This window comes from Dokdonia ponticola (genome assembly GCF_042653865.1).
In the GTDB taxonomy this organism is placed as follows: domain Bacteria; phylum Bacteroidota; class Bacteroidia; order Flavobacteriales; family Flavobacteriaceae; genus Dokdonia; species Dokdonia ponticola.
Genome location: NZ_JBHSFV010000021.1, coordinates 1 through 45,991, shown reverse-complemented (window position 1 = coordinate 45,991; position 45,991 = coordinate 1). Strand labels below are relative to the sequence as shown.

Genomic DNA, 45,991 nt, shown 5'->3' with positions numbered 1-45,991 from the left:
ATAGCGACGGGGCTCACCTCTTCCCATTCCGAACAGAGAAGTTAAGCCCGCCAGCGCCGATGGTACTACAATCGTGGGAGAGTAGGTCGCCGCCTTTTTACGCTGAATTTAATTCAGTGTTTAAGGTCTGATGCAGCAATGTGTCAGACCTTTTTTTATGGGGTAAAGTGAAATAGAGTCACGCTTATAGCGTGATTACTTCCTATGGATGTGCTATCTGCGTTATCCTTGATATCACAGATAGTCAGTAATAGGTCGCCGCTTTGCCTGTCGGCAAGCAGGCTTTTTACGCTGAATTTAATTCAGTGTTTTAAGGTCTGATACAGCAATGATCAGCTCTTTTTTTATGAGGTAAAGTTAAATATATGGATGTAGCCACGCTACATGCGTGATTTATTCCTATGGATGTGCTGTTTGCGTTGTCTCAGCGAAATTTTAACCTGTTTTAAGTTAATCTCTATATAATATAGACGGTTATGAGTGTCCTTGAGTAAGCTTTCGCGAAAGCGGAATAATTAAGAAGGTAAACAAAAATAAGAATTGATATTTTCTGAGATTTGATACAGAAATACGTAAGATTTATTACGGTATAAAATTATTTACGTATGACTATAATATAAAACAATCAACACTTCTATGAGAAGTTTATTAGTTAAATATCTCACATTTGATTGTATGATTATGTTTGGTTACAGTTTTTTTGTTTTTCTGGACTAAAAAAAGATGTATTTACGTATGCTTTCGCGAAAGCGAAATAAGAAAAAAGACAAGGTCTATTTAGGGAATTACTGAGTCTCTATGGTAGTCTTTATATTCTAGAAAAAATCTTTTATTTTGCTAATTTACCCATTGAAAAATTAAGATCTTATGGGTGTAAAGTTGACTTTTTTACTTAAAATAGCGTAAAATATTTTATAAAAATTGAGTGACTTAAAGTTTGTGAAGTGTATGTTTTGTAGTTATTTATGTGTGTTTTTGTTTTTATGTATCGATTAAGTGTATTAAAATATCGACTAAGAGTGTAATTTGAAAATTATGGTTAAACCGTAGTTTTGATGTGTGAAACTTTCATTATTTTGGTGCTACCAAATCATCATAAAGTGTAAATACTTTATGACAACAGCATAAAATAATGAAATATCCTACTTATGTAAGAAGTTTTCTTCTTGTTATTACCCTGTTTTTATTTTCGTATAAGTCTTATGGAGCTATTACAATAGCAGATGAGGATGAACTGTATGTTTGTACAGGTACTGTAATAGATACATTTCCTTATTCACAGAGTTTTGAAAATGCGGTTGTATTAGAATTTAGTCAAAATACCGATGACGATGGGGATTGGACACGTGATAATAATGGAACACCTTCTGGAAATACAGGGCCTAGTGGTGCTAGTGATGGTAATTTTTACATGTATCTTGAAGCGTCAACTTCTGGTCCTGGTGCTATAGGATCAAATGCCACGGCAATACTTACAAGTCCTTGTTTTGACCTAAGTGGTGTTGGAGGTGCTACTTTTAATTTTGATTACCATATGTATGGTGCTGATTCGGGTAATATAAGCGTAGAGGTTAGTGATGATGCTGGAGGGAGTTGGTCAGTATTACAAGTAATATCTGGACAGCAACAAACGTCTGGGAGTGCCCCATGGATAACTTCTTCTTTAGATCTGAATGCGTATGCAGGAAGTACTGTTAATGTTCGGTTTGTAGGAACTACTGGGAATGGCTACAGAAGTGACATGGCTATAGACAATGTTGTTGTTGATGTAATTCCTATCAACCCTGAAATTAATATCACAGGATTGTCTAATGATATTGTAAATGGAGATATAACTCCTTCTACCGCTGATGGGACAGATCTTGGTGATATACCGCTTGGGCTTTCTACTTCTAGTACCTTTGTTATTGAGAATTTAGGGACGCTACCTTTAGTTCTAACAGATCCTGCTCCATATATCACTATTTCAGGAGCCCATGCTGGTGATTTTAGTATTACTGGAGCTCCAGTATCTCCTATAGATCCCCTTAGTGGAACGTCTGCTTTCTCTATAGGTTTTACGCCCACTGCTGTTGGTGATAGATTTGCCACGATTTCTATTGCTAATAACGATAGTGACGAAAATCCTTATGTTTTTGATATTGTTGGATTAGGTGTCGCACCATCTGCAGAGATTAATATTTCAGGTTCTGGGAATGCAATTAGTTCTGGAGACGTAATCCCATCAACTTTTGATGGAACTGATTTTGGTTTTACCACCTTGGCAACTCCTGTGTCAAATGATTTTATTATTATTAATTCAGGATTGATTCCTTTAGACTTAACAGATATTTCTCCATATGTTAGTATCACTGGTCCCGGGGCTTCGCAGTTTTCGGTGAGTGTGATTCCCTCAAACTCAATTCCTCAAAATGGCGGTACTACACAATTTCAAATTACATATAATCCCTTTCTTATAGGAACGCACACGGCAACTGTATCTATTGCCAATAATGACCTAGATGAAAATCCTTTTGTATTTGACATTGTGGGTAATGCTGTTGTTGTTTTAGTTCCAGAAATTGATATTACAGGAAATGGTGTTACAATTTCTGATGGAGATACCACACCAGATACGGCAGATGCGACAGATTATGGATCTATTCCTTTGGGAACCAAAAAGAATGTCGCTTTTACCATAGACAATGTAGGCTCAGGTGCCTTAACATTAACTGGAGGTAGTCCTTATGTGAGTATTACAGGGCCTAATGCTACAGAGTTTTCTGTGCAAACGGCGCCCTCAAATAGTATAGACGCTTCTGATAGTACTATTTTTCAAGTACAATATAATCCTTTTGGTTTAGGAACTCATACAGCTACTGTAACGATTCAAAGTAACGATATTGATGAAGGAACGTATTCCTTTACAATTACAGGAACTGCTACTGAAAATATCAATCCTTTTGATACTCGATATTATGCAAATTTTGACACTGGAAATGATGGTTGGGTAGCTTCTAATCCTGGCGGAAACAGTGTTTGGACGTATGGAACAAATAGTGTTGAAGTAGGTACAGAAGGAAATTATTGGTATACGGATAACTACGATAATTACGCTTCAAATTCAAATACGTACGTAACGAGCCCCGTAATCGACCTTACAGGATATAGCAATCTTACGTTTAAGATAGATATTCGATTTGATACCGATGGTGATACTGGCTTGGATGATGGAATGAATATAGAGTACTCTAGTGATGGAGGTGCTTCTTGGAATGTATTAGGGGCGTACGCAAATCCGCAAGTAGATAATTGGTACAATGTTGACAATGTCGATGCTTTATCTGCTGGTGCTGACGGTTGGGCGGGGTTAAATCAGAATATCGTTAGTTCAACAAAATCTGATTTTACGCAAGCTTCTGTAGAGTTGCCTGCCGTTTTGGAGGATAATCCTAATGTGCGATTTAGGGTGCGTTTTGCATCAGATGCTAGTCAAAATGATAATGGAGTCAATTTTGACAATGTATTTGTTTTGGGAGATCCTATAACGCCATCTGATCCTCTTGTAGGTCCAGCAGGTGTGAATTCCAATTTAAAATTATGGTTGAAAGCAACGGATGGTACAGGGAGTACAACAGATGCGTCTCAGATTGGAGCATGGGAAGACCAAGCACTTGATAATGATGCTATACGAGGCGCTAGTGGACAACAACCTATTTTTTACAATAACAATACTGAAAATATTAACTACAATCCAGTAATTGATTTTAGTGATGTGATAGACTCTGAACTTAAAGGAAAAGGAGGGTACTATACGCAAGAATATTGGGTCGTAATGCAAGCTGATGGTAGTATCAATTCATCAAGCCCAATTAAGGGGGTTATGTCTGGACGCGTTTCTAGGGATCAGTTTGCTGAAGATGGGACTGGACTGTGGATTAATCCAGGGTCATTGAGGTTTAATGGAGTAGACAATATTGTAAGTCATATGATAGGTTCAACGAGTTCTTCTGTGGCAGGTGTGAGTGATGGTAGTTATGGTAGAGCTTATACGAGTAGTTCAGACAGCTACGATAATGAGCCTATTATCTTAAATATTAAGATGAATAGTTCTGGGAATTCTACTGAAATTTATAAGAATGGTATCCGCATTGATAATTATACAGGAAAAACAACAGGTAGTCCTGCTGAGGATTTACCTTTTATCAATGTAACCAATTCAAATTATGTATTGGGTGTAGGTCGTATTACAATAGGTGGAACTAATTATGATTCTCATTTTAATGGTAAAATGACAGAAATTATAAGTTATGCAAATCCTCTTACTGTTTTTGATCAAGAAAAAATACAGTCTTATCTAGCGATTAAAAATGGGATTACCTTGCATGATGTTAATAGTACAACCATTACACGATTAGGGGATCAGAATTATATAAATTCTGATGGTGATATTGTTTGGAATGTAGCTGCACATACAGGGTATAATTACGACATTGCAGGTATAGGCAGGGATGATGTGTCTGGATTAAACCAAAAACAATCAAAAAGTGTAAATCCTAATACTATTGTTACTATGGGGCTCACTGATACGTTTGATACAAATAGTGAAAATATAGCTTCAAACCCTGATGTGATAGGAGACAAAAACTTTTTAATGTGGGGGAATGATAATAAAAGTTTGAATGCAGCGGCATCTATCATTGTTGATTTAAGTAATGATATTGCAGGCTTAAATACGATTGTAGATATTACATCTATCCAACGTAGTTGGAAAGTTGTTGAAACAGGATCTGTAGGTACTGTGGAAGTGTCGATTCCAGAAATAGCCTTGAGTGCGACATTAGACCCTCCAGGGAGTTTCTTTATGTTTATTTCGGACACTCCTACTTTCAACCCTAGTTCTGAGTATCGAATTATGACTCCGAATGGATTGAATTTAGAAACTTCATACGATTTCAATGGTACAAAATACATCACCTTTGGATATGCTCCAAATTATGTGTTTGATCGTTCGGTTACCTTTAATGGGGTAAATGACTATATGGATGTGGATGATGCTTTAGATCTTACGGGCCCTTTTACCCTATCTACTTGGGTAAAGCATAGTAGCTCGGGATATACAATAGTTTCAAAGAGAGACGCAGCATTTACAGAAGGATATGCAATAGATGTTGTAGCAAGTAGGCGCGTTAGGGCTCGATGGAGAGATGCAGGAGGTGCTATGCAGGAAATACAAACGTTGACCTCAATCCCTAATGATGAATGGCATCAATTTGCAATCACATATGATGGAACAACAGCGAATGTGTATATTGATGGGGTGTTAAGTAACACAGATGCGCTGAATGCACCAGTAGATAACGATCGTCACTTTTTGGTTGCAGCTGTCGATGAAAGAGCCCCTACTAATTTCTATCAAGGTACTCTAGATGAATTACGCGTATGGGATGTTGCTCTTAGTCAAGACCAGATTCGTTTTATTATGAATCAGGAGATTCAAGAAAATACCAACCTAAAGGTACAAGGAGAGATTGTGCCATCAACCATTTCTAAAAATGAAATAGATGTTATAGAATGGGCATCTTTGAAGGGGTATTTCCCAATGACTACGTTTGCTTTTACCAATATTATGGATGCGTCTAGCAATAATCTTGTAGCTGCGATCAAAAATTTAAAAACAGTAGATTTTCAAACAGCACCTCTTCCCTATATATCACAGGCAGATGGGGCATGGACTGATCAAGCTACTTGGGAAAATGGAAGCGGATTTCAAGTTCCTAATGCAGTTTCGTTAGTGGATTATAATGTAAATGTTGCATGGAATATTGTGCAAACCGCACACAATATTACCACACAAGCAAACAACACAGTACTCGCGCTAGAGGTACAAGCAAATGAATTGTCTGTTGAAAATGATAGTAAAATAGAAGTATCTCACTATCTCAAATTAGATGGTGTACTAGATCTTGTAGGCGAATCACAATTGGTACAAACAGAGAATAGTGATCTAGATGTAACAAGTGCAGGATCTCTAGAAAAAGATCAACAAGGGACTTCAGATACATTTTCTTATAATATTTGGTCATCACCAGTGAGTCCAGTGAATAATTCTCAAATCAATACGGATTACTCAGTAGGGGGTATTATGATGGATGGAACTGATCCCAATAACCCAGTCGGAATGAATTTCACAACCTCTCTTAATGGAGCAGCTACATCACCAATTACAATTAGTTCTTATTGGATATTCAAATATGGAAACGGAATTGAGCAATTCCAGCACATAGGTTCGTCTGGAAGTGTAAGTGTTGGAGAAGGGTATACAATGAAAGGCCCTGGATCTGGAGGGATTACAGACCCACAAAACTATGTGTTTATAGGAAAGCCAAATAACAGTACAGATGCACAAGCCGTGGTTGTTCCTGCCTTAGCAAACTCAAACTACATGGTAGGAAATCCATTCCCATCTGCCTTAGATGCAAATGATTTTATAAACGATAATCCACATCTCGATGGCACTATATACTTATGGGAACATTACGGAGGGGGAAATCACATCCAAGCAGATTATCAAGCTGGGTATGCTCTATACACACTCTCTGGAGGAACACCAGCGGTGAGTCATCCTGATGTTGCGCAAATTGGAGGGGGAACAAAAACTCCAGATCGCTATATTCCTGTTGGACAAGGATTTTTTGTGGTGGCAGACAGCGATGGTGATATTGTATTTAGTAATTCACAACGAAATTTTGTAAGAGAAACAGGCGCTTCTATCTTCTTATTTGGAGACGGACAAGCAGAAGAAAGCGGCCAACAAAGTGCTCCAGAAGATCCGTTGGTAACACAATTGGACGATGCTGACTTAGATGCACCAGATATGAGACCAAAATTTAGAATTGGTTTTGACTCTCCAAGTTTATATCATAGACAACTCCTCATTACGGTAGATCCAAATACTACTTTTGGACATGACAGAACGTATGATGGACAGATAGAATTTGGCCCGTCTGAAGATATGACATGGGATATGGAAGACAAGAAATATGTAATCCAAGGAGTTCCTAATATCACAGATGTAACAGAGTTCCCTCTTGTGGTTACATTACCACAAGCTGGTCAAATTACTATTGGCATTGATGCTCTTGAAAATGTAGATACAGAAACGACTACGGTATATTTAAAAGATCGTGTTCAAAATACAGTAACCAATCTTTATGAGGAGGATTATGAAATCACACTTGATGCTGGAGAACATTACAACCGTTATCTGATTGTATTCAGAACAGATACAAACGAAGAGGAAACAGAAGAAGAGGAAGAAGCAGAGGAAGAAACAGAAGGAGAAGATTCTGATTGGGAAGAAGAAACAGATTGGGAGGAAGAAACAGATTGGGAAGAGCAAGAAACTTCTGGTACTAACGGGGATAATACTGAAGAAGATGAAACTTCTGGTACTGATGAAAATACTACAGATGAAGATGATGAGAGCCTAGGTATTACAGACGAAGAAAGCATAAACGGAATTACAGTTGTATATAGTTCACAGCAAAAAGTGATTACGGTTACAAAAAGCAATGTTAACAACATACATGCAGCAACCTTATTTTCTATCTTGGGACAAGTCGTACAGCAGTGGACACCAGAAACAGAAGTAGAGACATTGCAATTACCAGTGTCTGGCGTGAGTAAAGGAGCATATATCCTCCAGTTAGAAACCGATATGGGCTTATTTACAGAGAAACTTATTATTTTCTAATAGCATATTTATTTATTTTATAAAAGAGGCCTCCTTAGACAGAGGCTTCTTTTTTTTAGAAGTTTCTTGATCTATTGAAAATCCCTTTTATACGCTTTCGCGAAAGCGTATAAAAAAATATAAAAACTAGACGTTCTGCATGAGAGCATATTAATAAAGGTTTTAATATGTATGTTTTTATATGTGGTAGGAATTCGTATAAAATATTGGGATTGGTTTATAACACTGCATAATTTTATAGGTATTTTTTCTTGAGATTGTAAGCTATATAGGATGTAGCCGACATAAACGTTTAATTTATTCTATATTTGCAACTCAATAAAAATGTATGCGCCCTTCAGTAATATCTGCTATTAATACAAATTTAAACAATGCTATTTCTTTAATTGATGCTATAGATACAACTATTTATACGGATGTTTCAGTAGGTCCTTACTACAGTAGTATTGGATCACATATACGGCATGCGTTAGATTTTTTCGATTGTATTATAAACGGTATACAGGAAAATGATATTGACTTAACTGCTCGTAAAAGAGATGAAGTGATTTCTACAAACCCAGAAGCTGCAAAAAATCATATACGAGAGATACAACAACAACTGGCATCTTTTGTAGATGTAAATACAGATTACTTACTACATGTAACCGATAATTTAGGTAGTGGAAAGGTGACTATCATGTATACATTAGAGAGTATTTTAGCCCAAGCAAATACACATGCTACACATCATTATGCGATCATAAGTTATATGTTGCAAACGCTTAATGTAGATGTTGTGATTCCTGGTTTTGGCTATAATCCATCTACACCTGTGCCTAAAAGAGAAGGAATTTAAGATCACTCATCAAATAACGCTTTCATGAGCGTCTTAATGCCTTTAAATCCAAAATAGATAGCAGCTATTAAGCAGATAACACCAATACCAAGTACAGGGATAAAAAGAGGATGGTCTTGATTTTTAAAGGAAGAATTGAGAATAAGAGGCGCTGTGATTAATAAAGCTAACGTACCTCCCATTATTTTGATTCCTTTCAAAAGGGTTTCTTTATTTGTGCTCATAGTTGTCTATTGCATTACGTACACTCCCGTATTCTAGAAGTAGTTTCCTTGCTTTTTGTTCTTCAATATCTAGTGCATCCATAATCATGCGTGTGCCTCGTGCAACTAATTTATGATTGCTTAATTGCATATCTACCATTTTATTACCTTTTACTTTCCCAAGTTGAATCATGGCAGTTGTAGAAATCATATTGAGCACCAATTTTTGTGCTGTTCCTGCTTTCATACGAGAGCTTCCAGTAATAAATTCTGGTCCCACGATAACCTCAATAGGATAGGTGGCGGTTTGTGATAATGGACTATCTTGATTGCAGGTAATACATCCCGTTCCTATATGTTTAGAATTACACATTTCTAATGCGCCAATAACATAGGGCGTTGTTCCAGATGCTGCAATACCAATAACAAAATCATTTTCAGATACGTTATGCATTTCTAAATCTTTCCAGCCTTGTTCTTTACTGTCTTCTGCAAACTCTACCGCGTTGCGTATAGCAGGGTCTCCTCCTGCAATCAATCCAATAACAAGGTCATGGGAAACACCAAAAGTTGGCGGGCATTCTGAAGCATCTACTACGCCTAAACGTCCGCTAGTTCCCGCGCCTAAGTAAAATAAACGACCTCCGTTTTTTAATCTTGCTACCACTTGATGAATAAGGGCTTCAATTTGAGGTAAGGCCTTTTCAACAGCAAGAGGGACTGTCTTATCTTCGGTGTTTATGTGCGATAACACATCAGATACAGACATATTTTCTAAATGATCATAATGAGAATCTTGCTCTGTCGTTTTAGTAAATGCCACGTTTGTTTGGTTTAAGGTTCAAAAATAAGAATTAAAGGTTGACTTTTGGGTATGTGGCTGAGAACGCTTTCGCGAAAGCGTATAAAAGATGATTAAAATACATTTATTTCTCTGTAAAACAGTTGTTTGTAATCTATTTGAAATTTTAACGTTTCAAGTTGTTATTCTATCGCACTAATGTTAACTTTGTGTTACGTAGTATATGTATTGTTATTATGAGTAATCTTATAGATGTTGTCGATTCTCTAGAGCACAGAATTAGTACTTTATTAAAACGCTATCAAGCACTTAAAGAAAGACACGAACTTCTAGAGGGAACTATCACATCACTAGATGATGAGAATAGAAACCTCAAAGAAGCTATAGAAGAAAGACAAAAAGAGATTCATACACTCAAAGCAGCAAACGCATTACTAGGCAGTAACGATTATAAAAGGGAAACCAAGCTCAAAATAAATACTTTAATCAGAGAGATAGATGCCTGTATGGTATCACTTTCTGAATAAAAGGAAATTTTATGTCTGAAAAGCTTAAAATTAAATTATCTATAGCAGATCGCGTGTATCCGCTTACCATACCTGTTCAACAGGAAGAAGGTTTGCGTAAGGCCGCTAAAGAAATAGATGCCATGATTAAACAATTTGAGCAAAGTTATGCCGTTAGAGATAAACAGGATGTACTGGCGATGTGTGCCTTGCAATTTGCATCTCAGGCTACCCAAAAAAATATAGATAAAAACTCAAATCAAGAAGAAATCACAGAACGCTTAAAAGCGTTAAGTCTTCTTCTAGATGAGCAATTATAACGTTCTTTACATACAGCATATTACTGCCTGCATTGGTCTTTTTTTGATAAACTCAACAGATATTTTTTTGTAAAGAGTGAATCTGGATTGTAAAAGCGCGCCGTCTTTGTCACGGATTCTTGATCAGTCCTCTAGCTCTAATCCTTTTATTTAGGAGTTTATACAAAAACCCAACTAATGCAGGCTTTTTTATACCCTAATTTTAGGGAATAACAAACGCAAAAGGTACTAGGATACCTTTAATACTAACCATTGTATTCCTCTTTTTAAGAAGAGTATCGATATATAAAAATGTATATGGAAGATAATTTACTCCCTATTATTGTGGGTGTTGTAGCCCTTATTATTGGGTTTCTTATTGCAAAATTACTTGAACGTAATAATGCTTCTCAAGTAGTTAAAAATGCAAAAAAGAGTGCCCAAAGCATTATCAAAGAAGCAAAAATAGAGGCCGAATCCACAAAGAAGGAAAAGATACTACAGGCAAAAGAAAAATTTATAGAGCTTAAGTCTGAACATGAAAAAGTGATTCTGAACCGTGATAAGAAGATATCCGAATCAGAAAAACGAACTAGAGATAAAGAATCTCAGGTGAGTAGTGAGCTTTCGCGAAATAAAAAACTAAATCAAGATCTAGAAAATAAAATAAAAGATTACAACAACCGCGTTGAATATCTAGAAAAGAAGCAATCTGAAATTGATAAAATACATCAAAGCAAAGTACAGCAACTAGAAGTGATTTCAGGTCTCTCTGCCGATGTAGCTAAAGAACAACTTGTAGAGTCGCTAAAAGAACAAGCAAAGACAGATGCCATGGCGCATATCCAAAGCGCTATGGAAGAGGCTAAGATGACTGCCGAGCAAGAAGCTAGAAAGATTGTTATAAATACCATACAACGTATCGGAACAGAAGAGGCAGTTGAAAACTGTGTCTCTGTTTTTAATCTTGAGAGTGATGACGTAAAAGGGCGTATCATTGGTAGAGAAGGGCGAAACATACGCGCTATTGAAGCGGCTACAGGCGTAGAGATTATTGTAGATGATACGCCAGATGCAATCATCTTATCTTGTTTTGATAGTGTGCGTAGAGAGATTGCTCGATTATCATTACACAAATTGGTGACAGATGGCCGTATCCACCCTGCTCGTATCGAAGAAGTGGTTCGTAAAACTACCAAACAGATAGAACAAGAAATTGTAGAAGTTGGAAAGCGCACCGTCATTGATCTTGGAATCCATGGATTGCATCCAGAATTGATCAAGGCCGTAGGGCGTATGAAATACAGATCTTCTTACGGACAAAACCTATTACAACATAGTAGAGAAGTAGCTAAATTATGCTCTGTCATGGCAGCAGAACTAGGTGTGAATCCAAAACTAGCACGTAGAGCAGGATTATTACATGATATAGGAAAAGTGCCAGATACTGAAACAGAAACGCCTCACGCAATTTTAGGAATGCAATGGGCAGAAAAACATGGCGAAAAACCAGATGTCTGTAATGCTATTGGAGCTCACCATGACGAAATAGAGATGACTTCCTTATTATCACCTATCGTTCAAGTATGTGATGCGATAAGCGGCGCACGTCCAGGCGCGAGACGTCAAGTATTGGATTCGTATATACAACGCCTTAAAGACCTTGAGGATATTGCCTTTGGTTTTGGAGGAGTCAAGAAAGCCTATGCCATCCAAGCAGGTCGTGAACTTCGTGTGATTGTAGAAAGCGAAAAAGTAAATGACGAAAAAGCAGCAGCACTTTCTTTTGAGATTTCTCAAAAAATACAAACAGATATGACGTACCCTGGTCAAGTGAAAGTGACCGTGATACGAGAAACAAGAGCGGTTAATATTGCTAAGTAGCAAATAGAACCCCACTTTTAAAAATTATTTTACCCCTGAATACTTGATGTATTCAGGGTTTTTTATGCGCAAGAGTTTTATAGCCTTTTAATTCTAATTTAAAGATGTACTAAGTATCTTTGCAATCTCAAAAACCCTGTATGGATTACGCTGAAAATATATTAGGAACCATAGGAAATACACCTATGGTAAAAATGAATGTGCTTACGGCAGAACTACCATGTCTTGTCTTAGCAAAATATGAAACCTTTAACCCAGGAAACTCTGTAAAAGACCGTATGGCATTGCAGATGATAGAAGATGCAGAGGCGGCGGGTATTCTTAAACCTGGCGGCACTATTATAGAAGGAACTTCAGGTAATACAGGAATGGGGTTAGCACTTGCGGCAATCATAAAAGGATATAAAATGGTCTGTGTCATCTCAGACAAGCAATCCAAAGAAAAGATGGATATCCTAAGGGCTGTTGGAAGTGAGGTGGTTGTATGTCCTACCGATGTAGAACCTGACGACCCAAGATCTTATTATTCAACGTCAAAAAGACTCGCCGAAGAAACACCTAATAGTTGGTATGTAAATCAATATGATAACCCTTCTAATTGTAAAGCGCATTTTAATAGTACTGGACCTGAGATTTGGGAGCAAACTGATGGAAAAGTGACCCATTTTGTAGTAGGCGTAGGTACTGGTGGCACCATATCTGGTGTCGGGAGTTATCTTAAAATGAAAAACCCTAATGTGAAGATTTGGGGCATAGATACCTATGGATCTGTATTTAAGAAATACAAAGAAACTGGAATCTTTGATGAAAACGAGATCTATTCGTACATCACTGAAGGTATCGGAGAAGATATTTTACCACTCAATGTCAACTTTAGTATTATTGATGGATTTACAAAAGTAACAGATAAAGACGCCGCAGTTTATACACGCCGACTAGCTAAAGAAGAAGGCATGTTTTTAGGGAATTCTGCTGGGGCTGCTGTCAAAGGATTATTGCAACTCAATGAAGAAGGAAAGTTTGGACCTGATGATGTTGTAGTGGTGTTATTTCACGATCATGGAAGTCGTTATGTAGGAAAAATGTTTAATGATGAGTGGATGCGTGAGCGTGGTTTCTTGGATGAAAAAGTAACTGTCGCAGAAGATCTTATCAAGAGTCACATTGATAAACCATTAATTACGGTAAAAACAGAAGAATTGGTTTCTCATGCTATAAAACGTATGCGTGATTATAAAATATCGCAAATTCCAGTAGAAGATATCACAGGTTTTGTAGGAAGCGTTGATGAAGCCGATTTGTTTAGAGCCTACATGGAAGACCAAAACATTGCAGACAGACCTATAAAAAATGTGATGGGCGCTCAGTACCCTATCGTCAACCGAAAGGCTCCCATTGCAGAAGTGTCTAAGTTAATCACCAAAGAAAACAATGCCGTATTGGTAGATTTAGGAGATAGTAACTATCATATTATCACAAAGCATGATGTTATAAGTGCTATTTCATAGGTCTGAAATATTTATTTTGAACCCATAATGGAGTAAGTCATTCCTATGTTTAACTCGCTAAAATCAGCTTGTCCAGCATTTGCTTTGATATTTACTCCAATAAAGTAGTTGTACGGGGTTTTATTTTTGGTGGATTTTACATAATAACGAATACCTAATCTACTAGTGATGGCTTTTTTAAGTCTATAGTCACCATTAAATTTACCTCCATAAATATACACTTTTTCAGGGCCATTCGGTGTTTCTTGTATAGTGCTAAATGTTTGGCTTAAAAGCCGTTCTATTTCATAAAAAGGCTTGTGAATGTTATATCCAGCATCTGCCACAATGCCTATGTGATTTAAGAGTACTTCCCCTTGGATGTATATTCCAAAATTTGTTGAATACCTAAAAGGAGCTTCCCTAAAATCAGAATATGATTCCCTTATTAGTTGTTCATTATTAGCAATGTAGTCGTGAAAATGATCATAAAATCGATAAAAAGCTCCAATACCTACTTTAAATGTATTGTTGTATACTTTTGATCCTAGCATAGAAATAGAAAATACACTTTTCTTTGTGTTAAACTGATCAGAAAGTACTTGAAAGCCAAGACCCATATTTGATTCTAGTGTGTAGTATGTTGATCTTTGATAGTTAGGTATTTCTGATTCATTTGTGTTGTGCAGAGGTTTTCTTTTGGTATATTCATATGCTATGCTTGTACTTAGCATCAACGCATTGAGTCCTCTGTTTGGTAATTTTGTATGCCCGTTAGAATAATGAAAATACCCTGCACCAAAATCCCAATGTAGAGCATTGTATTGGATGAGATTATATTTTAAAAATAGTTTGAAAGACCAGTTGAAATTTGTTGTAATAACATCTACCTCTTTGTCAAAAGGAGGTGTATTAGAGCCATTTATAAAAGCAGCGCCTAAACCAGCGTGTATTTTAAATCTATCCCTTTTGAAAGGGCTATATTCTATAAAAGGCATTGCTGTAAAAGCGTATCCCATATTATGAACATTTTGAAAATCTATGACTCCAAGACTTATACCTGTTTTTGGATATTTTAAACGATACGCCCATTCACTAGGGTTGTTGTCTTGAAAAGCCCCGAAATTTACAAACATGCCCTTTCCAGTATAGATTTTTTGAGATGTATCAGCTACAGGTACTGAATATCCTACTAAATACTCTCCAGAAATAAAATGAGACGGATTATGAATGCTATCAACTTGTTGGGCGTACGTTATAGAAACTAGAAAAAATAAAAAAAAAGTAGTTTTCAAAAAGTGGTGTGTAGGATTATTTTAAGATGCCAAATGAAAGCTTTTTTTGTTAAATACTATAATTATGTACTAGTATTTTTTACGTAACTCTCTATCAGATTTGTGTGTGAATCGTCTAGATTTGACCTATATTTATGATAATTAATAGATTAACATCTAAATGTTTAATGACAGGTATGCGTGAAGATTTTTTACATTACTTATGGAAATATAAGAAGTTTGCTTTCGCGAAAGCAAAAACAACCACAAACATTGCTATAACAATCACTTCGCTAGGGGAACACAATCATCTAGCAGGACCTGATTTTTTTAATTCTCGACTTCGTATAGGGGAGCAGGAATGGGCAGGAAATGTAGAAATTCATATCAAATCCTCCGATTGGTATGCACATGGTCACGAAACAGATCCGGCGTATGATAACGTAATTCTTCACGTAGTTTGGGAGCATGATGTCGACATTTTTAGAAGTGACAATAGTGCATTACCCACGTTACAACTTAAAGAATATGTGGATAAAGAAGCACTAGAGAGTTATACAACCCTTTTTGAAAATCAATCCAAAAAATGGATTAATTGCGAAGTAAAATTACCCGATGTTCCAGATCATATTTGGAATCATTGGCAAGAGCGCTTGTACTTTGAACGTTTAGAACGAAAAACAGAAACTATACGAGAAATTGTAAGACAATCTAAAAATGATTGGGAAGCTACTTTATTTGTGATGTTAATGCGTGCTTTTGGTACAAGTGTTAATGGTGACTCTTTTCAATCATTGGCAGCACATTTGGATTTTAGTGTGATTAGGAAATGTGCTCAAGAACCTTTTCGACTAGAAGCGTTATTACTAGGTGCTGGCGGATTACTCCCAGACGATAGTGTCGATAGTTATGCGTTGCAATTACAAGGAGAATATGAATTTGTACAACACAAATTTCAGGTCGATACACAAGGGGTTTTACCCATTCAGTTTTTTAAATTACGCCCTGATAATTTTCCTACCATCAGACTATCACAAGTCGCGATGCTGTATCATACTATCCCAGGACTTTTTCAAAAATTAATGGAAGTGACCCACTTAGATGAATTTTATGACCTACTGCAGGTACAGGCTTCCACGTATTGGGATACCCATTATTCATTTGCTACGTCTCAAAAAAAGAGAGTCAAAAAAATGTCAAAAGCATTTGTAGACTTGTTACTCATCAACACGATTATACCCATAAAATTCGCTTATAGCCAATATATCGGAAAAGATCAAACAGCCACTATTTTAGATTTCATCACCGCCATACAAGCTGAGCAAAATAGCATCATTAAAAAATACAATACCCTCCGTCCAAAAGCCGAAAACGCATTGCAATCTCAAGCGCTCATACAATTAAAAAAGGAGTACTGTAATGTACATAAATGCTTACAATGTAGCGTGGGAAATTGGTTGATAGGGAAGTGATACTAATACCATTTACCAATTGAATTTACTGTAATAAAACACCCTTTTTTCCTTTCTATTTCACAAGAAAAAAGAAACCGTAGCTTAGGCTATGCTTTAGTTTTCTTTCTCATATAAAGAAAAAAATTATCCTTTTCTTTTCCAGTAAATTCAATTAATAACTGGCATAAAATATACTTTACACGCTTTATATGAAGCTAAAATTAGTATGCTATTATAGTTAACTCTCAAATGGGAGTTTTAATTGAGTTTTACGTCTTATGTCTAACAGCGAGGCGGTCTTATGTCTTATTTGGATGACTCAAACTTCCTCAATGCTTCAAACATATGTCTGCATCTCGCCTTGTAAGCAGCACTTCCTTTGGCGTAATCATCTTCCATAATACGCTTTAATTCAGGGTGAATCCAGTCGATTTCTGTACCTAATAAAAATAAAGTTGTGAGCGTGTAGGCTTTTACAGCAACTTTCTGATCAGTAATGATCCAATCAAAACCCGCTTCAGTGATGCGTTCTTTGTGGAGCATTGTTAGGTGTTTTTGAGTTTGTGAATCTTTCTTTTTATAATAAGATAAGGTTAGGTATTCACATATTTTTGCCACAGGACGTAACGCCGAATGTTGATAGACTGTCCCCATTTTTTCTGTAAACAGATCTAAATACGGAAATAGCATACGAATATCTGTTTTGCATACAAATTCTAACAACCATCCTGCTCTATTAGAGATAGGATCATCGACTTTAAATAAAATAGCTAAAACATGTGGCATGAGCTCTGGGGTGCGAATTACTAACTGCGAATAGTATGCACGTTTTTCTCTACTATGATTTACATAATCGAGTTGCTCGTATAATTCTTGATACGTCACATTTGAAGTTTAATACGATAAAAATAGCAAATGTATGTGAACTCACAATATGTCTCAGAAAAGCATTAGCTGTCTAATGTTTTTAGTAATGTATCCACCACTTTGGGAACTCCTATAGTGGCAGTCTCTGCATGAACCGTAAGATTGGCTCGTGATGCTATAGCAGGTTTAGGATCTACAAAATGTATCATAGCGGTTAATTTTGCAAAATCAATGAGACTTGCTGCTGGATATACTTGCATAGATGTTCCTATGATGATAATATAGTCTGCTTGGCTTACAAGATGTGCCGCAGGCTCTAATAGCGGAACCATTTCTCCAAACCAAACAATATGTGGGCGTAGCTGAAAATGGTGTTCGCAAAAATCACCTACATGAAGATCATCTTTCCAGTCAAGAATAAGCTCCTCATCAAAAGTACTCCGCACTTTTAATAACTCCCCGTGTAAATGGAGTACATGAGAACTTCCTGCTCTTTCGTGCAAATCATCTACATTTTGAGTAATTATGTTTACATTAAAATACGTTTCCAAATCCACCAATGCTTTATGAGCTGTATTTGGTGAGACCTCTGATAATTGTCTTCTTCGTTGGTTATAAAAATCTAATACCAATTCCATATTATTCGTCCAGCCCTGAGGTGAGGCAACTTGCATCACGTCATGGCCTTCCCATAAACCATTAGAATCTCTAAATGTTTTTAAACCACTTTCGGCGCTAATGCCAGCACCCGTAATAACCACAACACGTTCTTTTTTCATAAGACTTCTTTACTCGATCATCGAGACATAAATGCTCCGAGGCTTGCCTCGAAATCTAAAGGTTTATTCCTTAAAATACCTCGCGGGCTTTCCTTAAGGTAGTTTATTTAAAAGTACAGTATCTTTACTTCGCAAACAATACTCATGGACCATAAATTGTTAGATTATTTACAATCATTTTTAACAGAAAGACGTAGAGAGCTCTTTGATCGTGTACTGTTAGAACGAACAAATCATATCACCGTAGCCGTTGAGGACGTCTATCAGTTACACAACACGAGTGCTGTGATACGTAGTTGCGAATCTTTTGGTGTACAAAATCTTCACGTGATTGAAGAGGTGAATGTAAAGCGTATAGACAGAGAGATTGCCATGGGAGCTCAAAAATGGGTAGATGTGCATAGACATAACAGTGCTAAGGAGTGTATACATTCTCTAAAAGCCCAAGGCTATCGTATTGTAGCCACCACGCCTCATCAAAAAGCGTATCGGCTGGAAGATTTTGACATTACTCAAAAAGCAGCTATTTTCTTCGGGAGAGAAACGCAAGGTTTGAGTGATGATGTGCTAGAAGTAGCTGATGATTTTATATACATTCCTATGGTGGGCTTTACAGAAAGTCTCAATATTTCGGTTTCTGCAGCAATTACGCTCCAACACCTAATGACGCGATTAAAAGCATCTGATGTTTCATGGCAATTATCAGATTCGGAGGTGTTTGAAAAGAAACTTGCATGGACTAAGAAAATGATCAAAGACGTAGATCGTATTATCGAGCGCTGGAAAGAAGATCAAACCTAGTCCTCCTACGCTTGGTTTTCTATAGAATTAGGTGTTCTTTCTGTGACCGCTTTCGCGAAAGCGTACGCAACCCAATTTTCTTAAAATAATACGAAAGGAAAATCATAGCAGGTGTTAAACAGAAAACATACATGTTGTTGATTTTAGGGGATTTCAACACAATAAAGTGAGAAATTTTGCTGATAAAATATTTTTTATGAGCGAATCTTTCATTTTTGTTTAACTTTAAGGGAATAACCAACACCAAATATCCCTATGATGATTCTTATTTATATAGTGGCAGCTCTACTTGTGGTCCTCATTATTTTAGCAGCTGTGGCGCCAAAAACCTATGATGTCAGTAGAAGTATTCTAATAGATAAACCCAAAGAAGTTGTATTTCCGTATTTGAAAATGATCAAAAATCAAGATCATTGGTCTCCTTGGAAACAAAAAGATCCAAACATGGAACAAAAATATACAGGAACCGATGGGGAAGTAGGTTTTAAAGCCTATTGGAAAGGGAATAAGGAAGTAGGAGAGGGGAGTCAAATGATCAAGAATATGGTAGAGAATGAACGTATAGATACTTACATTGTATTTTTGAAGCCTTGGAAGTCTGAAAGTGATGGGTATTATACATTAGAAGATGCAGGTCCAGGACAAACAAAAGTAGTTTGGGGATTTAAAGGCAAAAATAAATTTCCAGCAACATTATTCATGCTTTTTTACAACATGGATAAGGCGGTTGGAAAAGATTTTGAAGATGGTCTTCAGAATTTAAAAACAATTTTAGAAGCATAAATTATGGAAATGAAACTAAGTTGGTTTGAAATCCCTGTAACAGATATGCAACGCGCTATATCATTTTACGAGGCTGTATTTGGGATAAAGATAGATTTGCAAGATTTTGGTGGGGTTCTCATGGGATTCTTCCCAAGACCCAGTAATGTAGAAATTACTTCGGGATCATTAATCCAATATGAATCGTATGTTCCTAGTCAAGAGGGAGCGTTGCTTTATTTTAATGCAGATGATATCACTGCATGTCTAGAGCGTGTGAGTACCGCAGGTGGCAAGGTTGTTCAAAATAAAACCCAAATAAGCGAGGAGCATGGGTATATGGGTGTTTTTGTAGATTCAGAAGGCAATAAAGTTGCACTGCACAGTACACATTGATATTTTTTATCTATGAGGGAGGATATAACTGTTAATCTTTCCTTTGAAGGACTCTATATTCTTCGTAGCACTCACTAATAGCATCTAAGATTTGAAGATCATTAGCAGTCACTATAAAATTGTCTGAGTAATTACAGTTGTTGAGAATTGCATCGATATCATTTTTATCAATTTGAAGCAAAGCTACTAAGGTTTCTCGATCAAATTTTCGTTCAAGAAGGTTACGCACTTTGTCGTCTTCCTTCATTTTACGCATTTTTTTGAGCTGTTCAGGTTTTTTGCCAAACAGATTATATAGGAGATCAGCCGGGTTGAAAATAGCATTGATAACTCTTGAAACGGCGCCTGGTTGAGATTTTCCTCCTTCATATCCTGTATTCAAACCAGATATACTAAAACGTGAATTGTTGTAAATAGGAATTCGTTTAGCGTCTATTTCTAAATATCCTGTCAGTTGTATTTCTTGAACTAATACTTCTTCTAATGCAATCCCAACTTCAGTCATTTTAATTTTTACATTCCCATATTTAACCCAGTCAGCACTTACGCGTACTTGTAATGTTTTATATCCTAAATAAGAGAAAAATAAGGTGTCGTCAACTTGTGCTTTGATGTCAAAGACGCCTTGCTCATTGGTGATAGCTCCTTTTAAGTTGGTGAGATTTACAATATTTACATTTTGTAAAGGTTCGTCTGTAGATGAACTCAAAACTGTCCCGTTGATGTGTCCTTCTTCAAGTGCAGGAATCGAATCGTTTTTTGGAGGGGTCACTGTGTCTTCCTGAGCCATAGCGACCTGTAATCCACTAAACAATAATATTGTAAATAATAATCTCTTCATAGCGGGTGTTAATTTACGGATTCTGTCGCAAAAATAGATTCAGAACTACACTTTTACCATAAATATAACAAATAAAAAAGCTTTATAGATGTGTTCTTATTATTAGAAACAATAAGGGAACTCATCTATAAAGCTGCTATTTTATAATAATTAGCTTCTAGCTACGACGTCTTCTTTTACCGGAAAACGGGGAGTTGGTAGCGCCTTCTTCTGATCTGCGAGGAGATCTAGGAGCGCTTCTTTCTGAACGCGCTGGTCTGCGATCTTCAGATGAAGAAGAGCGGCGTCTTCTTTCGCCTCCTCCTTCAGCACTTCCGTACGAAGGTCTGTCAGCATCATTACGTCTAGGTCTTCTTTCTGTAGTGCCTGCAGATGCAGAACGATCTCCACTGTTGCGACGTCTGTCACCGCGATCACTATCGCCACCACTACGTCTTTTACTGCGATCTCCACTTCTGAAGCCACCACCACTTCGACGATCTCCACCACCACGTTTGCGATCTCCACCACCACCTCGATTGCGATCACGACCGCCACCGCCTTGGGTTTCTTCTACACTTACACGACGTCCATCAAGATCAAAATCTTCAAAAAGTGCAATCACTTTTTCCTTATGTTCTGTATCGGTATTAAAGAAAGAAAAGCTGTCTTTACAGTCTACACGGTAAATACCATCCTGACCTAATCCCGTTTTTTCTTTTAAGAAGTCTTTTAGCTTCATCCAATCAAAATCATCTTTGCGCCCTACGTTTATAAAGTAACGTGTGGTCTCTCCTGATTCTTCTTTAAAAGCAGCAGTTGCATTTTGATTTAGATCTTTTGTTTTCTTATAGTAGTTAAAGAATCGTGTAAACTCTACAGAAAACACTTTCTTTATCAATTCTTCCTTGGTTACATCTTCTAACACCTCTTCGATAGCAGGAAGATACGCGTCTATATCGTGATTAACTTCGGTGTTATGTATTTTATTGGCAAGATGAAAAAGTTGTACCTGCGTAATTTCTTTTCCATCTGGAATTTCTTTGTGTTCAAACTTTTTCGCTAGGATTTTTTCTAGTTGTTTGATTTTACGCATTTCACTTTTGGTCACAATCACCATAGAAGTTCCTGTTTTTCCAGCACGACCTGTACGACCTGAACGGTGTGTATAGGTTTCTATCTCATCAGGAAGTTGGTAATTGATTACGTGTGTAATATCATCTACATCAATACCACGGGCAGCAACATCGGTCGCGACAAGCATTTGGATTTGTCTGCCTCTAAAGCTTTTCATCACAAGATCACGTTGATTTTGACTTAAATCTCCATGAAGTGCTGCAGCATTATAGCCGTCTTCTATTAATAATTCGGCTACTTTTTGTGTATCTCTTTTGGTACGACAAAAAATCACAGAAAAAATATCAGGATTAGCATCGGCAAGACGCTTTAGTGCTTGATAACGATCACGTGTATGCACTACATAAAACTCATGAGATACATTTTTTGCGCCTTCATTTTTAGAACCTACGGTCACCTCGACAGGGTTGGTCATAAATTCTTTGGCAATACGAGATACTTCTTTGGGCATCGTCGCACTAAATAGCCATGTAAGTTTTTCTTTAGGAGTATCTGCTAGAATGGTGGTGATATCTTCATAGAATCCCATATTCAGCATCTCATCAGCCTCATCGAGTACACAAAAGCTAAGTTTTGTGATATCTACCATGCGTCTACGCATCATGTCTTGCATACGTCCTGGTGTGGCAACGACAATTTGAGCTCCTTTTGAAATCTCTCTTGCTTGTTCTTGAATATTAGCACCTCCATACACAGCCACTACACGAACTCCTTTTACATGCTTAGCATATAATTTCATTTCGTTAGTAATCTGTAAACAAAGTTCACGAGTAGGCGCTATAATAAGTCCTTGTGTGGTTTTGCTAGTAGGGTCAATTTTTTGTAATAATGGAAAACCAAAAGCGGCGGTTTTTCCTGTTCCTGTTTGTGCAAGTGCTACCATATCTCGATCTTCTTCGAGTAAAATAGGGATTGCTTTTTCTTGAATTTCTGAAGGAGTTACAAACCCCATGTCGGCAATAGCCTGAAGTAAAGGCTCGTTTAAGCCCAATTGATCAAATGTCATTTGACGTATTTTATATGTTACTGTGCTGTAAGAAGCGCAACGACGTATAAAACCACTTGCTTCGATCAACACATATGTACCGATTTATTTCGATACAAACCCCACCCTGGGGTTTTGAAGGTGCAAAAGTACAGCTAATTAATGAATTGACAATGACGAATGGTGTAATTAAGAAATCATCGCATTGCAGCGATAAAATCTACAAACTTTTCTACCGCTTTTCCGCGGTGTCCTATCTTTCCTTTTAAGGCAAGTGCCATCTGAGCAAACGTAACGTCATAGCCGTCTGGCATAAAAATAGGGTCGTAGCCAAAGCCTCCATCTCCGTGACGTTCTTTTGTAATTTTGCCTTTGCAAATGCCTTCAAAGGTGTAGGTTTTGTCCGCTTTCGCGAAAGCGATTACCGTCTTAAATTGCGCTGATCTATCTGTTTGAGACGCAAGATTGATCAATAATTTGTTCATATTGTCCGAAGCATTTCGTTGCGGTCCTGCATATCGGGCCGAATATACCCCGGGTGCATTGTCTAAAGCAGCAACCTCAAGACCTGTATCATCTGCAAAGCAATCATACCCGTACTTTTGTTTTACGTAGTTTGCTTTTAAAAGTGCATTGCCTTCTATGGTAGGGGCATCCTCTATAATCTCCTCGGTACAGCCTATGTCTGCTAGGCTTTTTAATTGGATATACTCAGGAAGCAAGGCTTGTACTTCTTTTAATTTGTGCGTGTTATTTGTAGCAAAAACAAGTGTCATTTTTATAAAGTTACATTTTATAAGCCCCTAAGATACGCCAGAAACTGACATCGATATATCCTGATCCTATAAAAATAGGATGTATATTTAGCATTCATTGAAAACCATAGTTTTTGGAGATTGAAGCCTATTTATTACAAATCTTTAATAAAATTAATGGATATAAAATAGCGTAATAGTACTTGATTTTTAAAACAGATACTAACCCCTTTAAATACAGCGTACGATTAAAGTAAGTTTGATTATATACTAACCAACCACCCTATGGCAACAACCAAGAACCCTTCAACCCCATCTGAGACTACTGATGGGAAAACTTCAACCACAAAAAATAAAACAGCATCAACAACGATAGACGCAAAAGCTTCAGCGATTACAGATGAGGCTGGAAATGCAGTAGAAAGTTCAAATGATGCAACGATACATGGGATTTCACCAGAAGTAAAAGATGAAATGAGCCGCGAGATTAATGAGATGCTTTCTTTTGCTGTGTATAATGGTAAAATCATCAACACGGACCTTATCCCGTTAATAGAGGATAGTAATGTGGCGAGTTTGATTAATGCACATAATATGTTGTGTGCCAATATAGCGCCGGCTACTCCTAAGTCTATAGAATATACGGTCAAATTACGAAATCGAGATAAAGATAAATCCCTTTTTAGTAAGCTTCCTTTAGTCCGTAATCTTGTGTTGCTAGCGATTGCTTTTTTAGCAGCATTCATTGCGACCAGTCTTTCTTCAGATGTGAATGACCAATCTCTTGACAAAGGAGTGATGAATAACGATGGAATCAGTTTGTTATTAAACTTGGGGTATCTTGCGTCAGTCTCAGGATTAGGAGTCGTTTTTTACTTGCTTAAGAATGTAAGTAGCGCCGTAAGAAAAGGTACGCTGGTTCCAGAAGATTCTATTTACTATGTAGCACTTGTGGTATTAGGGGTTATTTCTGGTCTCATTATGTCTGAAATTTTGAATTTATATACGAATGATGCAGATAATATCAATCTTTTCAATAAAAGTGTATTGGCACTTGTAGGAGGGTTCTCCTCAGATGCTATATTTACGGTATTGCAAAGTTTGATTGACCGACTTAAAGCCATTTTTGCACCAGCAAATTAATAAAGAGATATGATCACAAAAGAAGAATTTCAATCGGTAGTACCCGATGTAAACTGGAAATATATAGAGCCGTATTTAGATATTTATGAGGCTATACTGGATCAATATGAGATCAATACACCTTTACGTAAAGCGCATTTTCTGGCACAGATTTCTCATGAGAGCGGGAGTTTTAAGTATGTTTCAGAAAATCTAAATTATTCAGCAAAAGCTTTATACGCAGTTTTTAGAAAATATTTCCCAACGTTGGCAGCTGCTGAGGCATATGCGCGGCAGCCTGAGAAAATTGCTAATAAAGTATATGCCAATCGTATGGGAAATTGTGATGAGGCAAGTGGAGAAGGCTGGAAATACAGAGGAAGAGGCTTGATACAATTAACAGGTAAAGATAATTATAGGTCTTTCTCTGCAGATGCAGGGCAGGATTTTGTAGCTAACCCAAGCTTGGTGGCGCAACCAGAGTGGGCACTAGCTTCTGCTTGTTGGTTTTGGAAGAAAAGAAGAATAAACAGATATGCCGATGCTGACGATATTCATATGGTAACCAAACTTATTAATGGAGGATTTAATGGACTTGAGCATAGGCAGCATTTTTTGGACGAATATAAAAAGCTATACAAAATTTGATAAGGCAACATTCAAAAAACGATTTAGAAAACCACTGTTAGAACAATTGATAGTGGTTTTTGTTTTTTCGCTCCTACCTAACGACTAGGTAGGTTCGCGAAAGCGTATAAAGAAAGTACTTATAGATAATAAGAACTTCAACTTTAAATTATTGAAATATGATCTAGTTTTTATTTTTTAAGAGGAAGGTGTATTTTTTATTATCCAGCATCCAGCATCCAGCATCCAGCATCCAGCATCCAGCATCCAGCATCTGTATTACACCAAATTAAAGATCACAAGGGCATAGGCATAAAAACGTAAGTAGCGTAAAACGCCAAAGAGTAGGTAATTGGTGAACTTGTACTTAATCATTCCTGCGGCGATACTTGTCATAGCAAAAGGAATAGGAAGTAATGCACCTACGGCAATAATAAGACCACCCCATTTGCGTGTATTCTTAATATGCTTTTTCATTTTTATTTCCAAGTAATTATGTACAGCCGGTATTTTGGTAATGGCTTTTCCCATAAAGAAAGACAAGATCCCTCCTAAGTAGGACATGGTGGCTAATAACGTAAGGCTTATAAGTGGGGAAGCTGTTTTTGCACTCCACGCAATAAAGAGTTCTGGGGGAATAATCCCTAGAATAGATTCTGATGCTAGGAAGGTAAGGATAATGGTAAAGTCAGAATAATTATCTATAACATAGGTAAGGGCTGTATTTACATCAATGACAAAATAATTGATCAACAATAAGATACCTACAACAATAAGAATGGCTGGCACCGCTTTTTTTAGGGCGTCTTTTATAAAACTATAAAAACCAGTATAGCTATAATATTGATGCAATAACTGCAAGCGGCTTTTTTTTCTAGTTTTTGTAGGATTCATGCGATATATTGAAAAACGATACTTTAAAGTGTAAAAATACTATTTACTAGACGGTTTATATATTAATAAATTACTAAAAAGAAGGAGTATTTTTGAATAGGACGTGTTTTTAGTCAGTATGTTACTTGAAAAAGCCTTTTGTTATGGAATTTTAATGATTAGTAAGTCATTACAAACTTGCACTTTTAAAAGTTTATGGGTTTATGTGTTTGAAGGTTATTTTTATACTTCAACACTCAACACTGTTCTCGACTGCGCTCGAACTGACATATAAAGTATTCTCTCCTAGGAAGGAGGGAAGGCAGGTGATTTTTATACTTTAACACTTAACACCATTCTTGACTGCGATCGAATTGACCTATATGACACTCTATTTTGAAACCTATATTCTTTACTCTTTTTTCTATGTTCTACTTTTTCAAAACTTACTATCTAGATCCACAATTTTATGTTGTATGGCATAAACAACGAGTCCTGCAATGTTTTTGGATTCTGTTTTGAGAAGTAGGTTATTGCGATGTCCTTCTACCGTACGCGGACTTATAAACAGTGCTTCTGCAATCTCATTGGTGGTATGTTGCTTGCAAATAAGCTCTAGTACTTCTCGCTCTCTCTTGGTGAAGTACGTAGTGTCAAAATTAGATTTTAGCTTTTTCTCTGAAGGGTTTAAGAGCCCCTCTTGAATAAACTTGAGTACTTGATTATCATAATAAAACCCTTTTTCATACACTTCTTTAATGGTTTTGACCATGAGTTTTGGACTACTATTTTTTGCGAGATAGGCTACGGCGCCTATAGAAATCATATTCACGATAAAAGGTTTGCTAAAATAGCTTGTGAGTGCGATGATTTTTACATCAGGAAATTCTTTATGAATTAATTTTGTCGCTTCTACACCATTCAATTCAGGCATTTTTAGATCGGTTAGGATGACATCGGGCTGTACTTCACACTCTCTTAATTGTTCCATCAGATCTTTTCCATCTGTGGCGTCAAATAGGATGTCAAACTCTTTTTCTCTACTTAAAATAGCACGCAGTCCTTGTCTGAAAAGTAACTCGTCATCGGCAAGAACTATTTTTATCTGGTCGCTCATGGTCTTTTTGATTGTATGGTAAATATACTTCCTTTATCTATTTCACTCTCTGCATGTAGGGTGCATTCTAAAATGGCAGTTCTGCTTTTTATGTTCTGCAAACCAATACCTGATTTTTTCTTGATTTTAGATACGTCAAAGCCATTTCCATTGTCTTTGCAGGTAAGCGTAAAACGGCTTTCTGTTTCTTTTTGTAATTCGATATTTAGACGACTAGCATCACCATGTCTTGTTGCATTATTAATCAACTCTTGTACAATCCTAAACACGTGAAGTTCATTAGTTTTACTCAAGAAATCAAGATCGTCTATACTATGTTTGATTTGTAATTGTTTGCTTTTGGTAAAGTCTTCAAAGAGTTCTTCTAGGGCGACTTTAAGCCCAAATTTATCCAAAATAGGAGGAAGAAGATCATGCGCAATTTTACGAGAACTCTCAAGGGTGGTGGTGGTGATGCCTAAAATATGCTCTAGCGATGCTTTTTGATCTTCATTTAGACCATCATCATCTAATAATAAGTTTGCCGTAAGGCTTACTACATTTAAACGTGCACTGATGGCATCGTGTAAATCTTGAGCAATACGTTTACGTTCCTCTTCTTGTGTAGCGATGGTCGCTTGTAAAATGGTTTTCTGATGTTCTAGTCTAAGCGCGGCTTTTTCGAGTTCTTTTTGAATGATCTTACGTCTTGAATAATGGAAAAACAAGAGCAGTCCCGTAGTCAATAAGACTAGGAATATAATCCCATATACAAGAGCTGAAATTATGAGTTCTTGATCTTGGATTGTGAGAAACTGGATTTCCATTCGAGCATAATTAATGTTAAGAAAACTACATACAGTAATTTATGAATAAACCAAATGTTTTTTGCTAATTCTCTGTCTACTTTTTCTGTATTATTGATATAATTACCTAATATAAATATTAACGTGCTAGCAGTTATATAGATTAAAATAGCAGCGTTTATATATAGAAACTTGCTTTTACTTGTTAATGAATTATATAAATGAATTATTGAATATACGATTAAAGGGAAGGAGGTCAAAAATATTTCTAACAAGTTAAATTTTAAAAATTTAGACTGATCTAATCCATATTGGATTCCTAAGATCACTAATACTGAAACAAATAAAACCTGTATGAGTCGCCGTTGAATATTATTTTTAAATAAAATAGTATAGAATATCGTGAGTAATATAAATTGAAATATAAAATAAAAATGTGATAAGTATAAGTTGTTGATCTTATAATCAGCCATTATGTTGGTAATATTTGACAAAGAAATACTAATAATGACGTAGATATAAATCACATTAAAAGCCATAAGATGTTTAAAATGCCTATGGCTTTTTGTATATAATATGAGGTTTACAATTAATAAAAGAGCAGATAAATGTCCCAAAAAGTCATTAATTGTAAGTGTCATATTCTATGGTATCCTGTTTAGGAATATGATTAATGATTTAATGGGCTGTTTGGGTCACAATCTCTTGGGCACGGTCTCGTAAAATCATAAATCCCACTTCCATTAATGTTAAATCTAGCTCCTGGAGGATACGTTGTTCTTGTCTTTTCGTCATACATCACATCGATATCTGAATCAGCTTTAGAGGGATCTGCCATCGTACCTACAATTAATAGCTTTTCACCATATCCATTTTCTTTGAATTTTACAGGATCTTTTCCGTTGCCATAATTATTATAAATTAAAGTGTCTATACCCATATAAGCACGTACTTCCTGATTGTTAGAGGCAGAGGTGTTCCCTGTAATGTTTCCTGTTGTAGGATCTATAGTTATAATATCCATTTCTGCAAGCGCCGATAGAAGATCACTTGTAGGAATTAAAAAGGCTTTTGCGTGGTCAGCATTGAGTTTCTGCCATAAATCAGTATCTGCTACAGCATCTTCGAAGGAAATTGTTTTGGTACTCATAAGTTTAGAGGTTTTTGGTTAATAAGTCTCCAAGTTCGCTAAAATTGGCTGATTAAAAAATATTTTTTTTAAAAACAGGTAATTTTACGGGGTGCTCTTTTTTATAACGCGTCTAATCTACTCTTTTTAGGAATACCTGTATATACATAGTTGCAGTGTAAAGCGTATCAAGTTAGAGTGTAGCTGTTTTTTATAGACTTTTAGCTTATTTGGTTTTTAACTTGAAAGCCTTTTAGCGCACCTGTGGTTTTCCCGTAAAATTACGTGTAAAAATCTGACAAAATCGCGTTAGATTTATCCCATAGTAAAACTACACCTATATTATTATGAACATTCGCCACTATTTTTCCTCGCTTCGACTTTTTATTATTGCTGTTTTTGTGGTGTTATTTCTCATTAGCTTTGCATTTTAGAGAGTAATAAGTTCCCTTTTGGTTATTGTCTTCACATCTAGTTGTCCTACGATTTTATAAATCCTACCGTATTCGTAACTAATAAAAAGGACTTCCTATTTGAAATTCGATTTAAAAGGCCATTAATTCCATAAAGCTATCGATAATAATAAGGCTCGCCTTTTAGAAATTTTAGGTAACGGAAAGTTTATGGAAAAATGTACGGAAAATTATATTTTAAAATAATTTCGGTAACGGAAAGTTTATGGAAAAATGTACGGAAAATTACATTTTAAAATAATTTCGGTAACGGAAAGTTTCTAAAAAAATGTATCAAAAACTACATTTTTTAGAAACAACCACCCCGAATACCGAGTTGTAAAATTATTATGAAAATTAAATAGTTGTAGATTATCTATGGTGATACGGTTCACCTTTTAGGATCGTGAAACCTCGATAGAGTTGTTCAGTGATAAATAATCGCACCATCTGATGACTAAAGGTCATTTTTGACAATGCTATTTTGCCTTGAGAGGCTTTGTAAACGGTTTCAGAAAAACCATAAGGGCCTCCTATCACAAGAACGAGTGTTTTATAACCACCATTCATTTTTTTCTGTAGGTATTGAGAAAATCCAACACTATTCATTTCTTTTCCGTTCTCATCTAGTAAAATTAAATGGTCTTGTGATCCTACTTTAGATAAAATAAGTGCTCCTTCCTTTTCTTTTTGTTGTGCTTCGCTCAGGTTTTTAACATTTTTTATGTCAGGGATCACCTCTATAGAAAATTTGATATAATGATTCAGGCGTTTGCTATATTCTTCAACAAGCGCCAGTAACCGTTTGTCATCTGTTTTTCCTATGCAAAGTAGTTTGATGTTCATGTTTCAAAAATACGAAATCTCAAATCCCAAAAAATCAAATGTCAAAAAAACCAATCCCCAATTTCAAAAGATGGGATTTGGGTATACTTCGGTAAACTTAGCGCAAAGCTATTTATTTTCTGCCTTTCGGCGAAATCAAATCACTCAATTGCCTTAGATCGAAATTGCAAATCACAAAAAAAAGTATTCAGTAGTCAGTTTGCAGTAGATTGTGAAAAATTAAACCGCAAAAAAGCTTCCCACTTCCCACTTCCCACACCCAACATCTAGCAACTTCAACTTTGATTTCGTATTTCATTATTCGTTATTTGTAGGGCTTTGCTTATTTTTACATAAACTAAGTATTATATGATTTCTCAAGCACAATTTGATAAAGAGATAGAAGGTATTATTGCAAATGCTATACGTGAAGATGTAGGTGATGGTGATCACAGTTCGCTGGCATGTATACCAGCTTCCGCTATGGGAAAGGCTAAGTTGTTAGTTAAAGACAGGGGGATTCTTGCTGGGGTCGCTTTCGCGAAAGCGGTATTTGCCTACGTAGATCCTTTACTCCAAATAGAAGAACGTATCCCAGATGGGAGTCGCGTGCAACATGGCGACATTGCTTTTTATGTTTCTGGACCTTCACAATCGATATTAAAAGCTGAACGTCTGGTACTGAATGCTATGCAGCGTATGAGTGCGATTGCCACCAAAACTGCTTTTTTTGTGAATCTGCTCGAGGGAACTAAAACACAAATATTAGATACGCGTAAAACAACGCCAGGGATTCGGGCATTGGAAAAATGGGCGGTAAAAATTGGAGGAGGGGAAAATCATCGATTTGCGCTTTATGACATGATTATGTTAAAAGATAATCATATTGATTTTGCAGGAGGGATCACACAAGCTATCCGGAAAACAGTAGCGTATCTTAAAGAGACTAAACGTGATTTGAAGATAATTGTGGAAGCGCGTACTCTAGAAGAGATTGATGAAATTTTACAAAGTCATCAAGATGTATATCGCATTCTTATAGATAATTTTAATTACGAAGATACCAGAGAGGCTGTACGACGTATTGGAAATTTGTGTCTTACAGAATCATCAGGAGGTATTAATGAGGAGACCATACGAGAATATGCATTGTGTGGTGTGGATTATATTTCTAGTGGAGCGTTGACACACTCTGTGTATAATCTAGATTTAAGTTTGAAAGCTGTGTGATGTCAAAAACACTAGGAGAGCGATTAGAACGTTTTAAGCTTTATAGGAGCTTTGTTGATATACTCAACAAAATACATTTGCCAGGATTTGGTGGAATGACTTTGTTTAATCTTATTGAGACGTATGCCATTGGTATTGTGAGAGGGACATTGTCTTCTCGGGCAGGATCTATTGCTTATAGTTTCTTTATGGCATTATTTCCAGCGTTACTTTTTTTATTAAATCTTATTCCTATTGTTCCAGTACCTGGTTTTCAGGATAAATTTATGGGGTTCATCTACGACTTGATTCCAAGACAGTCATTACTGTTTTTTGAACCAGTTTTTGCAGATATCTCACAAAACCCACGAACAGGGTTATTGTCTTTTGGGGCTATATTTGCCTTGATCTTGATGACAAACGGGATTAATGCGATATTTAGTGGTTTTGAAGGCTCTTTTAATGTGCATATCAACCGAGGTTTTTTTAGGCAGTATTCTGTTGCTTTGGGAGTCGCTATTGTTTTGGCATTGTTGTTGGTTACAACCATCACGGTATTAATATATTTTGAATATGTATTGCATATGTTAAGAGACAGAGAGATGGTAAGTGATCGCACAGATGTTTTTTTGCTCTCTATTGGAAGTTATTTGTTTTTTGTCAGTATGATTTACACAGCAGTGGCAACTCTCTATTATTTTGGGACCAAACATGGGAGGAGAAGTAAGTTTTTCTCACCAGGAGCCCTCATGACAACAGTACTTTTTATGTTGACGACTTATCTTTTTGGTATTTACATCGATAATTTCTCCAATTATAATGAGTTGTATGGCTCTATAGGTGCTCTTTTAATAATGATGTTATATATTTGGCTGAATTCAAACCTACTATTACTAGGTTTTGAATTGAATGCAGCTTTACAAAAATTAAAAATGAATCAAAACCCTCAATAATTTAATTATGAAAAATGTAATGTTAGCCTTAGTGGCAATTTTTAGTGTAGGATTTGCAAATGCGCAAACACAGGTAGGAGATGCAACACTCCCAAATCAAATGACTATTGAAGGCATAGACCTTGTGCTTAATGGAGCAGGAATGAGAGAAAAAGTAGTATTTGATCTCTATGCAGGAGGATTATATCTTCAATCTAAAAGTAGTGATGCAAAAAGTATTATAAATGCAGATGAAACTATGGTCATGAAATTAGATATCGTATCTAAACTTGTTTCTAGTAGCAAAATGACTGATGCTGTAGACGAAGGATTTGAAGCTGCCACAAATGATAATATTGGTCCGTTGGCAGATCGAATAGAAAAGTTTAAAAGCTTTTTTAGCGAAAAGATTGTAAAAACAAATGTATTTGATATCGCCTATATTAAAGGAGTAGGATCTGTAGTTTATAAAAACGGAACCAAAATAGGAGTGATTGAAGGAATGGATTTTAAAAAAGCACTTTTTGCAATCTGGTTAGGAGAAGATCCAGCAGATGAAGATCTTAAAGAAGGAATGTTAGGAATTGACTAAAAACATTTAATTAATGATACAAGTACAGCGGGCATTTGTCCGCTGTACTTTTGTTATAGATAATAGGTATGATAAAAAGGAAGGTGATTTTTATAGGTGTTTTTATTTTATTTTGTGTTTTTCAATCTCATTCTCAATCTAATGATGTTTTTGGGATTTGGACTACTGTAGATGACCGTACAGGAGAACACAAAGCCACTGTGGAGATTTATGAACGAGATGGTAAAGTTTATGGGAAAGTCATTCAGATTACTCGAGAGTCTAGTCGTAATAATATATGTGATCTTTGTGAAGGCGAAGATAAAGATAAGCCTGTCATTGGTATGGAGTTTATAAAAAACTTATCTTTTAAAAATGGAAAATATCAAGGTGGTACCATCACAGATCCAGGAAATGGAGAGGTGTATCGCTCTAAAATATGGGTAGATCCTGACAAACCTGATATTCTGAATCTTAGAGGGTATATTCTTTTTTTTTATAGAACTCAGCAGTGGATACGTGTAAAATAGTACTAGTAATAAAAGTATTTGATTTTAAAACCCCGTAAAAATACGGGGTTTTTTCTTGGTCAGAATTTTTAGATTTGAAAGATGTCATTTTGTGAACTATATAAAATGATACTCTTATTTATTAACTAACACTAAAACACAAACAATTATGAATCCATTTATTGGTGAAATCGTTATGTTTGGAGGTAATTTTGCACCAAGGCAATGGGCGTTCTGTGATGGGCAGTTGCTGGCTATATCTTCAAATACAGCCTTGTTTTCTATCTTAGGCACGACCTATGGGGGAGATGGGAGAACTACTTTTGCACTACCAGATTTGCGTGGAAGAGCAGCTGTGCATCCAGGTCACGGACCAGGCTTATCTTCATACACTCTAGGGGAAAGAGGGGGTAGAGAGCAAGTTACCTTAACTCAAAATGAAATGCCTTTTCATGGCCACTTTGCAGCAAGTAATGCAGATATGCATGTAAGTGACTCAGCTGGAGAAGATGACCCAGACGGAAACTTCCTTGGTGGAGGTTTGGATATTTACAGTGCTACATCAGGTGGGAATAAGTTAGCAGGTGGTGCAGCGACAACTTCGACTGTATTAGCGTCAACGGGTAATAGTCAGTCTTTTAACATAAATAAACCCTTTTTGGCTACTAACTACATTATCGCTTTGTTTGGAGTGTATCCTTCTAGAAACTAACATTAAACAATTACTAACAATATTAAATAACACAATATATTATGGATCCATTTTTAGGAGAAATCAAATTATTCGCAGGAAATTTTGCGCCAAGAGCTTGGGCATATTGCGACGGTCAATTATTACCAATAAGCCAATACTCAGCATTATTTTCAATATTAGGAACTACATACGGTGGTGATGGCAGAACAACATTTGCGTTACCTGATTTACGAGGTAGGGTTGCTGTTCATCCAGGGACTGGTCCAGGTTTGAGTACGTATCGTTTAGGACAAAGAGGAGGGAGAGAAGATATAACTCTTACGATTAATGAACTACCAAACCATACGCATTCTGCTACTGCAACAACAGATATTCATGTAAGTGATTCTGCAGGAGAAGATGATCCAGACGGAAATTTTATTGGTGGAGGCTTAGACATATTCAGTTCGACTTCAGGGGGTAATAAACTAAATGATGCTGCTGCGACAACAGTTACAACTGTTGCAAATACAGGAGGACAGAGACCTTATAATAATTTACAGCCTTTTTTAGCTGTAAATTACATTATCGCATTACAAGGAGTATTTCCAAGTAGAAACTAATAGTTATATTTATTCTTCAATCAATATAGATTGAATAAAGATATAAGGAGCGACCATTAGGTCGCTCCTTTTTTTAGTAATATCTCTTACTTTGTTTATAAATCTCTTACGGATAGGTTGAGATGGTCTTGCATACTTTGTATTTTCGTTGATATATTGTTTTTAGATGCTATACTTTATAGACGTTATACTTCCTATCCCTGTAGAAAATACTTTTACCTATAGTATTACAGAAGCCGAAGCAGGATTCTTGCTGCCTGGAATGCGAGTAGCTGTTCCTTTTGGGAAGTCAAAGGTCTATGCTGCACTTGTCAAAAGAATACACTCTGATCCTCCTACAATTTATGAAGCAAAAGACATAGAGCATATTCTTGATGAAACGCCTATAGTCACTCAGAAGCAATTTGAATTATGGTCTTGGATTGCTTCCTATTATATGTGTACAGAAGGAGAGGTGATGAGAGCAGCGCTTCCTAGTGCTTTTTTATTGGAGAGTGAGACTATTATTAGTCTAGAACCTAGTGTGCAACTCCAAGATGAGGATTTACAAGATGATGAGTTTTTGGTGTATGAGGCATTACAGCATCAACCTGTAATCAAAATACAAGAAGTCATGGATATTTTAGGCAAACGCAACGTATTGCCTACGGTAAAAAAACTATTAGAAAAGGGTGCCGTATCTGTGCACGAAGAGGTGTATGAGCAATACAAGCCTAAACTTGTCACTTTTGTTCAGTTGCATGCTGCTTATAACGAAGAGGTCACTTTTAATGCGTTACTAGATTCCTTGTCAAGAGCTCCAAAACAACGCGAACTCTTACTTTCTTTTTTTTCGCTTAAAGCGAAAACCCATAAACCCATCACCACAATAGCATTGCAAAAAGCCGCAAATGCTTCCTCTTCGCAACTGAAATCCCTTATTGAAAAAGGGGTGTTTGAAACCTATCAAAAAAGAAAAGATCGTGTAGAATTTCAAGGTGAAGTACAAGTAACCAAAACGTTGAATACGCATCAAGAAACAGCACTCAATCAAATCAAAGAAAGTTTTGAAACACACAATGTATGCCTACTTCACGGGGTGACCGCTTCTGGAAAAACAGAGATATACGTCTCCTTAATTGAAGAATTACTCCATACAGGAAAACAAATCTTATACCTATTGCCTGAAATTGCATTAACAACTCAGTTAATTAGTCGATTGCAGAATTATTTTGGAGAAAAAGTAGTTGTTTTTCATTCTAAATATTCTGTGCATGAGCGTGTAGAGGTATGGAATAATGTGCTTCACAATGCACTAAAGGCTCAAATTATTATTGGTGCACGTAGTGCGATGTTGCTTCCTTTTTATGATCTAGCATTTATTATTGTAGATGAGGAACATGAAAGTAGTTTTAAACAGTACGATCCAGCGCCACGGTATCATGCACGAGATACTGCTATTGTGTTGGGGCATATGTTTAATGCAAAAGTAGTGCTAGGATCAGCGACGCCTAGTATAGAAACGGTATATAATGCCAAACAAGGAAAATATGGACACGTATACCTAGGACACAGGCACGGTGATATTTTGATGCCAGAAATCAATCTGGTAGACATTAAAGAAAAACAACGTAAAAGAGAAATGACAGGGCATTTTAGTGATGTCCTATTAAGAGCGATTACAGATGCACTAGCCTTAGGAGAACAAGTGATCTTATTTCAGAATCGAAGAGGGTTTTCTCCAGTATTAGAGTGTAAAACGTGTGGGCATGCACCACAATGTCCTAATTGCGATGTGAGTCTTACGTACCATAAATATAGGAATCAGTTGCGATGTCATTATTGTGGGCATCACATTGCCATGCAATTAAAATGTATGGCATGTGGAAGCGCAGAGTTAACAACCAAAGGATTCGGGACTGAACAAATAGAAGCAGAGCTTAAAGAGCTGTATCCAGAACAAGCCATTGCTCGTATGGATTCTGATACGACAAGAGGGAAATATGGATTTGAAAAAATAATCACCGCTTTTGAACAAGAAGAGATTGATATTTTGGTAGGTACACAAATGCTTACTAAAGGGCTTGACTTTAGAAATGTGACCTTAGTAGGTATTTTGAATGCAGATAGTATGCTTAATTTTCCAGATTTTAGGGCACATGAGCGTAGTTATCAATTAATTGCTCAGGTTTCAGGAAGAGCGGGTCGGACCGAAAAGCAAGGAAAAGTATTAGTGCAAACCTACAATCCATATCATCAGATTTTACAGCAGGTCTCTGCAAATAAATTTGAAGCGATGTATGAGGAGCAACTCGACGAGCGACATAATTTTAAATATCCACCTTTTTACAGATTGATTCGTGTGACTTTAAAACATAGAGATTATCAAAAGATAGAAGAGGCGAGTATCTGGGTAGCAAAAGCGTTACGGCAAGTCTTGGGTACAGATGCTGTGTTAGGGCCAGAAACACCCCCTGTAGCACGTATACGTAATCAATATAGGCGTAATGTGCTTATTAAAATCCATCGGAAACAAAATTTATCACAAACAAAAAGACTTATGAATAGAGTTCAGACCAGTTTTAAAGCCATCCCGCAATACAGAAGTGTGCGTCTTATTGTCGATGTAGATTGTTATTAATGTTTTTACTTTTGAGGGGAATGTTGTTTTATGCGCTTTCGCGAAAGCGTATACAGAAAAATATTTACAAGTATTCTTAAAATCAAATAGCATAAAAAAATCCGTTCTTTTGAACGGATTTTTTCGGTTGTTGTAATTGAGAATCAATCTAAGCAGATAGGGCTTCAATTAATTCTGTTTTCTTATGACGACTTAATGGGATTTTTTCTCCATCAATCTCGATGTTTCTACTGTTGTATTTATCTACCTTATCAATATTAATGATATACGATTTATGGATACGCATAAAACGTTCTGGAGGTAATTGTGCTACGAAAGACTTCATGGTGGCAAGCACTACAATAGGATCGTGCACAGTAACAAGCTTTACATAATCACCTAACGCAGTAATGTATTTAAGCTCATTGAGCATTACTTTTTTCTTTTTTAAATTACTTTTTACAAAGATATAATCATCATCATCTACAGCACCCTCTGTCTTAAGTTTGTATAAACTGATGGCTTTGTAAACGGCATTTGTGAATCTATCTTTGGTGATAGGCTTGCGTAAGTAGTCAATGGCATTATAATTGAATGCTTTGTATGCATATTTCGTTTTACCAGTAACAAATATAATTTGAGGCTTGTGGATTAGATCATCCAATAGATCAAATCCAGACAGGATAGGCATCTCAATATCAAGAAAAATGAGATCTACCTTCGTTTCAAGTAAACCATTTTTTGTCTCTATGGCATTATTGTATTCGGCTACGAGTCGTAAATTTGGATGATCACTGATCATCTTTACAATCGCAAGGCGCTGCAGGCTTGAGTCGTCTACAACTGCGCAATCTAGAATTACTCCTTCCACAGTGTTTAATTTAAATAGGTTAAGAGTTACAATAATACTTAAAAAAAAAGGAAACACCAATTAAAATGTGAATTTCATCGGATTTTTATGTTTTTTATCGAATTCGTTAATTTGTGATCCCGTTAATAATTGATGTATAAGTAATTGTATTTTAATTTTTTATGCTTTTGTTTATACCTAGTTTTAAGTTATGGCGGTTTTATAGATATATTTATCCATTTAAACTTTGTCAAACCAATAACTATAATTATTTTTGCACACATTTTAAATTAAATATCATTCTATATGAATCATTATGAAACTGTTTTCATCTTGAATCCCGTTTTATCTGATGAACAGATAAAGGAAACAGTTAAGAAGTACGAAGATTTTCTTAAGAGCAAGGGTGCTAAGATGGTTAACAAAGAGGATTGGGGGCTTAAAAAGCTTGCCTATGCTATCCAAAACAAAAAAAGTGGTTTTTATCACTTATTCGAATTTACCGTACCAGGAGAGGCAATCTCTGAATACGAGCTTACCTTCCGTAGAGATGAGCGTGTCATGCGTTATCTTACTGTAAAGTTAGACAAGCATGCAATTGCTTGGGCTGAAAAAAGAGTAGCTAGAAACAAAAAACAAGCGTAACTATGGCATCTTCTATCGAACAACAAGCAAAAGGAAAAAAAGACGGAGATATCAGATATCTTACGCCTTTGAACATTGAAACAAACAAGGCAAAAAAATACTGTCGTTTTAAAAAATCAGGTATTAAGTACGTTGATTACAAAGACGCAGATTGGTTATTGTCTTTTGTAAACGAGCAAGGTAAATTGTTGCCACGTCGTCTTACAGGGACTTCATTAAAATACCAACGTAAAGTAAGTGTTGCTGTAAAGCGTGCACGCCACTTGGCACTTATGCCTTACGTGACTGACTTATATAAATAAAAACTAGACATTCATGGAACTTATATTAAAAAGAGACGTTGAGAATCTAGGATTTGCAGACGATATCGTAACCGTAAAGAATGGTTTCGGAAGAAATTACTTAATACCTCAAGGAGCAGCAGTGCTTGCTACGCCATCTGCTAGAAAAGTACTTGCAGAGAACTTAAAGCAGAAAGCACACAAAGAGCAAAAAGTGATTGATGATGCTCAAAAAGAAGCTAATAAATTAAAAGATTTAGAAGTGAAAATCACATCTAAAACTGGAGATGGAGATAAGCTTTTTGGATCAGTAAACAACGCAGATCTTGCAGCAGCATTAGAAAAAGCCGGTGTTACTATTGAGAAGAAATTTATCACTATTCCTGGAAATAACATCAAACGCTTAGGTAGCTATGAGGCATCTATCCGTTTTCATAGAGATGTTGTTGTACCATTTGCTTTTGACGTAATTGCTGAAGCATAATTGAGAATACATACTTTTAAAAACCGCTTTCAGCTAATGAAAGCGGTTTTTTTATAAACATAAGTGACACTTATTATTAAAACAAATAATACGCTTTCGCGAAAGCGTACTCAGAACTAAAAAGTATAGCATGCAATACGCTCGACTTACCAAAGAACAACTGGAAGAACTGCATCAAGAGTTCATTAATTTTTTAGCTACTCAGTCCATAACTGCAGACGAATGGCAAGAAATCAAAAGCACGAAACCTCATGTTGCTGAAGAAGAAATAGATATTTTTTCAGATCTTGTTTGGGAAAATGTATTAGCCAAAGCAGCCTATCTAGAGCATATCTCTCCCAATCAAATGCATCTTTTCAATCTTAGAGAAGATAAAATGACACTTATAGCTGTAAAGGTGAACAAGGAGGGTATTGATATTACAACAAAAGAGGGGTATCAATGGTTGCAACAAAACTTGGGTGATGATGCTGTAGTTTTTATGAGTGCAAGTAAAGAATATAGTGATACACCTAACTTAGACAAATTCAAATTAATCCAAGAAGGCGCCGTAATTACAAAAGGTGATTTGTATACTTGGTTTTCTCGTTTTGTAGATATTAAGGAGTAGAGATTTTTAATCTTTATCGAAAAATATATTTGTAGTTGCCTTGTTGAATAAAACAGTAACTCTTTTACTTTTTTGAGGAAAATTTAGGCTCAAAGTATCTTTTGTGTTATTTAGAGTATACTTATACGTAACATCAGAAAGTATAGTATCTAATAGCTTGATATTAGTAAAATATATTTTTGAACTATCTACGGTCCAGTTAGAATTTGTGTGATGCACACCACCATAAAGTTCTGTAATTACAGAATCTTTATAAAAAGTAACAACTATCTTATTGTGACCATCATCTTCATAGGTTTCCCATATCCCTATGAGTCCCATGTCTTCTTTTGGAGAAGTACAACTTATTATTATACATAGTATTATTAAAAATGGTATGCTTTTAAACGTGCTATTCATACCTCAACGACTCAATAGGATCAAGCTTAGCTGCCTTAAGTGCAGGAAATAGGCCTGATACAATCGCTATAAAAAACGTGATTGTTGTTGCAGCAATAATTGCACTCCATGGAATAGTGAATACAAAACCTGATACTTTAGCAATAAGGAAACCTATTCCAACACCCAATATAATACCCAATAAGCCACCGTATTGTCCAACAATAATTGCTTCGTATAAAAATTGAAAAGCGATCGTAGATTTTTTAGCGCCCAATGCCTTTCTAACACCTATTTCTCTGGTACGTTCTGTGACAGATACCAGCATAATATTGACTAAAGCAATACAAGATCCAAAAATGGTAATAAGGCTAATAGCCCATGCCGCGACTCCTAAATACCCAGTAATTTCTGCGATTTGATTCACAAGGTCATCACTACGACCCATTCCAAAATTATTAGGTTGGACGGGTGATAGCTTACGAATATTTCTAAAAGTAAGGATTGCTTCTTCTTCAGCACTATCTAAATATTCAGGGTTATCTACCATAATACTTACATTATAATTAATGTTAGGTTGGGTAAACATGGTACGTGCTACTTGAATGGGAATAAGGACCCTTAAATCTTGATTGTTTCCAAAAGTGGCTCCTTTCTCTTCAAGAATAGCAATTACATTAAATTTTGTACCCCGGATACTAATGGTCTTTCCAATAGGATTGTCATCTTTAAAAAGATTTTTATAAAAATCACTTCCTAGTACGCATACACGGGTATTGTTACTGATATCAAAAGGGGTGAAATTGCGTCCTTTATCTAATTTAAGACCTGAGTTTTGCAGGAAATTTTCATTAACACCAAGAACCTGAACCTCTGGGTCTGTTTTTTCATTTTCATATTTTACCTCTGCGTTGCGCGTACCCGTAAATGAAATAGCTGTTTTTGCAGTAGGATAGGAGAAGGTTTCAGTAAACTCTTTCACATCCCGATATCCAATCACAGGATTAATGATCTTACGTTCTCCTCTACGTTGATTGGTAAACTCATAACGTTGTATGGTGATTGTATTACTTCCTATAGACGCAAAATCACTGGTAAGGGTGTTCTCAAAAGCTTTCAGAAATGTAAGGATACCTACAAGCGCCGTAATACCTATGGCAATGATAAGGACTGTTAAGATTGTTCTGAGCAGTTGGCTTTTAATACTGTCAGATGCAATTCTAAGATTTTCTCTAAACAATGAAAACATAGTGTGTTGTTTTATTAGTGAAACGTCATTTTGAAAAGTCCAAGAGACTAATTCAAAATAGCTAGTTGAACTAATCCCACTTTTTCAGCAGGATCTATAGTTTAATACCTCGTCCTTTGAATTATTTTTTTGTAACAAATCTTGCCATAGGACTTGATGTCTTTTATTTAGTCTTTTCTATTATCCATTCACTCAGAACTTTTAAAGCATCTGGAGAAAACGTTTCTTCCAAAATTGCATATTCAGAAGGACTACCAGTGGTGGTAGTTTGGAATAGATGGTTCAAATTAGGGAATTCTACAGTAGTGACATCTGTATTTCCACCTTTTTTAACAGATTCTTCAATATTAGTGAGATTCTTTTGTGAAGGAACTTGTAGATCTAATGATCCATTGATCGCTAGAACAGGACAGGTAACTTTTTCTAAAGTCGGTCGCGGATCCGTAATAATTAAATACTGAAACCAATCGGAGGTTAGTGTATTTATTTCTCGTTTTATCATTGCTTCCTTAGAAGAACCTTCAGGGATCATTTCAGGATTTTGTTCTAATGCATTCTCTAAATAGATGGTAAGCTTCTCTTTTATTTTTTCAGTGTCTCCATAGTGTTCTTTGACAGTAGTAAACATCATCTCTTGAGCAATACGATTTTTACGGAGCATCTCATCATCAAAACCTTGTGCTTTTCCTATTAAATACCCTTGGTCCATGAGTAACTCATCGCCTGGTTGGCCAACCCCTGCAAGCAGTGCTATAAAGGCTACTTCTTTATTGGTTGCTGCAACCATAGGCGCGATTAATCCACCTTCGCTATGACCTGCAAACCCTATTTTTGATGCATCTATATCGGGATGTGTTTTTAGAAAATCAAAAGCAGCTTGTGCATCTGTAGCAAAATCGGCGCTTGTGGCTCCTGTAAATTCTCCTGTTGATGCTGCAGTTCCTCGATCATCATAACGTAATACGGCAATGCCATTTCGAGTTAGATAGTCTGCAATGACCAAAAAAGGTTTGTGACCAAGCAATTCTTCATTACGATCTTGAGGTCCTGACCCAGAAATTAAAATAACAGCAGGGAGTTTCTTTTTGCCCTTAAAAACAACTTTAGGGAGAGTAATCGTTCCAGAAAAAGTAGCATTGGCTTCTTTATTATCAAAGGTAATTTCTTGTACGGTGTATGGAAAAGGTGCTTGAGGTTCTTGAGGTCTATTAGGTGCTTCTATAGCGACTGCTTCACGTGTGAGTTGTAATGGGATAGTGAGACCACTTTGTTTAAAAGTACCTTCTATAAGTGCATTACTTCGTACTACGCCTTCATAGGTAAGCCTCATATCGGTGATAGCAATACTCAGATTTGTATCTGTATACGTGACATTTGTGATAGGAATATCAAATGCTTTTTGATCTGGACTATCTAATGTTCCACTATAAATACCCTCTGCTTCAGAGATATGAAAAACCAACGGGAGGATAACACCTGGTTGTACCTCTAAGTTTCCGTACCAATCTCCAGTTGGATTTTGAGCAAAATTAAAATGGCTGATCAGCCCCAATAAAACAACAAGTAGTATTCTTTTCATCTGTATGTCTTTTGATAGTTGTTTGTGATAAGACTATTGACTTGTAAAAAAGTTACGAGAAGTACCAAAATTATTCTGAGTACTGAATAATATTCATTTCTTGAAAAGAAACATTTTAATACAATCAAGTCAAAAATCAATTCTCCCGATCCTAAAGAGAGTGATGTTTTATGATTGTATTTAGAATAGAAATAATGCGTTCTTTTAAATAATACCATTTACCAATTGAATTTACTGTAATAAAACACCCTTTTTTCCTTTCTATTTCACAAGAAAAAAGAAACCTTAGCTTAGGCTATGCTTTAGTTTTCTTTCTCATATAAAGAAAAAAATCATCGTTTTCTTTTCCAGTAAATTCAATTAATAACTGGTATAATCCCAAAGTTTAATTTCTTCTAGGGTAGCATTTTTTGTACAAATAAAAAAAGGTAAATTATGAAATTACAAATGTAACCTATAATCTATAGAAATAAATTTTAAGCACTTGGTTTGTAAGTAATATATTACAAATATTCAATCACATTTCTTTATAAAACAATTTTAAACGCTGTAGAACCAAAAAAAAGAATATTTTTTTAAAAATGACAAAAACCATCTCAGTGTACTAATAACAAGTAATTACAGAATTTTATATAGGAGACTAGAGCTGTTCAAAACATACTAAGTAGCCAAGAAGCCTACATTCTATTTGGAACATACGTTTTTTTTTACTTAATTGCGGTAATACAAACGTACTGATTTACAGAAATGTGATCGCATTATTTGATTAAACCCCCAAATCATCAAATTATGAAATTAAAGTTACTAAGTATCATGGCTATCTGGCTGTGTACAATGTCAAACTCGTACTCTCAATGCTTAAATGGAGGTTGCGAGGTAGGATTATCTCGATCCGAAATAAAAAATGGTGTTTTTATTGGTCATTATGAAAATGGAGAAAAACTAGGCCTTGGTATAAATTATATCTACAATCCTAAAGGACTCTTAACTAGTTATGCTGAGTATATAGGTGATAAAAGAAGTGGCGTAGAATATCAACAATTTATCGAAACGGGCACCGAAAAAGCTATACATACTTTCAAAAACTATTCTAATGGAACTGTGATCTATCCAGCCTTTCGAATTTCAAAAGAAAATAAAAAAACAAAAATTGAAGTGGCTTTTAACGAAATTAGTGGTTGGCAGAAATATGATGGAGACAAAACATTAGGCGAGCTGAGTGTGAAGGGTATTATACACGATGGCTCTCCTGCATTTATAGCCCTTAATGGTAAGGATCAAGTGATGGCTATTTCTGCAACCGTAGGATCTATAAGTCTTTTAAGTTCAGAAACTAAAGAGAAGTACTATAATGCCCTACAATTGAATTTAGAGGATGATCGTCTTACAATAAATATATTCCCCAAAGCTGGAGCAGATGAAACCTTTTTTAGAACAAATATAGGTTGGGATATGCAAAAACCAGAAGAAGGAACTTGGATCTATAAGCGATATTTTAATAATGAGTTGTCTTATAAATTTACGTATGAGGATGTGTTAGAATTACCTTCACAAAAAGATGTAAAGGAACAAAAGCTTCAGAAAGCCTTCGATTATGTTGCAGATCAAGTAGAAGAGTACGATTTTGAGAAGGGCTACGATGGAAAAGCTAAAGATTTTATTGACATGCTCAAGGATATTAAAGAACGTGCAGAGAGAAGTGGTCTTGATATTTCTAATACCTATGATCTAACAATGATTAGGTTGTACTTGCAAATAGGTGATGAGGATAATATTTTAAAATATGCGCTATCAGCTTGCATTAAATCATCAAATAGTTATACGCTTATAAGTGACCTAATCACAACAAATTTCAAGCAACACGAAGACTTACTGCCACTAATAAAAAAGAATGAAGGAATTGCATCAAGTAGTGATTAGAAGTCTCTTATAACTTACATTTAACAATGAGTTAAAAAGGATCAAGTCCAAAACTTGTGGGATTTTAGGATTATGCAAAAATAGTAGATAATCTAAAAAGGAAGAATTCTACATTTCTAACACCTCTGAATTGTGCTCTAAACGCTTTTATCTTGGCATTAAAAG

The 45,991-nt window shown here is 36.0% G+C and carries 41 protein-coding genes, 1 rRNA gene and 1 other RNA gene; 26 read left to right on the top strand and 17 right to left on the bottom strand.

From position 1 onward, the window contains the following. From rrf to ACFO3O_RS21670, 3 genes are all read left to right on the top strand, one after another. Nucleotides 1–98 (top strand): 5S ribosomal RNA (gene rrf / locus ACFO3O_RS21680); the annotation flags it as partial. 1,034 nt (nucleotides 99–1,132) lie between these two features. Continuing rightward, nucleotides 1,133–7,735 carry a choice-of-anchor D domain-containing protein gene (locus tag ACFO3O_RS21675; protein WP_379982810.1) on the top strand — a complete coding sequence of 2,201 codons (6,603 nt, stop codon included), beginning with the start codon at nucleotides 1,133–1,135 and terminating at the stop codon, nucleotides 7,733–7,735. Nucleotides 7,736–8,063: 328 nt separating this feature from the next. Then, complete coding sequence (locus tag ACFO3O_RS21670; RefSeq protein ID WP_379982808.1) at nucleotides 8,064–8,573, top strand: DinB family protein; 510 nt, start codon at nucleotides 8,064–8,066, stop codon at nucleotides 8,571–8,573. 2 nt (nucleotides 8,574–8,575) lie between these two features. On the opposite strand, the gene ACFO3O_RS21665 is transcribed toward ACFO3O_RS21670, so the two are convergent. Both ACFO3O_RS21665 and murQ read right to left on the bottom strand, forming a co-directional pair. Further along, nucleotides 8,576–8,797 carry a DUF6095 family protein gene (locus tag ACFO3O_RS21665; protein ID WP_379982806.1) on the bottom strand — a complete coding sequence of 74 codons (222 nt, stop codon included), beginning with the start codon at nucleotides 8,795–8,797 and terminating at the stop codon, nucleotides 8,576–8,578. Continuing rightward, entirely contained in the window at nucleotides 8,784–9,599 is an 816-nt protein-coding gene (gene murQ / locus ACFO3O_RS21660) for an N-acetylmuramic acid 6-phosphate etherase (RefSeq protein ID WP_379982804.1), read from the bottom strand. Before murQ ends, ACFO3O_RS21665 begins: the two co-directional genes overlap by 14 nt. 215 nt (nucleotides 9,600–9,814) lie before the next feature. Between murQ and ACFO3O_RS21655 the strand changes: the two genes are divergently transcribed. From ACFO3O_RS21655 to ACFO3O_RS21635, 5 genes are all read left to right on the top strand, one after another. Further along, a complete protein-coding gene (locus ACFO3O_RS21655) occupies nucleotides 9,815–10,105 on the top strand; it encodes a hypothetical protein (RefSeq protein ID WP_379982802.1) in 291 nt (96 codons plus the stop codon). 11 nt (nucleotides 10,106–10,116) lie between these two features. Continuing rightward, nucleotides 10,117–10,404 carry a cell division protein ZapA gene (locus ACFO3O_RS21650; RefSeq protein ID WP_379982800.1) on the top strand — a complete coding sequence of 96 codons (288 nt, stop codon included), beginning with the start codon at nucleotides 10,117–10,119 and terminating at the stop codon, nucleotides 10,402–10,404. A gap of 50 nt (nucleotides 10,405–10,454) precedes the next feature. Continuing rightward, nucleotides 10,455–10,564, top strand: a non-coding RNA gene (gene ssrS / locus ACFO3O_RS21645) — 6S RNA. 137 nt (nucleotides 10,565–10,701) lie between these two features. Beyond that, nucleotides 10,702–12,267 (top strand): ribonuclease Y, encoded by a 1,566-nt coding sequence (gene rny / locus ACFO3O_RS21640; RefSeq protein WP_379982798.1) that lies wholly within the window; start codon nucleotides 10,702–10,704, stop codon nucleotides 12,265–12,267. 140 nt (nucleotides 12,268–12,407) lie between these two features. Further along, nucleotides 12,408–13,775 carry a pyridoxal-phosphate dependent enzyme gene (locus ACFO3O_RS21635; protein WP_379982796.1) on the top strand — a complete coding sequence of 456 codons (1,368 nt, stop codon included), beginning with the start codon at nucleotides 12,408–12,410 and terminating at the stop codon, nucleotides 13,773–13,775. An 11-nt stretch (nucleotides 13,776–13,786) separates the two neighbouring features. Here ACFO3O_RS21635 and ACFO3O_RS21630 read toward each other — a convergent pair whose 3' ends face one another. Beyond that, complete coding sequence (locus ACFO3O_RS21630; protein WP_379982794.1) at nucleotides 13,787–15,049, bottom strand: acyloxyacyl hydrolase; 1,263 nt, start codon at nucleotides 15,047–15,049, stop codon at nucleotides 13,787–13,789. Nucleotides 15,050–15,225: 176 nt separating this feature from the next. On the opposite strand from ACFO3O_RS21630, the gene ACFO3O_RS21625 reads away from it, so the two are divergent. Next, the gene (locus ACFO3O_RS21625) at nucleotides 15,226–16,500 is read left to right on the top strand and encodes a DUF2851 family protein (protein ID WP_379982792.1); all 1,275 of its coding nucleotides are present in this window, start codon (nucleotides 15,226–15,228) and stop codon (nucleotides 16,498–16,500) included. A gap of 288 nt (nucleotides 16,501–16,788) precedes the next feature. Here the strand turns inward: ACFO3O_RS21625 and ACFO3O_RS21620 are convergent, their stop codons facing one another. Together ACFO3O_RS21620 and ACFO3O_RS21615 are read right to left on the bottom strand one after the other, a co-directional pair. Beyond that, entirely contained in the window at nucleotides 16,789–17,367 is a 579-nt protein-coding gene (locus ACFO3O_RS21620) for an adenylosuccinate lyase (RefSeq protein WP_379982790.1), read from the bottom strand. Nucleotides 17,368–17,432: 65 nt separating this feature from the next. Continuing rightward, complete coding sequence (locus ACFO3O_RS21615; protein ID WP_379982788.1) at nucleotides 17,433–18,128, bottom strand: SIR2 family NAD-dependent protein deacylase; 696 nt, start codon at nucleotides 18,126–18,128, stop codon at nucleotides 17,433–17,435. A gap of 144 nt (nucleotides 18,129–18,272) precedes the next feature. On the opposite strand from ACFO3O_RS21615, the gene ACFO3O_RS21610 reads away from it, so the two are divergent. The 3 genes from ACFO3O_RS21610 to ACFO3O_RS21600 all read left to right on the top strand — a co-directional run bounded on the left by ACFO3O_RS21610 (nucleotide 18,273) and on the right by ACFO3O_RS21600 (nucleotide 20,087). Beyond that, complete coding sequence (locus ACFO3O_RS21610) at nucleotides 18,273–18,929, top strand: TrmH family RNA methyltransferase (protein WP_379982786.1); 657 nt, start codon at nucleotides 18,273–18,275, stop codon at nucleotides 18,927–18,929. A 255-nt stretch (nucleotides 18,930–19,184) separates the two neighbouring features. Then, nucleotides 19,185–19,712, top strand: coding sequence for an SRPBCC family protein (locus ACFO3O_RS21605; RefSeq protein WP_379982784.1), 528 nt, complete (start codon nucleotides 19,185–19,187; stop codon nucleotides 19,710–19,712). 3 nt (nucleotides 19,713–19,715) lie between these two features. Beyond that, nucleotides 19,716–20,087 (top strand): VOC family protein, encoded by a 372-nt coding sequence (locus ACFO3O_RS21600; RefSeq protein WP_379982782.1) that lies wholly within the window; start codon nucleotides 19,716–19,718, stop codon nucleotides 20,085–20,087. 31 nt (nucleotides 20,088–20,118) lie between these two features. On the opposite strand, the gene ACFO3O_RS21595 is transcribed toward ACFO3O_RS21600, so the two are convergent. From ACFO3O_RS21595 to ACFO3O_RS21585, 3 genes are all read right to left on the bottom strand, one after another. Continuing rightward, a complete protein-coding gene (locus tag ACFO3O_RS21595; RefSeq protein WP_379982780.1) occupies nucleotides 20,119–20,928 on the bottom strand; it encodes a carboxypeptidase-like regulatory domain-containing protein in 810 nt (269 codons plus the stop codon). A gap of 157 nt (nucleotides 20,929–21,085) precedes the next feature. Beyond that, entirely contained in the window at nucleotides 21,086–23,050 is a 1,965-nt protein-coding gene (locus ACFO3O_RS21590; RefSeq protein WP_379982778.1) for a DEAD/DEAH box helicase, read from the bottom strand. 176 nt (nucleotides 23,051–23,226) lie between these two features. Then, on the bottom strand, nucleotides 23,227–23,805 hold the full coding sequence (locus ACFO3O_RS21585; RefSeq protein ID WP_379982776.1) for a non-canonical purine NTP diphosphatase: 579 nt from the start codon (nucleotides 23,803–23,805) through the stop codon (nucleotides 23,227–23,229). Nucleotides 23,806–24,069: 264 nt separating this feature from the next. Between ACFO3O_RS21585 and ACFO3O_RS21580 the strand changes: the two genes are divergently transcribed. Then, entirely contained in the window at nucleotides 24,070–24,927 is an 858-nt protein-coding gene (locus ACFO3O_RS21580; protein WP_379982774.1) for a hypothetical protein, read from the top strand. A gap of 9 nt (nucleotides 24,928–24,936) precedes the next feature. Beyond that, nucleotides 24,937–25,554, top strand: a complete 618-nt coding sequence (locus ACFO3O_RS21575) for a glycoside hydrolase family 19 protein (RefSeq protein ID WP_379982772.1) — start codon at nucleotides 24,937–24,939, stop codon at nucleotides 25,552–25,554. Between the two features lie 258 nt (nucleotides 25,555–25,812). On the opposite strand, the gene ACFO3O_RS21570 is transcribed toward ACFO3O_RS21575, so the two are convergent. The 5 genes from ACFO3O_RS21570 to rlmH form a co-directional block, all read right to left on the bottom strand. After that, entirely contained in the window at nucleotides 25,813–26,427 is a 615-nt protein-coding gene (locus ACFO3O_RS21570; protein ID WP_379982770.1) for a YqaA family protein, read from the bottom strand. Nucleotides 26,428–26,845: 418 nt separating this feature from the next. Then, complete coding sequence (locus ACFO3O_RS21565) at nucleotides 26,846–27,523, bottom strand: response regulator transcription factor (protein WP_379982768.1); 678 nt, start codon at nucleotides 27,521–27,523, stop codon at nucleotides 26,846–26,848. Then, complete coding sequence (locus ACFO3O_RS21560) at nucleotides 27,520–28,329, bottom strand: sensor histidine kinase (protein ID WP_379982766.1); 810 nt, start codon at nucleotides 28,327–28,329, stop codon at nucleotides 27,520–27,522. Before ACFO3O_RS21560 ends, ACFO3O_RS21565 begins: the two co-directional genes overlap by 4 nt. 649 nt (nucleotides 28,330–28,978) lie before the next feature. Beyond that, entirely contained in the window at nucleotides 28,979–29,458 is a 480-nt protein-coding gene (locus ACFO3O_RS21555; protein ID WP_379982764.1) for a hypothetical protein, read from the bottom strand. 803 nt (nucleotides 29,459–30,261) lie between these two features. Then, nucleotides 30,262–30,735, bottom strand: coding sequence for a 23S rRNA (pseudouridine(1915)-N(3))-methyltransferase RlmH (gene rlmH, locus ACFO3O_RS21550; RefSeq protein ID WP_379982762.1), 474 nt, complete (start codon nucleotides 30,733–30,735; stop codon nucleotides 30,262–30,264). Nucleotides 30,736–31,083: 348 nt separating this feature from the next. Between rlmH and nadC the strand changes: the two genes are divergently transcribed. From nadC to priA, 7 genes are all read left to right on the top strand, one after another. After that, a complete protein-coding gene (nadC, locus tag ACFO3O_RS21545; protein WP_379982760.1) occupies nucleotides 31,084–31,944 on the top strand; it encodes a carboxylating nicotinate-nucleotide diphosphorylase in 861 nt (286 codons plus the stop codon). Next, the gene (locus ACFO3O_RS21540; RefSeq protein WP_379982758.1) at nucleotides 31,944–32,876 is read left to right on the top strand and encodes a YihY/virulence factor BrkB family protein; all 933 of its coding nucleotides are present in this window, start codon (nucleotides 31,944–31,946) and stop codon (nucleotides 32,874–32,876) included. Before nadC ends, ACFO3O_RS21540 begins: the two co-directional genes overlap by 1 nt. A 7-nt stretch (nucleotides 32,877–32,883) precedes the next feature. Next, complete coding sequence (locus ACFO3O_RS21535) at nucleotides 32,884–33,447, top strand: chalcone isomerase family protein (protein WP_379982756.1); 564 nt, start codon at nucleotides 32,884–32,886, stop codon at nucleotides 33,445–33,447. A 68-nt stretch (nucleotides 33,448–33,515) separates the two neighbouring features. Continuing rightward, a complete protein-coding gene (locus ACFO3O_RS21530; protein WP_379982754.1) occupies nucleotides 33,516–33,956 on the top strand; it encodes a DUF2147 domain-containing protein in 441 nt (146 codons plus the stop codon). Between the two features lie 148 nt (nucleotides 33,957–34,104). Further along, nucleotides 34,105–34,647, top strand: coding sequence for a phage tail protein (locus ACFO3O_RS21525; RefSeq protein ID WP_379982752.1), 543 nt, complete (start codon nucleotides 34,105–34,107; stop codon nucleotides 34,645–34,647). A 41-nt stretch (nucleotides 34,648–34,688) separates the two neighbouring features. Beyond that, entirely contained in the window at nucleotides 34,689–35,231 is a 543-nt protein-coding gene (locus ACFO3O_RS21520; RefSeq protein WP_379982750.1) for a phage tail protein, read from the top strand. A gap of 166 nt (nucleotides 35,232–35,397) precedes the next feature. Continuing rightward, nucleotides 35,398–37,851 (top strand): replication restart helicase PriA, encoded by a 2,454-nt coding sequence (priA, locus tag ACFO3O_RS21515; protein ID WP_379982748.1) that lies wholly within the window; start codon nucleotides 35,398–35,400, stop codon nucleotides 37,849–37,851. A gap of 148 nt (nucleotides 37,852–37,999) precedes the next feature. Here priA and ACFO3O_RS21510 read toward each other — a convergent pair whose 3' ends face one another. Then, the gene (locus ACFO3O_RS21510; protein ID WP_089373490.1) at nucleotides 38,000–38,701 is read right to left on the bottom strand and encodes a LytR/AlgR family response regulator transcription factor; all 702 of its coding nucleotides are present in this window, start codon (nucleotides 38,699–38,701) and stop codon (nucleotides 38,000–38,002) included. A 285-nt stretch (nucleotides 38,702–38,986) separates the two neighbouring features. Between ACFO3O_RS21510 and rpsF the strand changes: the two genes are divergently transcribed. The 4 genes from rpsF (at nucleotide 38,987) to ACFO3O_RS21490 (ending at nucleotide 40,700) form a co-directional block, all read left to right on the top strand. Further along, entirely contained in the window at nucleotides 38,987–39,325 is a 339-nt protein-coding gene (gene rpsF, locus ACFO3O_RS21505; RefSeq protein WP_379982746.1) for a 30S ribosomal protein S6, read from the top strand. Between the two features lie 2 nt (nucleotides 39,326–39,327). After that, nucleotides 39,328–39,627 (top strand): 30S ribosomal protein S18, encoded by a 300-nt coding sequence (gene rpsR, locus ACFO3O_RS21500; RefSeq protein WP_299679900.1) that lies wholly within the window; start codon nucleotides 39,328–39,330, stop codon nucleotides 39,625–39,627. 13 nt (nucleotides 39,628–39,640) lie between these two features. Next, nucleotides 39,641–40,090 (top strand): 50S ribosomal protein L9, encoded by a 450-nt coding sequence (rplI, locus tag ACFO3O_RS21495; RefSeq protein ID WP_379982744.1) that lies wholly within the window; start codon nucleotides 39,641–39,643, stop codon nucleotides 40,088–40,090. Nucleotides 40,091–40,220: 130 nt separating this feature from the next. After that, nucleotides 40,221–40,700 carry a DUF6495 family protein gene (locus tag ACFO3O_RS21490; RefSeq protein WP_379982742.1) on the top strand — a complete coding sequence of 160 codons (480 nt, stop codon included), beginning with the start codon at nucleotides 40,221–40,223 and terminating at the stop codon, nucleotides 40,698–40,700. Nucleotides 40,701–40,706: 6 nt separating this feature from the next. Here the strand turns inward: ACFO3O_RS21490 and ACFO3O_RS21485 are convergent, their stop codons facing one another. From ACFO3O_RS21485 to ACFO3O_RS21475, 3 genes are all read right to left on the bottom strand, one after another. After that, nucleotides 40,707–41,021 carry a hypothetical protein gene (locus ACFO3O_RS21485; RefSeq protein WP_379982740.1) on the bottom strand — a complete coding sequence of 105 codons (315 nt, stop codon included), beginning with the start codon at nucleotides 41,019–41,021 and terminating at the stop codon, nucleotides 40,707–40,709. Nucleotides 41,022–41,091: 70 nt separating this feature from the next. Then, nucleotides 41,092–42,327, bottom strand: coding sequence for an ABC transporter permease (locus ACFO3O_RS21480; protein WP_379982738.1), 1,236 nt, complete (start codon nucleotides 42,325–42,327; stop codon nucleotides 41,092–41,094). A gap of 163 nt (nucleotides 42,328–42,490) precedes the next feature. Beyond that, nucleotides 42,491–43,906, bottom strand: coding sequence for an alpha/beta hydrolase family protein (locus ACFO3O_RS21475; RefSeq protein WP_379982736.1), 1,416 nt, complete (start codon nucleotides 43,904–43,906; stop codon nucleotides 42,491–42,493). A gap of 789 nt (nucleotides 43,907–44,695) precedes the next feature. On the opposite strand from ACFO3O_RS21475, the gene ACFO3O_RS21470 reads away from it, so the two are divergent. Beyond that, nucleotides 44,696–45,826, top strand: coding sequence for a hypothetical protein (locus tag ACFO3O_RS21470; protein WP_379982734.1), 1,131 nt, complete (start codon nucleotides 44,696–44,698; stop codon nucleotides 45,824–45,826). The last annotated feature ends 165 nt before the right edge of the window (nucleotides 45,827–45,991 follow it).

Bases quoted from the DNA above. Each gene is read 5' to 3' on its own strand.
- ACFO3O_RS21675 (WP_379982810.1), top strand. From the start codon at position 1,133: ATGAAATATCCTACTTATGTAAGAAGTTTTCTTCTTGTTATTACCCTG.
- ACFO3O_RS21670 (WP_379982808.1), top strand. From the start codon at position 8,064: ATGCGCCCTTCAGTAATATCTGCTATTAATACAAATTTAAACAATGCT.
- ACFO3O_RS21665 (WP_379982806.1), bottom strand. From the start codon at position 8,797: ATGAGCACAAATAAAGAAACCCTTTTGAAAGGAATCAAAATAATGGGA.
- ACFO3O_RS21655 (WP_379982802.1), top strand. From the start codon at position 9,815: ATGAGTAATCTTATAGATGTTGTCGATTCTCTAGAGCACAGAATTAGT.
- ACFO3O_RS21650 (WP_379982800.1), top strand. From the start codon at position 10,117: ATGTCTGAAAAGCTTAAAATTAAATTATCTATAGCAGATCGCGTGTAT.
- rny (WP_379982798.1), top strand. From the start codon at position 10,702: ATGGAAGATAATTTACTCCCTATTATTGTGGGTGTTGTAGCCCTTATT.
- ACFO3O_RS21635 (WP_379982796.1), top strand. From the start codon at position 12,408: ATGGATTACGCTGAAAATATATTAGGAACCATAGGAAATACACCTATG.
- ACFO3O_RS21625 (WP_379982792.1), top strand. From the start codon at position 15,226: ATGCGTGAAGATTTTTTACATTACTTATGGAAATATAAGAAGTTTGCT.
- ACFO3O_RS21615 (WP_379982788.1), bottom strand. From the start codon at position 18,128: ATGAAAAAAGAACGTGTTGTGGTTATTACGGGTGCTGGCATTAGCGCC.
- ACFO3O_RS21610 (WP_379982786.1), top strand. From the start codon at position 18,273: ATGGACCATAAATTGTTAGATTATTTACAATCATTTTTAACAGAAAGA.
- ACFO3O_RS21605 (WP_379982784.1), top strand. From the start codon at position 19,185: ATGATGATTCTTATTTATATAGTGGCAGCTCTACTTGTGGTCCTCATT.
- ACFO3O_RS21600 (WP_379982782.1), top strand. From the start codon at position 19,716: ATGGAAATGAAACTAAGTTGGTTTGAAATCCCTGTAACAGATATGCAA.
- ACFO3O_RS21595 (WP_379982780.1), bottom strand. From the start codon at position 20,928: ATGAAGAGATTATTATTTACAATATTATTGTTTAGTGGATTACAGGTC.
- ACFO3O_RS21590 (WP_379982778.1), bottom strand. From the start codon at position 23,050: ATGACATTTGATCAATTGGGCTTAAACGAGCCTTTACTTCAGGCTATT.
- ACFO3O_RS21585 (WP_379982776.1), bottom strand. From the start codon at position 23,805: ATGACACTTGTTTTTGCTACAAATAACACGCACAAATTAAAAGAAGTA.
- ACFO3O_RS21580 (WP_379982774.1), top strand. From the start codon at position 24,070: ATGGCAACAACCAAGAACCCTTCAACCCCATCTGAGACTACTGATGGG.
- ACFO3O_RS21575 (WP_379982772.1), top strand. From the start codon at position 24,937: ATGATCACAAAAGAAGAATTTCAATCGGTAGTACCCGATGTAAACTGG.
- ACFO3O_RS21570 (WP_379982770.1), bottom strand. From the start codon at position 26,427: ATGAATCCTACAAAAACTAGAAAAAAAAGCCGCTTGCAGTTATTGCAT.
- ACFO3O_RS21565 (WP_379982768.1), bottom strand. From the start codon at position 27,523: ATGAGCGACCAGATAAAAATAGTTCTTGCCGATGACGAGTTACTTTTC.
- ACFO3O_RS21560 (WP_379982766.1), bottom strand. From the start codon at position 28,329: ATGGAAATCCAGTTTCTCACAATCCAAGATCAAGAACTCATAATTTCA.
- ACFO3O_RS21555 (WP_379982764.1), bottom strand. From the start codon at position 29,458: ATGAGTACCAAAACAATTTCCTTCGAAGATGCTGTAGCAGATACTGAT.
- rlmH (WP_379982762.1), bottom strand. From the start codon at position 30,735: ATGAACATCAAACTACTTTGCATAGGAAAAACAGATGACAAACGGTTA.
- nadC (WP_379982760.1), top strand. From the start codon at position 31,084: ATGATTTCTCAAGCACAATTTGATAAAGAGATAGAAGGTATTATTGCA.
- ACFO3O_RS21540 (WP_379982758.1), top strand. From the start codon at position 31,944: ATGTCAAAAACACTAGGAGAGCGATTAGAACGTTTTAAGCTTTATAGG.
- ACFO3O_RS21535 (WP_379982756.1), top strand. From the start codon at position 32,884: ATGAAAAATGTAATGTTAGCCTTAGTGGCAATTTTTAGTGTAGGATTT.
- ACFO3O_RS21530 (WP_379982754.1), top strand. From the start codon at position 33,516: ATGATAAAAAGGAAGGTGATTTTTATAGGTGTTTTTATTTTATTTTGT.
- ACFO3O_RS21525 (WP_379982752.1), top strand. From the start codon at position 34,105: ATGAATCCATTTATTGGTGAAATCGTTATGTTTGGAGGTAATTTTGCA.
- ACFO3O_RS21520 (WP_379982750.1), top strand. From the start codon at position 34,689: ATGGATCCATTTTTAGGAGAAATCAAATTATTCGCAGGAAATTTTGCG.
- priA (WP_379982748.1), top strand. From the start codon at position 35,398: ATGCTATACTTTATAGACGTTATACTTCCTATCCCTGTAGAAAATACT.
- rpsF (WP_379982746.1), top strand. From the start codon at position 38,987: ATGAATCATTATGAAACTGTTTTCATCTTGAATCCCGTTTTATCTGAT.
- rpsR (WP_299679900.1), top strand. From the start codon at position 39,328: ATGGCATCTTCTATCGAACAACAAGCAAAAGGAAAAAAAGACGGAGAT.
- rplI (WP_379982744.1), top strand. From the start codon at position 39,641: ATGGAACTTATATTAAAAAGAGACGTTGAGAATCTAGGATTTGCAGAC.
- ACFO3O_RS21490 (WP_379982742.1), top strand. From the start codon at position 40,221: ATGCAATACGCTCGACTTACCAAAGAACAACTGGAAGAACTGCATCAA.
- ACFO3O_RS21485 (WP_379982740.1), bottom strand. From the start codon at position 41,021: ATGGGACTCATAGGGATATGGGAAACCTATGAAGATGATGGTCACAAT.
- ACFO3O_RS21480 (WP_379982738.1), bottom strand. From the start codon at position 42,327: ATGTTTTCATTGTTTAGAGAAAATCTTAGAATTGCATCTGACAGTATT.
- ACFO3O_RS21475 (WP_379982736.1), bottom strand. From the start codon at position 43,906: ATGAAAAGAATACTACTTGTTGTTTTATTGGGGCTGATCAGCCATTTT.
- ACFO3O_RS21470 (WP_379982734.1), top strand. From the start codon at position 44,696: ATGAAATTAAAGTTACTAAGTATCATGGCTATCTGGCTGTGTACAATG.